The organism is Paenibacillus sp. FSL W7-1279 (assembly GCF_037969845.1).
In the GTDB taxonomy this organism is placed as follows: Bacteria; Bacillota; Bacilli; order Paenibacillales; family Paenibacillaceae; genus Paenibacillus_AQ.
On the sequence record NZ_CP150215.1, the window covers coordinates 17501 to 75171 of the forward strand.

Consider the following 57671-nt stretch of genomic DNA (forward strand, 5'->3'; position numbering starts at 1 on the left):
GAACACGACCGTTAAGCCTTCCAGCGCCGATGGTACTTGGACCGAAGGGTCCCGGGAGAGTAGGACGTCGCCAAGCGAAAAACCACTGTCGATGTAATCGATGGTGGTTTTTATTTGTGTTCACCGAAGTTTTGATGAAGTGCAGATTTAGAGATTGTCCGACTAATGATATATGCTGCAGCGTGATGTCAGCAGCTTCTCTGTTATATAACATGATCCTAAAATTGACGTAAACAGATGAAGATTTTGTTACCGATACCATGCCAAAAATCAGTATAATAGAATTAGGTATAATCGGGAATATGATTACCGATATGCGCAGGCAGTAGGAAATAAGGCCTGATTGGAAGGTTCTCCATTAACCAACCAACTATGAATACTCATCTGGAGACCGGTTATTGTGGGGGAAGGAGGACAATTACATGTTGTGTAAACGTGGTCTGCATGTGGCAGGGATGATCTGTGCGGTTACGATCGTGTTGATCGGATCCGGATGTGGGGCATCCACAAAACCAAGCTGGGAAACCTTTGACGGCGCGGCGAATGTGAAGTCATTCCCGGTTCCGAAGGAAGCGAATAAAACGGAGCAAACCACAGGCATTAGTGACTTGGATTATGTACGGTATGCGCTTCCGGGCTTAAAGGGAGACGACAGCATTCCTGAAGCCTACCTGGAAGAGATTGAGTCGTGGGGATGGAAGCAGAAAGAAGTTGAAGATAACGGTTCTTCTTTAGTTTTTGAAAAAGGTAAAAGTATCGTCCACCTATCGGTGCATGACGATTTTCTTATAATCACGGTTCCGGCACAGCTAAAAAAACAAGCCATACAAGGATTGGAAAGCAATAAAGCAAATGAATAAAGACCTCGTTCCGACTTCGGAATGAGGTCTTTATTTAGTTTGAAACGGAAATCGGGTTTATAGCGCTATGTAGTGATGGATGCAGAAGCTTCAACATTATTGCAGGTAGTAGGAGATGTCCTGTTCATTCATTTTCAACATGCCATCTTTACGCTGGCCGCTCAGACGCAGCATCGTATAGCCGCGCGGGAGAAGGAGCCAAAGATGCCAGAACAGAAGCGTAATGGCAAAAGGCAACGGAGACCAGAAGGCCATGATAGCGCTTAAGACAATCCCCACCCAACAGGTATAGAACTGCACTAAATTAAATACGCGACGGCTGACGTGTTGATCCGGAATATAACCAAGCCAAGGCAACCTCAGACGGAAGCGCCAACGTTTGCGGTAGCTTGCTCCCAATAGGACGAGCACGGTATGTCCGACGACATACTGGATCCATAACATAAGCGGAAAGGCGATTAGCAGATAGAGCAGGAAATACGGTGACACCCAAAATGCACCTGCAGCCGCTGCTAGCCAAGGCAAACTTAAGTAGAGGATGAGCAAGCTTTTGGGAATTTGGATTTTCTTAATTAATCGATAGTGATAAAAGGTGGCTTGACCATGTGGATCTGCCATTGGGCTATGCCGTCCCCCTTTAAGTAGAAGTGAATTTCGATAGACGAGAAGATTAAGTCTTTTATGTCTTTATCGGACAAAATCATATTTTTATTAAGCTGAAAAAAAAGGTACAGACACAAGGGCACCAAGGGGTACATATACATAAAGCGTAGACCGATATCCTATGAAAAGGTTTAAAATAATAGAAACTGTGTCATACTAATAGGAAAAGGATCAAGGTGGGATGGTTATGGAAGAATTGACCGAACACGTGTGTATCATATGCAATCAGACGAAGACAGAGGGAATCACCATTGTCTCGCAATTCGTATGCGAGGAATGTGAGTCCGAAATCGTTCATACCAGTGCGGAAGATGCCAAATATCATTTTTTTATTCGTCAATTAAAACAGATTGCCATGCCGAAAAATGCATAGATGCGGGTACACGCGTCAAATGGGCCTGAATGAAAGGCCTTTTTTTGTTTAGAGGGGGCTTTCCGTGCATGGAGACGTAGGCGTAGGTTTCAAATTGCGTTAAAATAGGTTAGAGAATGTAATCCGAAGGGATATGTCGATGACTACACATAGAGAGCGTGCCCCACTTGCAGAAGCTTTAATATGGTATCGAGAACGTGGGGCTTCATCTTTTCATGTACCTGGTCATAAAAATGGCAGGGCATATGCAGAAGAAGGTAACGCTGCGGAGATGCTGCAAGAGGCCATGCGCATTGACGTGACGGAAATTACCGGAACCGATGATTTATTTCATCCGGAAGGCGTTATTCAGGAAGCACAGGAGCTGGCTGCAGATTGTTTTGGCGCAGAGGAAAGCTTCTTCCTGGTGGGGGGAAGTACAGCCGGCAATTTGGCGCTAATCCTGACGGTTTGCCGTGAACCGGGCGATATCGTGCTTGTACAGCGGAACGTACACAAGTCTGTGTTGAACGGATTGATGCTGGCGGGTGCAAGGGCGGTGTTTCTTCAGCCAGAGATGGACAAGCCAAGCGGTTTAGCCATTGCTCCATCTGCGGCTACGCTGGCAGCGGCTCTTGAGGCCTACCCTGAGGCACGTGGGGCGATCGTCACGATGCCGAACTACTACGGGATGGGGAGCGACTTAAGGCCGCTCGCGGAAGCGTGCCATAAGCGCGACATTCCACTGCTGGTGGACGAAGCGCACGGAGCTCATTACGGACAGCATCCCCAGCTGCCGATGAACGCTTTGTCATGCGGGGCGGATGGTGTGGTTCAATCCACACACAAGATGTTAGCCGCCATGACGATGGGAGCCATGCTGCATGTACAGGGCGGGCTGCTGGACCGAAGCCTGCTGCGCCAGCGGCTGGCCATGGTGCAGAGCTCCAGCCCCTCGTACCCGCTCATGGCTTCGCTGGATCTGGCGCGGCGGTTGCTGCACACGCAGGGCGCAGGCGCCTTCACGGCTGGCCTGGCCGCCGTGGAGACCTTCCGGCGCGGCCTCGCGAAGCTGCCGCGCTTCGGGCTGCTGCAGCCACCGCAGCCCGGGGGCCACGCCGCGGGCACGGCCGCTGCGGCGTATACCCGCCAGGACCCGTTCAAGGCGGTCATCTATGACCGCACCGGGTCCCTGAGCGGGTATGCACTCCAGCGCGCACTAGAGGCGCGCGGCTGTGTGCCGGAGATGAGTGACGAGCAGCGCGTCGTCTTATTGTTTACGCTGGCATCGACTCGGGAAGATGCGAATCACGTCTTATGGGCTCTTGTGCATATTGTAGAGCAGGGGGAGAAGACAGAAGGGATCGGAACCGAACCAGGCGCTACGGCAGAGAGCACGGAATTACTGATCCGGACACTGCGGGATCAGGGGGATTTCATGAGCTATGAGCCGCGAGAGGCCCACGAGGATATGGATTCCAATCATTTCGATACCGATGATAAATTGTTAACTGACGCAAGACTGATCTCCGATGTTTCCACGTGGAACAATTTGTCCGCAGAGACTCCTTATTCGGCCCCAATTCCTTTCTCACTCAAGCCGATTGACAGGGGGAGGTTGGAATCGGTGCCGTTAGCGAAGAGCGCTGGGCGAAAGGCGGCGGAGATGGTTATTCCCTACCCGCCAGGCATACCGATCTTATACCCAGGCGAAGACATCACAGCGGAAATGGAACAGAGGCTCCTGGTATTAAGGCATGCAGGGGCGAAATGCCAGGGGATATCCGATCCAACGCTGCAAACCATTGTCGTTTATAAGGAAACGTGAAGGAAGGAACTCCACTTTACGCTGGTATACCGGAGTGTATAACTTAGAGCTCCTCGATCAACAAATGATGAAAGCAGGATACGCTATGAATAATCGCAGACCACTATTTATTACCATCGAAGGAGGAGACGGATCCGGAAAAACGACCATGATGGGCAGACTCGCTGCCTTTATGCAGAACCATTCGATTCCGTATCTGATTACACGTGAGCCCGGCGGCATTGAGATTGCGGAGAAGATCCGCTCCATTATTCTCGATCCGGAGCATACCGCGATGGATGCACGCACCGAAGCATTGTTGTATGCGGCAGCCCGCCGTCAGCATCTTGTGGAGAAGGTGGAGCCGGCTTTGAGCCAGGGCTTGACTGTACTGTGTGACCGGTTCGTGGACAGCAGTCTGGTTTACCAGGGATATGCACGCGGACTGGGCATGGAGGAGGTATGGAACATCAATCAATTTGCGATTGATACCCGCATGCCGGATCTAACGCTGTTGTTTGATGTGGAGCCGAAGATTGGCATGTCCCGGATCACGGCAAATGCAGAACGGGAATTGAATCGGCTGGATATGGAGACCATGGCATTTCACGAGAAAGTTAGGGAAGGCTATCTATTGGTAGCAGAACGTAATCAGGATCGAATTCGCATTGTGGATGCTTCCAAAACGCCGACTCAGGTGGAAAGAGAAATGATTCGTCACTTGGAAGACGCGATATTAAAGGATTTTTGAGGTTGTTTGTCAAATAAGTACTGTTAAGGACATACGATGTCCAAATAAACAAGGAGGGTTTACCATGAAATTGATAGTTGCGATTGTCCAGGATAAAGATAGCAACCGTCTCTCCGCCGCGTTGGTCAAAGCTAATTTTCGGGCAACAAAGCTTGCAAGTACAGGCGGCTTCCTGAAGGCGGGGAACACCACCTTTATGATCGGGGTAGACGATTCACAGGTTGAAAGTGTGCTCAGTGTCATTCGCACAAGCTGTAAAGTTCGTGAACAGCTGGTCACCCCGGTAACCCCTATGAGTGGTACAACCGATTCCTACTTGCCGCTTCCGGTCGAAGTGCAGGTTGGTGGCGCAACCGTGTTTGTTCTCCCTGTAGAACGATTCGAGCATTTCTAAATTCATTTTCTGGATCTGCGATAGATACGTAACGGATGTTTTTATTGGGATATTTGACGGCTGTGTTCTCCTGTCACCAAAGTCTTCTGAACCACTTCTGTATCATAATAAAAATAGTTACCGTAGATCGCCGCACTCGGGAGATGATCTTAATAGATGGATGATTTCAATGAATTCCGGATAATCGTCCAATTTATCGATAATTGTTAGTAAATCGCTTGACAAGCAATCCATTTCAAGGTACGTTCACGTGAGGCACAGGTTTGTTCGATATGAACGTACCGATGCCTCCGTTTTATTAGATGCAAGAAATAACGCAATAGGCGGTGGATTCAGGTGAAGATCAATCCGGGCTTTCGGCCCATGAAAAGCGAACTCACGGTGCCGGATGGCAACGCCAGACCGATTCAGAAGCGATCGTTCTCGGATATGATGCAGCAGCAGGGAGAACGTGCGACCCATGAAGAGCTGAGTCGTCAAATGCGTGAAATTGCAATGCAAGGTGATCGATTGGCTAAGGCGATGACCGTTCGAGAGCTCAAAGCGTATAAATTGATGGTTCGCCGATTCCTGGAGGAAACGGTACGTCGCGGTGTGAAAATGAAGGAAACGCGCGGCTGGGACCGCCGGGGACGCGGAAAGCGGTATAATGTAATCGATGAAGTCGATTCTGCGCTGCTCGCAATGGCGGATGAACTGCTGGATACGGAGCAGGGGAGAATTGATCTGCTGAACCGAGTTGGTGAAATTCGAGGCATGCTGATCAATCTTGTATTCTAGCTGCAAAAAGCAAGGAAGCGTATCGTAATTCATGACTGCTCCACATGGAGGAGGATCATAAAGGATTGATAGAAAGTGAGGACTTATGTCTTTTAATGATATCGTAGGTCAAGAGACTGCGAAGCAACTGCTGCAAAATGCCTTGCGCCGTAATGCGGTCAGTCATGCCTATCTGTTTAGCGGCCCTTATGGTGCCGGACAGATGCAGACGGCGCTTACGTTTGCCAAGGCTTTGTTTTGTACGGAACTTGAAGACGATGCCTGCGGTCAATGTTTGGAATGCCGCAAGGTAGATCATGGCAACCATCCCGATCTTACATTGGTTGAGCCTGATGGAGCAAGCATTAAGATCGATCAGATTCGCGATCTTCAGCGTATATTCTCTTATCGATCGGAGAATCGCAATCCTAAGGTTTATATCATTGACCGGGCGGAGAAGATGACCACACAGGCAGCCAACAGCCTGCTGAAATTTTTGGAGGAACCCCAAGCGCCGGCTGTAGCGATTCTGATTGCCGAGAACGGACAGGCCCTTTTGCCCACCATTCAATCGAGATCCCAGCAGGTTCCGTTCCGGGCTTTAGATCCGCAGATGATGGAGAAGGTTCTTGTAGGGGAGGGTTATCCTGCCGCACTTGTACGCTGCGCAGTTCACCTTTCATCAGGACTTGATGAGTGCAGGAAAATATTGAGTGAGAATTGGTTTGCAGAAATTAGAAACGTAGTGTTACAATTAGGGAAGGAGTCTTTGAACCGCAGCGGCTCAGCGATCATCACAGCGAGTCAAAAAGTGTTCAAAACCGAACTCTCAGATCATCTGGACCTATTGTTCAGTATGTTTCATTTATGGTTTAAGGACATGATCCATGTCCAGTATGGAAGGAAAGAGTCTCTCGTTTTCATAGATCAGGCAGAGTATATCTCTGGTCATGCATCAGCCCGCAGCACAGCACAGTGGGTGTCATACATGGATTTGGCCGCAGAGTGTCAGAAGAAGTTACGCTATAATGTCAATGGACAGCTCAGTTTAGAGCAGTTATTGATGGGTTTGGGCGGTAACACTCCGGCGTGAGAAGACCCCCAGGCCCGCAGAATGGCCATTATGTACAGGCACAAGGGGGTTTATTTTTGTACAGTGTAGTAGGTGTCCGCTTTAAGAAGGCGGGCAAAATATATTACTTTGATCCGCTCGACCTGCCAGTGGAGAAGGAACAATCCGTCATTGTGGAAACCGCGAGAGGTATTGAGTATGGTCAAGTTGTGATAGGAAAGAAGGAGGTCGGTGAATCAGACGTTGTCCTTCCGCTCAAGAAGGTCATTCGGATCGCTGGTGATTCTGATGCCCGTGTGGTTGAAGAGAACAAACAAGCGGCTAAGGATGCATTCACCACCTGTTTAAATAAAATTCGGGATCACGAACTGAAAATGAAGCTGGTCGATGTGGAATTTACCTTTGACCGCAACAAAATCATTTTCTACTTCACGGCGGAAGGCCGTGTGGATTTCCGTGAGCTGGTCAAGGATCTGGCCAGTATATTCCGTACAAGAATCGAACTTCGCCAGATTGGAGTTCGCGATGAAGCGAAAATGCTCGGCGGTCTTGGACCTTGCGGACGCGTACTGTGCTGTTCCTCATGGCTTGGTGATTTTGAGCCGGTATCGATCAAGATGGCAAAGGATCAAAGCCTATCGCTCAATCCGACTAAAATTTCCGGGCTATGTGGAAGATTGATGTGCTGCCTGAAGTTTGAGCATGATAATTATGAAAGCGTGAAAGAAGAGCTTCCATCCGCTGGGAAAATGGTCGTTACTTCGCTTGGAGAAGGCAAAGTAGTCGGACTGAATGCGGATAAGCGGACGGTTCATGTTCAGCTGTTTGAAATTGGTAAGGTTAAGGAACTTCCAATGGATGACGTTGTCATCAAATAGTCCAATAGAATGTTTATTTTCGGGGTGTAGACTTGGAGAAGAAAAACATTTTTGTGCTCATTCAAGAGTTGGAAACACAGATGGGACATATACACAGTGAACTGGGTGGACTTAAGCTGGTCATCAAGGAACTGCTGGAAGAGAACCATCGCCTCAGTCTTGAAAATGAACAGCTCCGGAAAATTTTAAAGCGGGAAGTCAATCCGGCAGAATTGGAAAACCCAGTGGCTTTACAACCTCAGCCTCATGTGAAGGATGAGGAACATGAAGATGTGGTCGGCGAGGGATATGATAACCTGGCTCGGCTGTATCATGAAGGCTTCCACATCTGCAATGTCTATTACGGACATCTGCGGACGGAAGGGGATTGCCTGTTCTGCTTATCTTTTTTGAATAAATAAGAAGCCGTAGGAGAAACTGCCTACGGTTTTTTTCTAGAATGGAAAGGTTATACTGTAAGGATCGCGATTGATACCATACGGCTGCTTGTCATGCAATGTGAAGAGCAGCCTTTTATGTATTTCATTTTATCAGGTACTATGTAGAGAGCCGATACACCAGAAGAGCGTGTTTGGAATTATGGAGATAAAGGGTTGAAACTATGAAATTGAAAGAAGTGTTATTGCAACCATCCGAGCGGATTGATGATCTGCTTACCCATGAGCTTGGCATCATCCAGAGTGAGGAGGTATTCAGCTTTTCCATGGACGCCGTCCTGCTCGCCAGGTTTGCCAGCATTCCGCGCAGGGGCCGTATTTTGGATATGTGCACGGGAAACGGAGTTGTTCCGATCCTGCTGTCAACACGTACAGGAGCGCCGATCGAGGGGATTGAGATTCAGCCCAGACTTGCAGACATGGCCAGACGGAGCGTCGAGATGAATGATCTGCAGGATCAGATCACGATTCATGAAGGAGATCTGCGGGAACTGTACAAGGAAAAAGGGTATGGAGCGTACGACCTGATTACGGTCAACCCGCCTTATATGCCGATGAACGGCAGCGACTTGAAGCTGAATGAGCACCAGGCGATTGCCAGGCATGAAATTCACTGTACGCTTGAGGAAGTAATTGAATCCTGTGCAAGACTGCTTCGCCAAGGCGGGAAGATGAGCATGGTCCACAAGCCCCTGCGGCTGGCAGAAATCATTACGCTGATGAGCAAATACCGGATTGAGCCCAAAGTCATCCGCTTTGTCCATCCGCGCGTGAATATGGAAGCGAACATGGTGCTTATCGAGGGGATTCGGGACGGGAAGCCTGAGGTTCGGCTGAAGCCCCCGCTGATCGTGTATGATGAGCAAGGAAACTACGGACCGGATTTTATGGAAATTTACTACGGAACACATAAGGATGAGACGAACGAATGAGAAATCTTATACAGCAAAGTTATGCCGACCAGGGAGAGGGGAGCCCGGGCTCTCTGTATTTGGTGGCAACGCCGATCGGTAATTTGGAGGATATGACCTATCGAGCCGTGCGCATCCTTCAGGAGTGCGATATTATCGCCGCAGAGGATACGAGGCAGTCACGCAAGCTGCTGACCCATTTCGAAATTCCGGCCAAACCGCTGTTTAGTTATCACGAGCATAATAAGGCGGCCAGCGGGCCTGAAATCATACGTTATATAATAGAAGGAAAAAATGTGGCACTCGTCAGCGACGCCGGTCTGCCGGCGATTTCGGACCCTGGCAGTGATCTGGTTTCACTTGCGATTGAAGCGGGCATTTCGGTCATTCCGATCCCGGGGGCCAATGCCGCTCTTTCCGCCCTAATCGTTTCGGGTTTGCCGACCGAACGGTTTACGTTTATCGGCTTTTTGCCGCGGGAGCGCAAAGATATCGTCCAGCAGCTGCAAGCTTTGCAATCGGCGCAGGGAACGTTATTATTTTATGAATCTCCGCATCGCGTGAAAAAGACCCTGGAGATCTTGCAGGAGGTACTGGGAAATCGGAAGGTGACCTTGGCTCGCGAACTAACCAAGCGCTACGAGGAGTTCTTGCGCGGAACCATCTCCGAATGTCTGGACTGGCTCACGGAGCATCCGCCGCTGGGAGAATATTGTTTGGTGGTTGAAGCCGGCAGTGCAGAAGAGGAGCTTAAAGAGAAAAATGCCTGGTGGCAGGAGCTTTCGCTCCAGGAGCATGTGGAACATTATGAGCGGGAAGGACTAAGCCGCAAGGATGCCATGAAAAAAACCGCGAGTGATCGCGGTGTATCGAAGCGGGATATTTATAATGCACTCCTGACGGATTCGTGATCTAGCGTAACTCGGCGCAGGGGGATAACAAATAGCCCCACAAAGTGGGGCCTATGCTTCGATGTTTATTCAAATCCTTTGCGGGGACCCCAAAACATATAAATAAATGCGATTAAAGAATTGCTCACTTCGCTGAAAACTTATAAATTCTTTAATATCAAAAAAAGACCCTCCTGCGGCCGGGTTCATAGCCGAGGAAGGCACCAAGGAGATATGAAAAAGGTTAGAATTAACAAAATGTAATAATGCTATTATATACTAAAAATCTTAATTTGTCACAGGTGTAGGGATTTCCGAGATACATTCATGGCAAACAATTTTACCTTTGAAGTAAGTGACATTCTCAGCGTTACCACAGAAGATGCAGGCAGGCTCATATTTCTTAAGCATGATGCGTTCGCCGTCTACATAAATCTCCAATGCATCTTTCTCACCAATTCCGAGCGTACGGCGTAACTCAATTGGAATGACGACCCGTCCAAGCTCATCGACTTTCCTTACAATTCCTGTTGATTTCATCATAACTTATAAATGCCCCTCTCGCCATAATTTAAAAAAGTCATAATTCGACATAGTTCTAGTTTTTATGTTATTTATAGTACCAACGATTCCCAAAACAGTCAACCTATATTTTTGAAAAATCGGAACCTATTTACGAAAGTATAGTGAACGAAACCCTTGTATAGCAACGTAATTACCATAAACGAACCAATTTTTGCTGCGGTTTTCTATTTGTCGATTTGGAAAGCGTAATTTTACCTTATTCGACATGGTTCGACATTAGATGTCAAAAGAAGTGTTTATCGGCAAAAACCCAAATCAAAACGATAAGGAGTTGAGATGGAATGCATTCACCAATTTCGGAAGAAAAAGTGTTTAAGGATCCCGTCCACAATTATATTCATGTGCAAGACGATATCATATGGCGATTAATCGATACCCCGGAATTCCAGCGGCTCCGCCGGGTGAGACAGCTCGGGACTTCATTTCTGACCTTTCACGGGGCCGAGCACAGCCGATTCTCCCATTCACTGGGAGTCTATGAAATTACGAGAAGAATCATCTCTCAATTCGAACGGAGGGGGTACTCCGATTGGCCTGCCGAGGAAAGGCAAGTTGCCCTCTGCGCGGCTCTGCTGCATGATTTGGGGCATGGGCCCTTTTCTCATTCTATAGAAGAAGCTTTTCATATGAATCACGAGGATTGGACATGCCGGATCCTGCTTGGGGATACTTGCGTCAATCAGGTACTGCGGGAGCTTGGAGCGGATTTCCCCGAGAAAGTGGCTTCGGTTATTAACAAAACCTACGACAAGCCGATTGTGATAAACCTGGTCACTAGTCCGCTGGATGCAGACCGGATGGATTATTTGTTAAGGGATGCGTATTATACGGGAGTCAATTACGGAACGATTGATATTGACCGGATCTTGCGGATGCTGCGGCCGTACCGGGATCGGGTCGTCGTGAAGGAATCGGGTATGCATGCCGTAGAGGATTACCTGATGTCAAGGTATCAGATGTACTGGCAGGTGTATTTTCATCCTGTCACCCGAAGCTCCGAAATTATCCTGCGCCAAATTTTCCGCCGGGCCAAGGAACTGCATGACCGTGGATATGCTTTTCGTTTCATGATCGAACCGCTTCCTGCGTTGTTTTCGGGGAATATCGGGGTGAATCAATATCTGCGCCTTGATGAAGCTCTGATCCAAACGGCCTTTCTGCAATGGACGGAGGAGGAAGATCCTCTTCTTAGCGAATTATGCGGCCGTTTCATGCACCGAAAGCTCTACAAATATGTAGAAATCGACAACATCGATCTGGAGACCATCGACGGGATACGCCACGCATTCAGTGCCGTGGGATTGCATCCGGAATATGACCTGGAGATTGATTTTCCAACGGATCTTCCTTATGATAAGGTTCATTCCGATATGCCGCTTAACGAGAAGCAAATCCTGCTTCTGGATCGGCATGATGAGCTGAAGGAAATCTCGGAGGTATCCGATATTGTACGCTCGATCAGCGGCATTCATAAAGGACGGTACCACCTTTATTATCCGGAGGAGAAGGTAAGTCCGCTGCTGGCTCAAATGCCGGAGAAGATAGCCAGTGTTTTCAAACAACAACATTAGCTAGGTAGAATACAGGAACATTTGGTTTATCTGCAATTTACCCAGCTAATGGAAGATATACGACACAGAAACGACAGGAAGGAGAGTGTGGATTTTATGTTGTTCGACACGCACACTCATATGGATGCTCCCCAATTCGACGAAGACCGGGAAGAGGCAATCCAGCGGGCACTCGAAGCCGGTGTGACCCGGATGATCAATATTGGATTTAACCGGGAGACGATTCCGACTACGATGAAGCTGGCAGAAACTTATGATTTTATATATGCAGCGGTAGGCTGGCATCCTGTAGACGCCATTACCATGGAGGATCAGGACCTGGATTGGATCGCCTCTTTGTGCAGTCACGAGAAAGTGGTGGCTATAGGAGAGATCGGTTTGGACTATTATTGGGATACGTCTCCGAAAGAAGTTCAGCACCGAGTGCTTCGGCGTCAGATCGGACTGGCCCGGGAATTGAACATGCCGATTGTCATTCATAATCGGGATGCGCATGAAGATATCGTGAGAATTTTGCGCGAGGAAAAAGCCTCCGAGGTGGGCGGTGTCATGCATTCCTTCTCCGGAAGCTGGGAAACGGCCAAAATATGTCTCGATATGGGATTCCATATTTCGTTTGGCGGGCCGATTACCTTCAAAAATGCAAAGCAGCCCAAAGAGGTTTTGGCGCAGGTTCCGCTTGATCGATTATTGATCGAAACGGACTCCCCTTACCTAACACCTCATCCCTTCCGCGGGAAACGAAATGAGACCGCTTATGTAAAATTGGTGGCGGAGGCGGCAGCCGAAATTAGAGGGTTGTCCTATGAGGAATTGGCCCAAATTACCACCCAAAATGCGCTGGAACGATTTGGTATTTAACGAAAACGAGAGCAAAAGCGATGAAAAAGGGAGCATTTTCGATTAATTAAAGTTTTTTAATCAGAAAAGGCGTTGATATTACAATATTTTAACCTTTTACATGAGAAAATGTGGTTGAATGTTGCTTTACAACCTGCATACAAACAGGATATCATCTTTTCAGTGATAAGAAGCTGCGATGTGCAGATCGCGGCCGAATATTTCATGAACCGTCTCGCTTAATCTCCGAAATTTTGGGGAACGGGGGAACCGATACCGCCGTGCATACTGGTCTGAATGCGCGCAGCTGTATTTGATTTCTTTTTCGGGTCTTTGGGGTGAATTTGAAGGATCTCGCCATGAGCGGGTATCCGGATCTAGGGCGTCTCTCTTACGTCCGAACCCGACAGCTAACTCCGTAAGCGAAATAAGAGGGGAATTCTCGTGCATACCATTTCCATGATTCTAATCATCAGGAAGCCACGTTAGAGCCTCTAGTACTCTTTCAATGGCTTTCTTTTATTTTTGAATAATGGAGAGGGGATCATCATACTCTTGGTAAACAAGGGGTGGTGGTACATGGACGGAAAGACGGGAATTGACGCAGGGTGTAGATAGATAGCAGGGCGCCTTGTGAGAAAAATTGCTATAGTCACGTCAAATGCATTCATGCGTTTACCTAGACGGCGGGACTATGAAGGAGGATGGAATAGTGGGCATTTTTCAACCTGAAGAAACCCATGAATCACAATCATCCAGCATGTCTTACGCATTGAGATGGAAGCATGACAATTTGCGTCAACTGATGTTGCTCGGTGCCATGGGTGCCGTTACGGTATCACTTCTCATATCGTTGGTCGTACATGATCAGGCAGGCAAGGAGGTTCAGCTTGTCGTCGATGGTCGTGTCACCACAGTAGAAACACGTGGATCATTGCTGCAGGAATTGCTGGATGAGCAAGCGATCACGTTGAGTCCTCAGGATCAGATTTCGATGCCTTTAAACGGCGCGATCCAGGATGGAGACCGGATCATCATTGACCGGGCAATTCCAGTCAAAGTTACAGTAGGCAGCACAACCAAAACCATATTTACATCCCAGGATACGGTTGATCATGTACTTAAAGAGGCTGGTATTACGATCCAGGGTGAAGATATAGTACAACCGGCACAGAACACGAAGCTGACCAGCAATATGAATATCGATGTCGTTCGCGTCACGAAACAAAAAGTTAAAGAGACGGAGGATCGCAGTTTCCGCGTGATCAAAACAGCCGACCCATCGCTTGAGAGAGGGGATAACCGCGTTATTCAGCGGGGCGAGCCTGGTCTCATGGTGAACCATTATGAGAAGGTCTACCACAATGGCAAGCTGGTTTCCAAGACGAAGGTCTCCCAAGAGATTGAACGCAGAACGAAGGATAAAATCATTGCTGTTGGCACGAAAAAAGTAGAGAAGCCTGTCATCGTTCAGGCGGCAGCCACCGATGTAAAGGCTAAACCGGCTAAATTGTCCGGCACGAAAAAAGTAACGACCGCCAAGGCTGTCGAGAACAACGTGGTTTCTCGGGCAGGCGTTGATTTTAAATACAGCAAGGTATTGAACAACGTGTCGATGACGGCGTATTCCGCTGAGCAGCAGGGAATCGGTACACGCACTGCATCCGGTACACGCGTTACAGAAGGACGCACCATCGCCGTTGATCCTAACATCATCCCGATCGGCTGGTGGGTCTATATCGAAGGCATTGGCTTCCGTCGTGCAGAAGATACGGGCGGTGCCATCAAAGGCAACAAAATCGATGTGTATTATGATTCACTGAAATCGGCCATAAACTTCGGCCGGAAGAGCGGCCGCACCGTTTACGTGATCGGTCCGGTTAAACCTGAATTGAACTAGACGCATGAATTCCAATTTACAATACCATTCTAATGCTATACTATTTAGCTTATAATATATAATGATGAAGAAGAGGGAATATTTCCTCTTCTTTTGTTTTGTTAAGAACGGAGTATATAGGGCTAAGTTGGTAGAACCTAGAGGTTGTACAAGCCTGTTTTCTTGGGAAGGAAGAGAACAAACGCATGATTAAAGAAGTGATTGTTGTGGAAGGCAGAGACGATACCGTTGCCATTAAACGGGCCGTAGAAGCGGATACGATCGAAACGGGCGGCTCAGCGATCAATAAACAAATCCTGAAACGCATAGCGCTTGCTCAGGAGCGCAGAGGCGTTATTATATTAACCGATCCTGACCATGCAGGGGAGCGGATCCGCAAAATTGTGGATCAGGGTGTCCCTGGCTGCAAGCATGCCTTTATTCCGGAAGCGGATGCTACCCGCAAAGGGGATATCGGCGTAGAGAATGCCTCGCCAGAAGCGATACGGCGTGCGCTGGAGCGGGTACATACCTCCTTTGAGGGCGGAGAGAGCCTGATCAGTCTGGAGGACATGCTGGAGGCAGGATTATCAGCCCATCCGGAGGCTGCTGCAAGGCGTATGACGATGGGAAACCTGCTCGGGATCGGATATTGCAACAGCAAGCAATTCCATAAACGATTGGCCATGTTTCAAATATCGCGGGAAGAATTTCTGGCCGCACTTTCACAGCTGGAAGAAGGGGGCGTAAGCCAATGAATCGGATCGAGGATATATCAACACCAAGACGGACGAAGGAGATCATCTCACGGCATGGATTCTCCTTCAAGAAGAGTCTGGGTCAAAACTTTCTCATCGATCAGAATATATTGTATAAAATCGTGGAGGCTGCAGGACTGGATGAAGATAAGGGAGCGCTTGAGATCGGTCCTGGGATCGGTGCGTTAACCGAGAAGCTGGCACAGACGGCAGGAACCGTCACCGCGGTCGAAATTGATCAGCGCCTGATTCCCATCTTGCGGGAGGTCCTGGAGCCCTATGAGAATGTGAAGGTGCATCATGGGGATGTCCTGAAGGTGGATCTTCATGAGCTGTTCCGTCAGGATTTTGCGGGCGTATCGAAGGTAAGTGTGGTTGCGAATCTGCCGTATTATGTGACGACGCCGATTCTCATGAAGCTGCTGGAGGAGAAGCTGCCGCTGGAGAATATCGTGGTGATGATTCAGAAAGAAGTGGCAGAGCGGATGGCGGCCGCACCGGGAAGCAAGGATTACGGCAGCCTTAGCATTGCCGTTCAATATTACAGTGAGCCTAAGCTGGTCTGTATTGTGCCGCATACGGTGTTTATTCCGCAGCCGAATGTCGCTTCGGCCGTTATTCGCTTGGCGGTACGGGAACAGCCTCCTGTCAGCGTAGAAGATGAAAGGTTCTTCTTCGAGGTGGTCCAGGCCTCTTTCGCACAGCGGAGGAAGACGATTGCCAACAATCTGAAGAGCCGGTTCTTTCCGGGAGAAGGCCGTGAACGGCTGGAGCAGCTGCTGCAGGAGGCGGGCATCGAGCCTTCACGGCGCGGCGAGACCCTTAGTATTGAAGAGTATGCCCGGCTTAGCAACATATTGTACAACGCGGATATTCGTTAATACAGCCATTAGGGCGCCCATAGACCCGCGGAAGGTCTCGACGCGATAAATTGATGTTTCCAAGAACCAATAGTCACAGTGGCCCATACCATAGGGTAGGGGTGATGTTGTGATGAACTTGGGAGACTTGGTCGTTCGTAAATCCTACGGCGGCGATGTAACGTTCCGGGTAGAAGGCATGCGGCAAAATAACAATATCGTCATCAAAGGGACGGAATTCCGGTTACTGGCCGATGCTCCCGTTGATGATCTGGTCACGGTCCCGCATCCCACCTTAAGCGAACGAACAAAGCAGGCACAGATCAAAGCCAATGAGTCGCTGGACCGCCTGCAGAAGCACAGACAGGAGCAGAGCGAGCGTCAACTGGCCAGCCTGCGCAATATCGAAGGCGGCCAGCTTGCGGATAAAGGATATTTTGACGTGCCGGGCAAAGTGCTGCATTTGGATGGGGATCTCCAATACCTGAAGAAGAGTTTGACCTTGTACAATCAGCTTCGGGTCCCAGCGGAAGGCCATTATATCAATGAGTCGGGGATGGCCGATTCATTATATCGTCTTCTTCCGCGGGTAAGACCTGATATCGTGGTAATTACAGGTCATGATGGAGTTCTGAAGAGACGACAGCCATACGATTTATATAGCCTGGACAGCTATAAAAATTCACACAACTTTGTCACGGCCATTCAGGTAGCACGTCAATATGAGCGGAATCTGGATTCCCTGGTCATTGTAGCCGGAGCGTGCCAATCGCATTTTGAAGCGCTGCTGCAGGCAGGAGCCAATTTTGCCAGCTCGCCGGGGCGAATCCTCATTCATGCCCTGGATCCCGTCTACGTTGCCGCCAAGGCAGCCTATACGTCGGTCAGGGATACCGTGAACATTCATGATGTCGTTCATCATACGATCAGCGGCAGCCAGGGCGTGGGCGGAATCGAGACGAGAGGCAGCTACCGGATCGGTCTGCCCAAGCTGCAGGATTTGTCCACATTGAAGGTTACGCCTTCGGTCAGTTAGGCTCATACTGTGTGCTGAAAGAGGCTTATCGGCCGTTGAGGAAAGACCCGAGAAGAACCCCACAAGCTGGGGTTTTTTATTTTTTGTTTCAATTCTTTAAGAAAGTTGTCAAAAAAAATACATAAAGCTTGTCAATTTAGCACATATTAAAGCAAATGCACACGAGAAATACAGGGTCAAAAAAAATACGTTGACAATATATTTTTGATGCTGATATAATTAATGTTTTTGAATTGACAAATGACTGAATCTTTTGTATAATGGACAAGGAAAGAGGTGGTCGTCGACAATGGCTAAAAACGCGCTGTTGGAAATCAAACGCAGTCTCGATGCCCATTTAGGGCAAAAAATTACGCTTCGGGCTAACGGTGGCCGTCGGAAGACCGTCGAGCGTACTGGTGTTTTGGAAGAAACGTACCCTTCTGTTTTCATTGTGAAGCTGGATCAAGACCAGCAAACTTTTAAACGTGTGTCCTACAGTTATGCCGATATTCTGACCGAAACCGTGGAAATCATGGTAACCGGTGATGACAACGAGATGCGAATCACCTATATCAAGTCATAACGATATGTCATGAGAGAGCAGTCTCCACTTACAGGGAGGCTGTTTTTTGTTGCCATCGAACCGGGGAGAATGACAAGCGAAAATTAAACGCATACTAAGGCTGCGCGAGGCCTTCTTTATCCGTTCCATATGCGGAGATGGAGGTTAAGCTTGCAGGGGGCGTAAAAGGTCACTGCATCGCGCCGGATGCTGTTCATGCCATACTCAATACATTTTCCAAGGAGGCGGGATTGATGAGCAGGAGAAGACGAAGCATTATGTCCGATCAATTGAAGACCGAATTGGCTAAGGAATTGGGATTCTACGATACCGTGGAAAAAGAAGGCTGGGGAGGCATTAAGGCCAAGGATGCCGGCAACATGGTAAAACGGGCGATTGAGCTCGCCGAGCGGGCAGCCCGCAAATCCGATCTGTAAGAGAAAGACCATAACGCGGCAGGGGCTTCCGGTTAAGCGGAAGCCCCTGTTTGTTTACCTCCATCAAACGGTCCCATGACTTCAAAGCCTGAGTTTGTTAATATAGAGGCATTAGATGTTTTTCCTCGAATATGTTAAGTTCAAGCATATGGGAAAAGCTAAGGATAGGTGAACGTTCTTGAAAATATACGAAAAAGCACCGGCCAAAATCAATTTGATGCTGGATGTACTTCATAAACGTCCTGACGGCTTTCATGAGGTAGAGATGGTCATGACGATGATCGACCTCGCCGATCGGCTCGAAATGTCCGAACAGAAGCGGGACACCATCATCATCACCTCACAGGCAGGGTACATACCGTTGGACGAGAAGAATTTGGCCTTTCAGGCAGCAAGACTAATTAAAGAGCGCTACGACGTGAAACAGGGTGTACATATTCACCTGGACAAAAAAATTCCCGTTGCCGCTGGGCTGGCAGGAGGCAGCAGTGATGCAGCGGCAACACTGCGCGGCTTGAACCGCCTCTGGGGACTGGGTATCCCCCAGGAGGAGCTGCTCGCGCTGGGGGCAGAGCTCGGCTCGGATGTGCCGTTCTGCGTAACGGGCGGCACCGCACTGGCTACAGGGCGCGGCGAGGTACTCACGCCGATCCCGAATCCGCCGCAGTGCTGGGTGATCGTGGCGAAGCCGCCGATCAACGTGTCGACGGCGGAAGTGTACGGCCGTTTGCGCAGCGAGCAGATTCAGCGCCATCCATCCGCAGAGCGCATGGTAGAGGCGCTTACGCAAGGCAGCTTCCAGCAGATGTGCCAATCGCTGGGTAACGTTCTGGAGGAGGTTACCTTGAAGATGCACCCGGAAGTTCAGCAGCTGAAGGAAGGAATGCTGAAATTGGGAGCTGACGGCGCGCTCATGTCCGGAAGCGGTCCTACGGTCTTCGGCTTGGTCTCCAAGGAATCCAAGGTAGCCCGAATTTATAATGGCCTGCGGGGGTTCTGCAAGGAAGTGTATGCCGTTCGCCTGCTGACTTAGAAACGGTTATGTTTGACAATTCGGGGTCGAATTTCAAACAAAGTTGTATAAATACGTACAAAGGTGTTATATTTAACATATAATATTCGGATTTAGCGAGGAACCCTAGGTGAAAAAATTAAAACGAAGCGAACGATTGGTCGATATGACCCAATATTTACTATCTAAACCGCATACGCTGATTCCGCTGACGACGTTCGCCGAGCGATATGGAGCAGCCAAGTCATCCATCAGTGAGGATTTGGCGATTATTAAGGACGTGTTCGAGAGTGAGGGACTCGGAGAGCTTCAGACCCTGGCCGGCGCAGCGGGAGGAGTCAGATACATTCCGAAGCTGCGCAAAGATCATGCCTTGCGGTTTGCGGAGGAGCTGTGCCAGCAGCTTCAGCAATCGGATCGGATTTTGCCGGGCGGATATTTGTACATGTCTGATCTGCTTGGACAACCTTCGCTGATGAACGAGGCGGGCAAGATCATTGCCACGGCGTTCGCCGACCGGGATATCGATGTAGTCATGACCGTGGAAACCAAAGGGATTCCACTGGCTTATGCGACAGCGGCCCAACTGAACCTGCCGGTCGTACTAGTTCGCCGGGACCATCAAGTGACCGAAGGGTCGGCCGTAAGCATCAATTATGTGTCGGGCTCGCACAAGAGCATCCATACCATGTCATTATCCCGCCGGGCGCTCAAGGAACGCTCCCGCGTGCTGATCGTGGATGATTTTATGAAGGCAGGCGGGACCATTCAGGGAATGGTTGACCTGCTGGGTGAATTTAATGCTGAAGTCGCAGGTGTCGGTGTGCTGGTAGAGTCGGGAGCGGTGGAAACCGAGGAAAGACTTCTGGAGGACTATATTTCACTGGCCATCTTAAGCGATGTGGACTCCAAAACGAAGAGAATTACCGTCAACCCTGGTAATTATTTCGAAAAATAGAGTCGCGATATTTGTCGATATAATAGCGTTTTCATTCGAATTAGCCCGAAGTCTGTCGAAAATATCACATTCTAAAAAAAATTCCTGTTTTTAGGACATTTTGTATTAGAAAAAAGAAGGATTTCTGGTTTGCTGTGTGGAATTATACACCAAGTCTCTGATGGAAAAAGGTGGTGAACACATATGCAAATTACGGATGTCAGACTCCGCCGTGTTAACTCTGAGGGGAGAATGAAGGCAATCGCATCCATTACCATCGATAATGAATTTGTCGTTCACGACATTCGCGTCATCGACGGAAACAATGGAATGTTTGTTGCAATGCCGAGCAAACGCACTCCTGATGGAGAATTCCGCGACATTGCCCATCCCATTTCTTCCGGTACTCGCGAGAAAATTCAATCGGCTGTATTGGCCGAGTATGAGCGAGCGGCTACTGAAGAAGAAGTGATTGAAGAAGGCGCTTAAGATTTACAATTGGGGTTCAAGGAAAAGAGAGCCATACCTGTGGCTCTCTTTTCTTTTTTTGTAGAATGATATATATTCAGTAGTGAGTTCAAGAGGAGGAGGCATGGCCCTTGAAAAGATTTGCTATTGTGCTCGCCGCTGGGCAGGGCAAACGTATGAAATCCAAACTATATAAAGTGCTGCATCCTGTTTGTGGCAAGCCGATGGTCGGACATGTATTGCAAACCGTACAACAGGTAAACTGTGAACGCAGTGTTGTGGTCGTAGGCCACGGCGCGGAAGCGGTTCGCACCTATCTGCAAGACGCAGCCGAGTATGTACTGCAGGAGCAGCAGCTCGGAACGGGTCACGCCGTGAAGCAAGCCAAGGAATTACTTGGCGGCGAAGAAGGCTCCACGATTGTCATTTGCGGGGATACTCCTCTGGTGACGTCCGAGACACTGGAGAATCTTTTGAATCTGCATGAGAGCAACAATGCGGCCGCTACGGTGCTTACCGCGCATATGGATAACCCGAAAGGCTACGGCCGGGTCATTCGAGGCGAGGATGGCAGCGCACTTCGGATTGTTGAGCAGAAAGATTGCAGTCCGGAAGAGGACGCCGTCACTGAAATTAATACCGGTACCTATTGTTTTGACAATAAAAAGCTATTTGCTGCACTGGACAATGTAACCAACCAGAATGCGCAGCAGGAATATTACCTGACCGATTGCATCGGTATTCTGAAACAAGCCGGCGAGACCGTGCTTGCTTATCAGACGGATGATTACGCGGAATCGATTGGCGTCAACGACCGTCTGGCGCTGTCGGAAGCCGAAGGCTTCATGAGAGAACGCATCAACCGCACGCACATGTTGAACGGTGTTACGATCATTGACCCGTCATCAACCTATATCGGGGCTGATGTTAAGATTGGTTCAGATACCGTGCTCTATCCCGGTACCGTCCTGAAAGGAAATACGGTGATCGGTGAAGATTGCGTGATAGGACCGGATTCCGATATCGAGGATTCCGTTATTGCGGATGGTGCCAGCGTCAAACATTCGGTGCTCAGCAGTGCTGAAGTCGGCTCTCGGACCTCTGTAGGACCGTATGCTTATCTTCGTCCAGGCGCCAAGCTGGGGAATGATGTAAAGGTGGGGGACTTCGTTGAAGTGAAGAACGCCACGATTGATAACGGCTCTAAAGTATCTCATCTCAGTTATGTGGGTGATGCCAAAGTCGGCAAAAACGTTAATATCGGCTGCGGTGCGATTACAGTCAACTATGATGGTTATAATAAGTCCATTACCGAAATTGAAGATGATGCATTTATCGGCAGTAATGTGAATTTGATTGCACCGGTGAAGGTGGGCAAAGGCGCATTCGTTGTTGCAGGCTCTACCATAACGGATTCCGTTTCGGATAATGATCTGGCCATCGCCAGACAGCGTCAGGAGAACAAGCCAGGGTACGCAGAGAAGATCCGGGAACGCGCTATCGCCAAGAAGAACAAGAAATCGTAATTATCCCTGCTTCCTTTACCAAGATATGAAGCGGTGATCGGATACCTAATTCAACGAACCAGCACGGAGGGTTTTTATTCTATGACTTATCTTGATTCTAAATTAAAAATATTCACGTGTAATTCCAATCCTAAACTTGCCCATCAAATCGCCGATTATATCGGCATTCCGATGGGGGAATCGCATACAACCAGCTTTAGCGACGGCGAGATTCAAGTAAAGCTCTCCGAGAGCGTGCGGGGCTGCCATGTTTATATTGTGCAGTCCACCTGCTTGCCGGTGAATGATAACCTGATGGAACTGCTGGTTATGGTGGATGCGCTCAAGCGGGCATCCGCGAAGAGCATCAACGTGGTTATTCCGTATTACGGATATGCCCGTCAAGACCGCAAAGCGCGTTCGCGGGATCCGATCACCGCTAAGCTGGTTGCGAATCTGATCGAAAAAGCAGGAGCTCATCGTGTCATTACGATGGATCTGCATGCGATGCAGATTCAGGGATTTTTCGATATTCCGGTGGATCATCTGCTCGGGGTGCCGATTCTTGCCCAATATTTCCGTTCAAAGCAGATCGAGAACCCTGTCGTTGTATCTCCGGATCATGGCGGTGTCGTTCGCGCGAGAAAGCTTGCTGATTTCCTGAATGCACCGCTGGCGATTATCGATAAACGCCGCCCTGAGCCGAATGTCAGTGAAGTCATGAACATTATCGGGAATATCGAAGGCAAGACCGCCATTCTGATTGATGACATTATCGATACCGCCGGTACGATTGTGCTGGGTGCCAATGCGTTGATGGAAGGCGGCGTTAAGGAAGTCTACGCGTGCTGTACACATCCGGTTCTCTCGGGCCCTGCCCATGAGCGCCTGGAAAACTCCCCGCTGAAGGAAGTTGTTGTAACAGACACCATTCCGATCACCAATCCGAACCCGAGCAGCAAGCTGACGGTATTGTCGGTTGCTCCGTTGATGGGTGAAGCCATCATCCGGGTTCATGAGGAATTGTCGATTAGTAAATTGTTTGAAATAGAATAATAAACCGTGTAAAGGCAGGGTTACATCTCCTCATGAGGAGATGTAACCCTTGTCGGCTATGGCGACTTTGTAGCTTGGGTTAAGCAAGAGCAGGTGAACAGCCTGGGGGAAAACGTTTTCATAATTTCAGCCTGATAATACGTGCTGCGCAGGCTATCAATATCCGGGCCTGGAGATGAAAGTGAACGTGTTCCGGTTGTATAGCGTCCCCTCAAGCTCGACAAAGTAGGCGTCGACTGCAGTGATCAGACCCACGTCGATGTGACAACCCAGTTCATAGACTTGAACAGGGATGCCATGCTTCATATGGTATTGAAAATGACTGTGGTGCGTTAATTTCTGTTCGAAAGCTTTCAATGCCGATTCACCTTCTTATGAGGGCATAACGCCGATAGGTTTTGTTCATATTGTACTCAGAAATGCGCAAAGAAGAAAGTATAAATCGTGAAAGGAATCAACCTGTGATGAAATGGATTGTCGGACTGGGCAACCCCGGTTCAAATTATGAGAAGACACGCCATAATGTTGGGTTCATGGCGCTGGATGCTCTGGCAGAGCGACACGGCATGAAGTTCAATCAGAATAAATGCAAATCGGTCATCGCGGAAGGGATGATTGGCGGCACTAAAACGGTCCTGATCAAACCGATGACGTTCATGAATCTTTCAGGCGAGGCCGTGCGTGCTTATATGGATTATTATAAAGTGAGTCTTGAGGACATGATTGTGGTCTATGATGATTTGGATACCGTCGTCGGTAAGATCCGCCTGCGATATCAGGGCAGTGCCGGAGGACATAATGGCATTAAATCCATTATTCAGCATACCGGGACGCAGAGCTTCAACCGCGTCCGAATGGGCATATCGAGGCCTGAGCCAGGTTATGCCATTGTGGATTATGTGCTGGGTACATTTCCGAAGAAAGAACGCGAACAGCTGCAGAGCATGGTTGAGGAGACCTGTGACGCGCTGGAATTCAGTCTGGATCATACCTTTGAGCAGACGATGGCGAAGTTCAACAAGTCCTAGAGAAGCATTATAGGATGGAAGCAACCTGCCGGAAGATCGAAGTCTTAAACGAGGGAATTCCGGGCATACTGAAGGTATATACGACCTTCAGGAGGCATATGATGGCGATAACCTATGTTTGCAGACACTGTCGGGCTTTTCAGGGCCGCATCGATTCCAATCAAGTATCCGAAGCCCGTCTCGGATTTGATTCCTTGACCCCTGAGGAACGCAAGGATATAATAGCCTATGATTTTAACGGAGAAGTGATGGTACGGGTAACCTGCGATCATTGCAGAGAAGCCCTCGAAGCCCATCCGGAACTTAGCCTTTTGGCAAATCCCCTGCAATGAGAGTATAATGGGGTTAACGACGTTTTTTGGTAGAAGACATACAGCGGCAGGCCCTGCCGCTGCTCTAGCCTTGGCAGTTTTGCTCAAGGCTTCTTTTCGGTTATAATTTTTTGGCAATCGTCTAAAATTCCATGAGAAATAGAGTCTAGGAAATTCATTTCTTTTGCATAAGAGAGGTGCCCCCTTTTGTTACAAGCACTTATTGATGTATTTTCGAAGGATTCGGACTTCAAATCCATAACCGCTGGCGTTCAAGCCGGCATGAGGGAGCAATTGATCTCCGGTCTTTCCGGGTCGTCCAGACAGATCTTAATGGCTGCATTGCACCAGGACCAGCAGCGCCCGCTGCTCGTGGTCACTCATAATATGTTTTCAGCCCAGAAAATTGCGGATGATTTACAGGAAGCGCTCTCACCGGATCAAGTGTTATTATACCCGGCGAATGAGCTGGTAGCAGCCGAGTCGGCCGTTTCAAGCCCCGAGACTCTGGCGCAGCGGATTGATGTTCTCGTCCGTTGTGCAAGAGGCTTCCGGGGTATTGTCGTTGCGCCATTTTCCGGCGTGCGTCGCCTTCTTCCCGCTCCCGAAGTGATGTCCGATGCCCGAATCGTGCTCCATGACGGCGGTACACTCGTGCTGGAATCCTTTCTGAACCAGATGATCGAGATGGGATATGAACGGGTGGAGCGCGTCGAGAGCCGCGGCGAGATGAGTGTCCGCGGCGGTATCATCGATTTTTATCCGATGACAACGACCATGGCGTACCGCGTAGAACTGTTTGATGAGGATATCGACTCGATTCGTACCTTCGACCCGGCGGATCAGCGCTCGATTGATAAGGTCCGGGAAGTCACCATTACACCATGCAAGGAAATTATTGCCGATTCGGAGCGGCTTAGTCGCACAGCGGATACGGTGGCCCGTCTGCTGGAGACGCAGCTCGAACGCATGAGTGATCGTCAGGCCAAGCTCCGTTTGCGGGACGAAATACACCGGGAAGTTGAGATGCTGCGCGAGCGGATGTATTTCCCTGAAATCTATAAATATATCTCCCTGTTGTATCCGGAGAAGACCAATTTATATGATTACTTGCCGAAGGATACGATTCTGATTATGGATGAGCCTGCTCGCCTGTTAGAAACAGCCAAGCAGCTGGAGCGGGATGAAGCGGAATGGAATTTGCATCTCATGCAAAATGGCAAATCGCTGCCGGATCTGCCGCTGTCGCTGGATACGGAAGAACTGATCTACCAGCATCCCTACCAGAGCCTGTTGATCTCCATCTTCCTGCGTCAGGTGCCAAGAATGCAGCCGCAAAATATTGTCAATATGATTACGCGCGGCATGCAGGATTTCCATGGACAGATGAACGTGCTCAAGGCCGAGATGGAACGCTGGAAGAAGTCGGGCGTTCAGGTCATGATGCTGGCAGGCGATGCAGAGCGGATGGACCGTATGCGGCGGGTGTTGCTGGACTATGGCATCGAAGAACCGGTGATGTATGAAGGGCATTTGCAAAATGGCTTCGAGATGCCTTCGGTCCATGCTGCTATTATTACAGAGAGTGAGATGTTCTCCTCGAAGCAGCGTAAAACACGCAAAACCACGAAGAATATGGACAACGCCGAGCGCATCAAGAGTTATACGGAGCTCAAAGTCGGCGACTATGTGGTGCATCAAAACCACGGTATCGGGAAATATATGGGGATCGGGACGCTCGAAATCAACGGAATCCATAAGGACTACATGCATATTTTGTATGCCGGGGGCGATAAGCTGTCCGTTCCGATTGAGCAGATCGATCTCATTCAGAAATATGTCGGTTCCGAAGATAAGGAGCCGAAGGTTTACAAGCTGGGTGGAAATGAATGGACACGGGTTAAGAACAAGGTTCGTTCTTCCGTTCAGGATATCGCCGACGATCTGATCAAGCTGTATGCCGAGCGTCAGTCTGCGCCTGGATACGGTTTTGAGAAGGATACGTCGGAGCAGCAGGAATTCGAGGACATGTTCCCATATGATGAAACACCCGATCAGCTTCGGGCCATTACCGAAATCAAAAAAGACATGGAACAAAACCGACCGATGGACCGGCTCCTGTGCGGTGATGTCGGTTACGGGAAAACGGAAGTGGCGGTTCGAGCTGCCTTTAAAGCGGCGATCGAAGGGAAGCAGGTTGCGGTGCTGGTACCGACAACGATTTTGGCCCAGCAGCATTACGAGACGTTCCGGGAGCGCTTCGCCAATTATCCGATCAACATTCAGGTGCTGAGCCGTTTCCGGAGCCGTAAGGAGCAGAATGAGACGATCAAGAAAGTAAAGCAGGGCTCCGTCGATATTCTGATCGGAACGCATCGACTGCTTTCGCAGGATATTGTGTTCAAGGATCTGGGACTGCTGATCGTGGATGAAGAGCAGCGATTTGGCGTTACGCATAAGGAGAAATTGAAGAAGCTGAAGACCAATGTCGACGTGCTGACGCTGACGGCAACGCCGATTCCGCGCACGCTGCATATGTCGATGCTCGGTGTTCGGGATTTGTCCGTGATCGAGACACCGCCGGAGAATCGTTTTCCAGTGCAGACTTATGTCGTAGAGCATAGCCAGACCCTGGTGCGGGAAGCGATCGAGCGGGAGCTGGCCCGGGGCGGTCAAGTTTACTATCTTTACAACCGGGTTCAGGGCATTCAGGAGATGGCAGCCCAGATATCCATGCTGGTACCGGAGGCCCGAGTGGGTGTGGGACACGGCCAAATGTCGGAAACGGAACTGGAGAAGACCATTCTCGACTTCCTCGACGGCGAATACGACGTATTGGTGAGCACAAGCATTATTGAGACGGGCGTGGATATCCCGAATGTCAATACGCTTATCGTGCATGATGCGGACAAAATGGGCCTCTCCCAGCTGTATCAGCTGCGCGGACGCGTCGGACGTTCCAACCGAATCGCATATGCTTATTTCACGTACCAACGGGATAAGGTGTTGACCGAAGTGGCCGAGAAGCGGCTGCAGTCCATTAAAGAATTTACGGAGCTTGGCTCCGGATTCAAGATTGCGATGCGGGACCTGTCGATTCGCGGTGCGGGCAACCTGCTCGGAGCGGAGCAGCATGGTTTTATTGCTTCCGTCGGGTTCGATTTGTATTCACAAATGCTGGCGGAGGAGATTCAAAAGCGCAAAGTCAGCATGTTGGGTGAGCCGCCATTGCCATCGAAGGACTGGAACACCTCCATCGATCTGGGGATTGATGCTTACTTGCCGTCTGATTACATTTATGACAGCATCCAGAAGATCGAAATTTATAAAAAAGTGGCTGTCGTTTCGTCTATCGACGAATCGGCTGAGCTTGAGGACGAGCTGCTTGACCGCTTTGGCGAGCTGCCGCTTGCGGTAAGTAACCTGCTTGCCGTATCCCGCTTGAAGGTATATGGTCGTACGTACGGGATCGACTCCATCATCCAGCGCGGCGATGATGTGCTGCTGCAGTTTTATGAAGGGCAGGACAAAGCGATTGATACAACAGGGCTTGCGCAAATTGGAAATATGTTCGAAAGACGTGTACAATTTGAACAAGGGCCGACTATGGCCATTCGAATCAAAGGCAAGGGACTTTCCGATCAACAACTGTTAGAATTGCTGGAGCAATTCCTGGAGGCCGCAAAAGGGCCATTCAACCTGAAGGGAGAACTACAAAATGCCGTCAAGAAATAACAAGGCATGGAAGACGTTTATTGTATCCATCACAGCAGTACTATCCATGTCGATGATCGCTGCGTGCGGAAACGACAAGACTAAGGGAACCGAAGATGATAATAGCAAAGTTATCGTCAAATATAAGGGTGGAGAAATTACCGAGAAGGAATTTGATCTGGAACAGCGCATGATTCAGTTCATGTCCCCGGAATACGCCCAATTTTTACAAATGGATGAATTTAAGGAGTATTTGGCGAAACAGGGGGTAGCCTATGAATACCTGTACGCCAAAGCTGACGATAAAGCGAAGGAAGCTGCCGGGAAGCAAGCGGATGATTTGTTAAAGCAGCAGAAGAGCGGAATGGGCGAGGAGCAGTTTAAAGCTGCTCTGGAATCGCAGAAATTGACGGAAGACGACCTCAAAAATTATATGCTTCGCGTCATGACCGTCATGGAGCACGAGAAGAATCAGGTAAAAGAAGAGGATATCAAGAAGGAATTCGATGCGAACAAGAAGGATTATACCAACATTAGCGTTCGTCATGTCCTGATTGGTTTTAAAGATACCGAAGGCAAGGAGAGACCTGAGGGAGAGGCGCTCAAAATTGCCAAGGAAGTACAGTCCAAGCTGAATAAAGGGGAGGATTTTGCTGCTTTGGCGAAGGAATACTCCCAGGACCCGGGCTCCAAGGACAGCGGGGGTCTGTACGAGAACAAACCCGCAGGCAGCTGGGTGCCTCAATTCAAGGAAAAGGCCTTAACGCTGGAACTGAACAAAATCAGCGATCCGGTAGAAACCGATTACGGCTACCATGTCATGAAAGTGGAGAAGCGTGAGGAAGTGTCTTACGACAAACTGCCTGCCGATCAGAAGGAAGGCATTCGAAATGAGCTGGCTTCGGCGAAGATTGACAACTTCATGCAGAATGAGCTTAACGACCTGATTGAGAGCATGAATCTTCCGAAAAGCGAGAATGCGGACAAGCCTGCCGAGGGCACGGGAGACCAGAAGACAGACGGTACAACCGACAAACCGGCGGAAGGTGATCAAACACCGGATGCAGGCAAGGACGACACAGGTAAATAAGCCGGCAGACAAGCGGTCGGGCAATGATATTGTAATGCGTTGGGGCAATGCCGGATGTATGGCCAGCGCACGCAAGAAATGGTGGGATCTTCGAATCCATAACGTGCGAAATCGCGCGTTATGGATTTTTTCTCCCCTGACGTCAGTCTCTTTCGAATGATATTTATTTTGGATTTCGCAACCAACAGAGGGTAGATGATGTATAAGGAATTGGGAATGGATGAATACTATGGTCAGACATTAACTCTTATATACCTGGGGACATCCTCTTCCCGAATGGAACAGTAGTTGAAAAATCTTCTTATGAAAGTGGGGCAACAAGTGACATGAAAGCTACTGGTATCGTCCGCCGTATTGATGACCTCGGGCGCGTGGTCATTCCAAAAGAAATTAGACGCACACTGCGGATTCGCGAAGGCGACCCGCTGGAAATTTTCGTTGACCGGGATGGAGAAGTCATTCTGAAGAAATATTCACCGATCGGTGAGTTGGGTGATTTTGCGAAGGAATATGCAGAGTCCCTTTATGAGAGCACAGGTCACATCACGATCATATCGGACCGTGATACATTTATCGCCGTAGCAGGCGGCTCCAAGAAGGAGTATTTGGACAAGCCAATCGGCAACCTTCTGGAAAACTGCATGGAAAATCGCAAGACAGTGCTGGAAAGCAACAGCGGTACGTATGAGATCAGCAAAGACAATCCGGAAACTCTGTCCGCATTTGTCGCTGCGCCTATCATTGCTGGTGGAGACCCGATTGGCAGTGTTGTGCTGCTGAACAAGGACGAATCCGTGAACATGGGTGAGATGGAAGTGAAGATGTCTGAAACTGCTGCAGGCTTCCTCGGCAAGCAAATGGAACAGTAAGACGAGGACATGAATCCTTGGATGGAGACTCCCGCTGAACGTTGATCACAGGTCAATCGGCAGCTGGGAGTTTTTGTTGTCCGGTTTCTTTTTTTGTACCACGCTCACACCCTTGGTTATAATGATGTACATATGGCAGCATCTGAATGATGATGGGTCTATATTTACGGAAAAAGAAACTAGGGGATTGGAAGAGGATATGAAACCAGATCAAACAGGGGCAAGGCTTCTACAGGGAGCGTTTATTCTCAGTGCGGCCGCGCTTTTGTCCAAATTGATTGGCACACTGCAAAAAATACCGCTGCAAAATATGGGCGGGGATGCCGTCTTTGGCATCTACAATACGGTTTATCCGTTCTATATGATGATCATTACGATAGCGGCCGTCGGTTTCCCCGCAGCGGTCTCCAAATATGTGGCAGAATATGAGGCTGAAGGGCGCACAGAGGACGGTCATCGCCTGCTCCGCCTGTCATCCGCCTCGTTGGTGCTGTTCGGTCTGATTCTCGGCTTGCTGATGTATGTCTGCGCTCCGTGGATCGGGATGTGGATCGGAAGCAGTCAGGTTGTACCCGCCCTCCGCGCAGGCGCGTTGGCGCTGGCATTCGTGCCTTGGATGTCGGTCCTCCGCGGTTATTTTCAAGGGCTGCACAATATGGTGCCGACGGCGATTTCCCAGATTACGGAGCAAGTTGTCCGTGTCGGGGTTATGATTGTGCTGCTCCTTTACATGATACGGGCCGGCGCCGATTCCGACATGATTGCCGCCGGGGCCCTGCTAGGATCTGCTGCCGGTGGTGCTGCCGGTCTGGTGGTGATGGGAATCTACTGGCGCAAGCATCTCCGGGGAACTCGGAGTAAAGCACAAGGAAAAGTTGTCTACGGAATCAGAGCAGCGGGTATGAACGAAACGAGGATGCGTGCCGATGTATCTAGAGAGGGAGCAGGTGTTCTGCTTGGACGCCTGCTTGCTTATGGAATTCCGGTCTGTCTTAGTCTGCTCGCGGTTCCGCTGATTGGACTGGTGGATACCTTCACGGTGCCCCGGTTATTGACATCCGGCGGACTGGGCGAAGCAATGGCTATGGCAGAGTTTGGGGTCTATAACCGCGGACTGCCGCTTGTCCAGCTGGTTACGATGCTGGCTACTTCGTTGTCGGTTCTGTTTATCCCTGCCCTGGCAGAGGCCAAGTTCAAGGGAGAGTCCAGCCGGGTTGCAAGCCAAACCCGCATGGCCCTCCGCTGGTTTTGGCTGATCGGGATGACGGCCTCCGTAGGCTTGGCAGTGCTGGCTGAGCCGATTAACGTTATGCTGTACGAGGATGCCGCAGGAACGGTGACGATGCAGGTGATTGCCTTTACAGCCGCCGGGGGTACGCTGAGCACGATTACAGCCGCGCTGCTTCAAGGCATCGGCATTGTAAAGGCCCCGGCGGTTCATCTGCTGGCTGCGGCAGGGCTCAAGCTGCTGCTCAACCTGCTGCTGGTGCCGCAGTTTGGCATTACCGGCGCAGCTATCGCCGGCGTGGCCGCGCATCTGACCGCCGCCGCGCTCAACCTCGCGCTGCTCTCGCGAAGCGCCGGCGCCCGCCTTGACGCCGGCGGCATGCTCGCGAGGACGCTGCCGGTCCTCGCCGCGGTGGCGCTGGCCGCCTGGGCCGCAGGTGAGGCAGCCGGCGGCATTCTGGCGGCGGCCGGCTTCGCCCCCGGCCGCCTCACCCACGCGGCAGCGGGCCTGAGCGGCGTCGCGGCCGGATGCGGCGCCTTCCTTATCGGCGCCGCGCTCACGAAGCTCCTCACCGAGGAGGAGCTTCGGATGCTGCCGAAGGTCGGAAGACCACTGGCAGCCTTCTTGCGGGCCCTGCGTGTGCTGCGCTGAACCGGGCCGATTGTGAGATGTTTGATCTTCTGTGCTATAGTAGTGTACGATAATGACGTCGACAAGGCGGACGAAGACGAAAGGAAGTAGCGTATGAGTGCATCCATTACGGTGGTCGGCTTGGGTTCTGGCAATCCGGATCGATTGACGATAGGTATCATAAAAACCATGCAGCGGGCATCGAAGGTGTATGTGCGTACATTATCTCATCCCGTCATTGCTGCGTTGAATGAATTCCAGATTGAACCGGAATCGTTTGACCATGTGTATGAAGCGTATGACACCTTTCCCGAGGTGTACGAATCCATTGCATCCGCGCTAATCAACTTGGCCAAAGCTGCTGAGGAGGATCGCGAGATTGTCTACGCGGTGCCCGGGCATCCCATGGTAGCGGAGGCAACGGTTCGGTTATTACGGGAACGCTGCCCGGGAGAGCATGTGACGCTTACGGTGCTCGGCGGTGAGAGTTTTCTGGACGAGGCCTTCGTTCGCCTTGGTTTCGATCCCATTGAGGGCTTCCAGCTTCTCGATGCGGCTGAGCTTCGGGCAAGCCTCATCCAGCCGCAGCTGCATACCCTGATCGGCCAGGTGTATGACATGTTTACGGCTTCGGAAGTTAAACTGGCGCTGATGGAGCTGTATCCGGACGATTATCCAGTCATTGTCGGCCATGCGCTGGGCGTTGAGGGCGAAGAAGCGATACAGCAAGTACCGCTCTTTGAACTCGATCGCATCGACGGCTACGGGAATTTGTCGCTGATCTACGTACCCCGAAGCGATGACAGCACGTTAAGGCAGCGAACGTTTGCCCGGCTCCATGAGATCGTTGGCATTCTCCGCAGTCCTGAAGGCTGTCCGTGGGACCGCGAGCAGACCCACGAATCCATCCGCAAAAATCTCATCGAAGAAACCTATGAGGTATTGGAGACGATTGATGAGGATGATCCTGAGCATATGCAGGAAGAACTTGGGGATCTGCTGCTGCAGATTATGCTGCATTCCCAGATGGAAGAGGAGCTCGGTACCTTTACGGTGTATGATGTCATTCAAGCGCTGAATGACAAGCTGATCTTCCGCCACCCGCATGTCTTTGGCGAGAGCAGCGCCAAAGACGCGCAATCTGCCCTGCAGAACTGGGAGCAGATGAAAGCGGAAGAGAAGCGTCGCAAGGGGCTCTCACCTGAGAAAGCCTCGGCGCTGGATGGCATCCCGCGGGATCTTCCCGCCTTGATGAAGGCGTACAAGCTCCAGAAGAAGGCATCCAAGGTTGGTTTCGATTGGGATAATATCGAAGGTGTGTTCCAGAAGATTGAAGAGGAACTCGGTGAACTGAGGCAGGCGGTGACCGAGGGCCAGTCTGATGAGGACACAGCACTAGAGCTCGGCGATCTGCTGTTCGCGGTCTCCAATGCGGCAAGATTTATCGGTGCGGATCCGGAAGAGGCGCTCTCGAGAACGAACCGAAAGTTTGTCAGTCGCTTCAGCTACATAGAGGAGAAGCTTGCCGCCCAGGGGAAAACCTTGCAGGAAAGTACTCTGGACGAGATGGAAGCCCTATGGCAGGCCGCTAAATCGGGATCGGCACAAAACGGCGGTATCGACGTGTGAAAAGGGCAACTTTTCACGTAAAAAATAAAAAAATAGGGATTTGCGGCAGGAATTCCGCAAGGCATCCAGAATAATCATTAATGGTGAAATCTTGCAGGTTGCAAGGCGGTTTAACCGAATAACCGTAAAATCTTATATTTTTCTGATAATTGGGAGGATTTAATTCATGAACAAAACAGATCTGATCAACAACATTTCCGGTAAAAGTGGTTTGACAAAAAAAGACGTAGAGAACGTCCTGAACGGCTTCCTTGGTGAAATCACTGAAGCTTTGGCTAATGGCGATAAAGTTCAATTGATCGGCTTTGGTACATTCGAAACTCGCAAGCGCGCTGGACGTACTGGCCGCAACCCGCAAACGGGTAACACGATCGAAATTCCAGAATCCAACGTTCCTGCGTTCAAGGCAGGTAACAAGCTTAAAGAAGCCGTAAAATAATGCGCGTCGATAAATTCCTGAAAGTATCGAGGTTAATCAAGCGGCGTACCGTAGCGAAAGATGTATCGGATCAAGGTCGGGTGCTGATCAATGGCCGCGAGGCCAAGCCGAGCAGCACGGTTAAATTGGGCGACGAGATCACCGTCCAGTTTGGCCAGAAGCTGGTGACCGTCCGGGTCGAGCGTCTTACCGAGACAACCCGTAAAGATGAGGCGACCAGCCTCTACACCTTGGTCAAGGAAGAACCGATCGTTAAAGATCGCGGATTGGACTGGTAAGCAGCCCAAAGCCGTTCCATCAAACGTCCCTCTCACCATATGGTGTGGGGGGCGTTTTTATGTTTATCATGGATGTATAAACGATTGGAACTCCTGCTCTCTTTCTTTCGCCTGGCTTTCGTCGCAGCGTCACGATCATTCCTGAGGCGGTTGTTCTTCTTCCGGTTCTAAAGACAGGCACCTTCCCATAAGCTATTGTTAAAGGAGGGGTACATGCCATGATCGACCAAGGGAAGGGTAAGTTTCATGACCTGCGGATGCAGAACCGGAAGCTGCTGGACATAACGGGTGTCCAAAATGTGGAGAGCTTTGACAGTGAAGAATTTCTGCTTCAAACCGAGCTTGGGCATCTCACCATTCGGGGGCAAAATTTACATATTAAAAATCTCAGCCTGGAAGAGGGGCTTTTGTCGATTGAAGGTCAGGTGCATTCACTGATTTATTTGAATCCCGGTTCGCAGACCAAGAACAAGAGTCTGCTGGGTAAGCTGTTTAAATGAACCCCAGCGTACAATGGATCACGCTGCTCTGGATGCTCTTCTCCGGAGCAGCGATGGGAGTCGCCTTTGACAGCTACCGGGTGCTGGCAGGGCAGCTCCGTTTCCCGCGATGGTCCAAGCATACCCTGGACTTCCTTTACTGGATTGCGGCAGCCTTCTTCATTTTTCGCATGTTGTACGTGACCAATGACGGTCAACTGCGTTTTTATGTGTTTGTGGGCTTGTTTATAGGGGTTTGGATCTATTTTTTATTATGGAGTGTCATAACCCAGCGTTTTGTGGTAATGTTAATTCAAGTGACAAAAGGCTTAATGGCCTTTTTGTACAAGCTGTTCCGTATGTTAGTGTGGAATCCCATCAAAGGAATCCTAATGCTCATCTTGGGATTGTTAAGGTTTCTATGGAAGTTTCTCCTGTCGCTGTTGCGTTTAGTCCTTAAATGCCTCATGCCTTTTTGGCGACTCTTGAAATGGATGCTGAGACCGATCACATCCAGAGTCAGGCTGCCGGCATGGAGCAAGCAACTCGCAGACAAGGTTATTAAGGCGTGGAAGCGCTGGTTTTAGGAGGTATGGTCATGGGAAGATTTGCTGATCCGTCGAAGCAGGCTCCCCAACAAACCAAGACAAAGAACAAGGGCGCACGCCGGCGTAAAAAAATGTTTGTGGCGATGATGGCGCTGTTTTTGATCTGGGCAGGTTCAACGCTCTGGTCCCAGAATGACCGCATCCGTAATCAGAACGAAGCGCTTGCTCAAAAGCAAGAGGATTATAAGTCCGTTGAACAGTCGCTAATCCAGATTACTCATGAAGTGGAGCGATTGAAGGACCCTGAATATATCGGGCAGATTGCCCGCAAGAAGTTTGGACTGTATCTGCCAAATGAGACGCCGATCATTCAGCCCCAAAATTCGGGCGAAAAGCCGTAATTAGGCATGACAGACGTCTGTTGACCTTGTTTAGGTCATTATCGTATAATCAAATCACCGCAGCGCGATTTCTAAATCGGACTGTATATTTTTAAGGGAGGATCATTTTATTCTATGGCAATTGAAGTGGGCACCAAGTTAGAGGGCAAGGTGACAGGCATAACGCATTTTGGAGCATTTGTGGATCTGTCAGGAGGTGTCACGGGTCTCGTTCACATCTCGGAGATCGCCGACAATTACGTTAAGGATGTCAACGATCATTTGAAAATCAACGACGTCGTTACCGTGAAGGTGATTAATGTCGACAAGGACGGCAAGATCGGTCTTTCGATCAAGCAGGCTGTCGACAAGCCGGCTTCCGAAAGTCGTCCACCCCGCGCACCGAGACCGGAACGCAGTGGAGGCGGCGGAGAACGATTCGGAGGTGGCGGTGGTGGAGGATTCAACCGTGAACGCGGCGGACGCCCGTTTAAGCCTGCGGCCAACAAGCCTTCATTTGAGGATAAAATGTCACGCTTCCTAAAAGACAGTGAAGAACGGATCTCTTCGCTTAAGAAGAATACGGAAGGCAAACGCGGTGGACGCGGAGCCAAACGTATGTAATTCGATAAAATATAAACTGACCGCAGAGGGAAATCGCCTTCTGCGGTTTTTTTGTCGTTGCATCCAAGGGTACGACAGGTTCCTACGCAATTTACGGCGCTGTCGTATGGAATGAGCACGGAATGTCCGCCTCAATTCGGGAAATGATCCGCATGAATGCTGCAGGCTTGACCCGTGGAAACACCGCTGGGCGCGGGGGATGGACGCTCTTTTCCCGAACGTTCGCAAGACACGTTGATTTTGTCGGAAATTTCTTTCGGGCTTGTCCGGTGTTCTGACAAACTTTCCTGAACAGGGGTTTTATAATGGGACCAACAAATTCGTGAAGAATGGGGTGCCAGCGTAATGGATAAAAGAAATCTGGTGATGTTTCCGGGTACTGAGGCGGTTAAAGGGGGAGCGGGTTCCATTCGTGCCCGTGTAACAGAACGGTTAGGGCAGCTGCCTTTCCTGCAGCGTCCCATCCACTTCCTGGCCGCTAAGAAGTGGATGATTCTGCTAACCTTCATGGGTTTTCTGCTCGGACGAGCTATGATTCTGGGGGAGCTGTCTCCATTTGCAGTCGCTTATTTTGCAGTTATTGCCTTTATGCGTCGTGATGTTTTGCTACCGGTAGGCGCAGCGATCGTTGCAGGTAGTTTATTTGCGTCCTTTCCGGTGGCATGGATGGTACCGGCAGAAATCTTGATCTTTTACTTTATGATGCGGGGATTGGAGACCTATGATCGGGCAGAATTGTCGTATGCGCCGCTGATGGTATTTGTCTCCACCTTCTTCGTGAATCTGTTCAGTGTTCTCATCGGACCTAGCATTACCTGGTATTCCATGATGATGCTCACCCTGAACGCCGTGCTCAGCTTTGTACTGACATTGGTCTTTATCCAAGCGATCCCGGTGCTGACCCTTCGTAAAAAAACACATGCTCTTCGAAATGAAGAAATTTTATGTATCATCATTTTGCTGGCGTCGGTCATGACAGGAGCCGTTGGCTGGACGATCCAATCCCTGTCGGTAGAGCATGTCCTATCCCGATACTTAATTCTGTTGTTTGCTCTAGTCGGGGGAGCTCCACTAGGCGCCTCGGTTGGTGTAGTAACAGGCCTCATCCTCAGTCTTGCCAACATTTCGGCATTCTCCCAGATGAGTCTGCTCGCCTTCTCCGGGATGCTCGCCGGTATGCTGAAGGAAGGGAAGAAAGGCGGCGTTTCGCTGGGAATGCTGCTCGGGGCTACCATTCTCTCCATCTATTTCAGCAATCCTGGAGAAGTGATGATCTCCACTTGGGAAACCTGCGCGGCTATTGTGTTATTCCTCATTACGCCCAAGAGCGTGATGCAGGCTATAGGCAAATATGTGCCAGGCACGCAGGATCATACCCGTTCACAGCATGAATATGCCAAGCGGGTCCGGGATCTTACAGCGGATCGTGTTACCCAATTTTCCCGGGTGTTCCGGCAGCTCTCGCAAAGCTTCGGACAAACGTCCGGGGTTATACAGCCTCCGGGCAAACAAACGGAGGAGATGAATCATTTCATGAATGCCGTGGCGGAGGGCAGCTGTGCCACATGCTTTAAACGGAATCAGTGCTGGGACATGAAATTTTACCAGACTTATAAATATATGACCGATATGATGACCTCCATCGAGGAGAACCCTGAGATGGAAGCAGATGATCTGCCACCGGAATGGAGCCGGATCTGTGCCAAGAAGGAGGAGGTGCTTGGCATCCTCAAGCGGCAGTATCATCTTTACCAACATGATATGCAGTGGAAACGCCAAATATACGATAGCCGACATCTGGTAGCGGAACAATTATCCGGGGTTTCTCAGGTTATGGAAGATTTGGCACGAGAGATTAAGCGGGAAAGCCAGACGATGCACATTCAGGAAGAACAGATTCGGGAAGCGCTTCAGCAGCTGGGTTTATCGATTCAAGGCATTGATATCATCAGTTTGGACTCCGGGCAGGTTGAGATTGAGATCGTTCATGCGTATACCCGGGGTTATGACGAATGCAGGAAGATTATCGGACCGCTGCTGTCCGACATTCTCGGGGAGCATATCGCCGTAATGGAAGAGACCTTGACCCATCCAAGGGATGGATTGGCCACCGTGCGATTCGGCTCAGCGAAAACATATGAAATTATGACAGGCGTAGCCGCAGCGGCTAAGGGAGGAGATATTTTATCAGGTGACAGCTTCAGTACGGTCGAGTTGGGGAACGGGACGTTTGCGGTAGCGCTTAGTGATGGTATGGGCAACGGGGAAAGGGCTCGGCTTGAGAGCAGCTCGGCTCTGAATATATTAGAACAACTGCTTCAATCCGGGATGGATGAGAAGCTGGCGATCAAATCGGTGAACTCCATCCTTATGCTGCGTTCACCGGATGAAATCTATGCTACGGTCGATATGGCCCTAATTGATCAATATACGGCTCAAACCACCTTTATGAAGATCGGTTCGACGCCAAGCTTTATCAAGCGGGGGAATGATGTCATACCGGTCTCGGCCAGCAATCTCCCGATCGGGATTATTCAGGATATCGAAGTGGATCTGGTGTCGTTACAGCTGCAAGCCGGTGATGTTCTCATCATGATGACGGATGGCATATATGATGCGCCGGGTTATGCGGTGAACAAGGAGCTATGGATGAAACGAATGATTCAGGAGGTGAACAGCGAGGATCCGCAGGAAATAGCCGATTGTTTGCTGGAGAAAGTGATTCGCTATCAACAGAATCAAATACATGATGATATGACGGTGGTGGTCGGGCGTGTGGATCACTTCCATCCGGAATGGTCGAATGTGCATGTTCCGGGCTTCGCCCGAATGGAGCGGCCGCGAACGGTTAGCTGATGCGATAGATAAAATAGATAAACTAAGTGATTACCCGGGAAATGGAGGACCCCGGAGAGGGTAAATCTTTTCCGTCGATTCTTCTATATATCGTTTGAACTCTCTTGAATGTGGAAATGATAGAGACAGAAGTCAAATCGATAGGATGAGACGGAGGCGATCATTTATTATGAAGCAAATTCTACTGATTACGGACGGATGCTCGAACGTGGGAGCCAGTCCGGTTCTGGCTGCAGCCCATGCGCTCCAGGATGGTATTGTCGTGAATGTGGTGGGGGTCCTTGATTACGGAACGATCGGTGAGCTTGGGGGATTGGAAATTCAGGAGATAGCCAAAGCGGGAGGGGGTATACACCGGATCGTAGGTACACCGCAGCTGGCGCAGACGATACAGATGATGACTCGGAAAACGGTGGTTCAGACGATCCAACAAGCGGTAAATAAGGAGATACAGCATATTTTGGGGGGCGGGTCGCTGGAGGAACTTCCGCCGGACAAGCGATCGCAGGTCGTTGAAGTTGTGGATGAGCTGGCTGAGACGTCCTCTCTGCAGGTCGCGTTGTTAATCGATGCAAGTGCTAGCATGAAACCCAAGCTGGCTGCCGTTGAGGAAGCGATACGTGATTTAATGCTGAGTTTGAAAGCGCGCGCAGGCTCAAGCGAATTGTCCGTATTCCATTTTCCTGGAAAACACAGCGGCGAGGATATCGTGATGGACGTGAATTGGACCTCGGATCTGGACGGCGCCCGGGGAATGTTCAGCCGCCTGCAGATGAGAGGGGCTACGCCGACGGGACCTGCCTTGTTAAAGGTGATTGAATTTTACCGATATGGTACACTAGAGGGTAATCAATCATGGCAGGGTCATTCCAGCCAAGAGGAAGGGATGCTCGGTGACTACGTTGTCTAACCCGGGTTATCCGCCAGGAACCGTAATTAAGGGCAAGTGGCGGAACAGCCGGTACATCGTAGAGCGTATGCTCGGCAAAGGGGCTAACGGCAAGGTGTATCTGGTCCATCGGGCAGGAGTACGCGAGCGTTATGCTCTAAAAGTTGGGTATGACGCTCTGGATCTTCAATCCGAAATTAATGTCCTGAATGCGTTGAAAGAACAGATGCCGAACCCTTATCTCGTGGAGGCGGACGATCATCATGACGGCAGTGGGGAAGTGTCCTTCTATGTCATGCGTTACATTGAAGGGAGTCCGCTGCATCATTTTATTCGCAAGCGTGGTGCCGATTGGATCGGATTGATCGGACTGAAGCTGCTCGAGAAGCTGTCCGTTCTGCATGCATCCGGTTATGCATTTGGTGATTTGAAGCCGGATAATGTGATGGTCTCGGCATACGGAAGAGTGGAACTGATCGATTATGGAGGCGTAAGCCCTTTCGGACGCAGCGTCAAGCAGTTTACGGAATGGTATGATCGGGGATACTGGAATGCCGGAAGCCGGACTGGCGACGTATCCTATGATTTGTTCTCGTTTGCCGTGATGTGTATCGGCCTGCTGGATGAGAAATCATTACGGGAGGCGTCTTGTCAGCTTCCCCAGACCCGTAGTGTTGCCGATCTGCAGCTGGTGCTGCAAAGAAACCTCCTGTTTAAGCCATACGCTGTGTGGCTGAACAAGGCTTTGTCGGGAGATTTCGCGGATTCACGGGAAGCGTTGAACGAGTGGAGAAAACGAATATATGAAGGCTCGGGCCGGAGCGTGCGTCCTAAACCGGGACGAACTCCGCGTTGGCTGAAGAACGCGTTTGGTTTGTCGTTAGTCATCATGGCCCTTACTGTTTATTTTTTCTTCCGCTCATGAAGTTGTTACCTTGTTACTGGGAGTTCATAAAGGTGCGAGTTCAAAAAGGTCGGTTTTCAGCACCGAAGCTTATGCTCCCGATGTGCGTTTTTTCAAAACGCTTCAGTTGGATGAAGCTAGGGACGTCAGGAGTGGAGCTACACGTTTTCGCAGAAAACGCCTTCGAAAGCATCTGCTTAGGTCCGGCTGAATTCAAGATTCGATGCCGAGTGGCTTCCTGATTCACTTCGTGTTAGATATAGAATTTATGAGTTATCAGTGGAACTGATGAAATTCGATATCGCAAGAAAACCTACCTATGCATCGCGGTCGCTCATCCTTGAAGTGGCCTCGATAGGGGTTTTCTTATCAAAAGCGGGCTTTTTGAACAACCTCTAAAGGGGACCTGGAAAGTGAAACAGGATTATTTACGGACATTCGTCAACCATGTCGAGCGTACAGCCGCAGAGTTTGATCTGTGGTCAGAAGGCGATAGCATCGTGGTCGCCGTTTCCGGCGGGCCTGATTCCGTTGCGCTCCTGCACGTACTGCATGAAATTTCTATGCACCGGACGCCGCTCCGATTGATCTGCGCCCATGTGCATCATGGGTTTCGGGAGGAATCAGACCAAGAGGCAGAAATGGTGCGTGAACTAGCGGAGCGGCTCGGACTTCCATTAGAAACGGCGTTTATCGATATTCCTGCTTATATGGAAGAGAGCGGTAAGGGTGGGCAGGAGGCTGCAAGAGAGAAGCGTTATGAATTTCTGCTGCAAACAGCCCACAAATACAATGCGCGCTCCGTAGCTCTGGCTCATCATGCTGACGATCAAGCCGAGACGGTGCTCATGCGGCTTCTGCGCGGGAGCGGCCTGTCCGGACTTGCCGGAATAAAATTTAAGCGAACGGAAAAAAAAGTGGAACTTATCCGTCCGTTTCTTCGTATGTACAAGGCGGATATCGTGGAGCTGTGCCGTATATGCGGATTCCAGTATGCGGTGGATAACAGCAATCTGCAGACGAAGTACCGCCGTAATGCGATTCGCCTGGAAGTATTGCCTTTTCTGGAACGATACAATGGGCAGTTCTCCTCCTCACTCAATCAGTTGGCCGAGATTGTCCAGCAGGAGGATGATTTTGTGGAGCTTGAAGCTGCGAAGCAATTTCGGAGTATGGTACAGGAGAACGATGGGAGGCTCGCTTTCGACGCGCCTTCCTTTTTGGGCTTACATGTCGCTTTACAACGGCGTTTGATTAAACTAATATTAAATTACCTGCCCTCAGACCAGGAAAACACCGATTTTGTCAAGATTGAAACGGTGCGCCATGGCATTCTTAACGATCAGCGAAGCAACTGGCGTCTGGATCTGGGTGACGGCATTACCTGTGTTCGTGAGTACGGAGTGATCCAGTTTTGGCCTAAGCCTCCGGAAGAACAGGGACAGTACATATACATTCTTGATTCTCCTGATGTTTCGCAGCAGTATGTTAAGGAAATCGGAAAGATGCTGAAATTGTCGTTAAAGACAGGAAGCGAAAGCCGGAGCGGCTCCAGACCATCGGCCTTTGTGGCGGATTTTGATGCGGATGAGCTTAGGTTTCCTTTAACCTTGCGTAACAGACAGCCGGGGGACAAGATGAAGATCATGGGATTAAACGGAAGCAAAAAGGTGAAAGATATTCTCATTGATGAGAAAATCCCACCGTCTGTCCGTGCCCGGATTCCTATTCTTTGTGACGGTTCCGGCAGCATTGTGTGGATTCCAGGTGTACGACGTTCCGTTCACGCCGCTTGCGGGCGGCACACATCACGAGTTCTCCGGATGGAGCTATCGGATGCTTAAGGCAAGTGTAAAACGAAGAATGGCCCGTTTCACGCTTTCATAGTATAAACGTAGGAGGTCCACTTAAGTTGCAGAATGACATTCAGGAAATACTCATCAGTGAAGAAGAGATTCACGCAAAGATTAAGGAACTTGGTTCCAAACTCAGCGCCGAATATGTGGGACGCAATCCACTCGTTATTTGCGTTCTTAAAGGTGCGTTTATTTTTATGGCCGACTTGGTTAAATCCATAACAGTACCTCTTGAGTTGGATTTCATGGCTGTATCCAGCTATGGGGCATCAACCAAATCCTCCGGCGTGGTGAAGATCATTAAAGATCTGGACGCATCCGTTGAAGGCAGGGATGTGCTGATTGTGGAGGATATTATCGACAGCGGTCTTACGCTGAGCCATTTGATTGAGCTTCTGAAGAGCCGCAAGGCAAACTCGGTGTGCGTTGTCACCTTGTTTGACAAGCCGGCACGCCGTACGGTGGATTTGCAGGCCGATTATACCGGATTCGTGCTGCCGGATGCATTTGTTGTCGGATACGGACTTGATTATGCCGAGCATTACCGGAACCTCCCCTACATCGGGATTTTGAAGCCGGAAATCTACAGCAGTTAAACCGCGCCAATGGGCCGCTATCACAGTTCAGGGCCCTTTGTTGAGATGGCCAGACAGGCTGTGGTAAAATATCTTATGTGTCTTGAGAGGAGGTAGGGGATGAGTCGGTTCATCCGGAATTCTGGTTTTTATTTGATTCTATTTTTAGTCGTGGTGGGCATAGTACAATTCGTTACTAATGGCGGCGAGCAAGCCGATGCCCCTAGTTATAATGAACTGCGGCAGGAAGTCAAAGCTAACAACATAGAGGAAATGACGGTACAATTTGACGGTTACGCTTATCTGGTGACCGGTAAGTATAGGGAGGTTTCCGAAGAGAAAAAATCGGAGAATTTCTCAGCCTATATTCCTGCCACGGATGCAGCGATGCAAGAGCTGACTGCAGCCAGTGAGAGCAACAAAGTCAAACTGTCCGTGTTGCCAATGGAAGGCCAAAGCATTTGGCTGACATTGCTTTCATCCTTTATTCCGCTCATCATTATGTTTGTACTGTTCTTCTTCCTGTTTAATCAGGCTCAAGGCGGCGGCGGCAAAGTGATGAACTTTGGCAAGAGCAAAGCCCGCTTATATAATGAAGAGAAGAAACGGATTACATTTGAAGATGTAGCCGGAGCAGATGAAGAGAAGCAGGAGCTTGTTGAAGTTGTTGACTTCTTGAAGGATCCGCGCAAGTTCAACACGGTTGGCGCTCGCATTCCGAAGGGCGTTTTGCTTGTCGGTCCTCCGGGAACCGGTAAGACGCTCCTGGCTCGTGCCGTTGCCGGTGAAGCGGGAGTGCCGTTCTTCAGTATTTCCGGTTCCGACTTCGTTGAAATGTTTGTCGGTGTCGGTGCTTCTCGTGTACGTGACTTGTTCGAGAACGCGAAGAAGAATGCACCATGTATCATCTTTATCGATGAGATTGATGCAGTAGGTCGTCAGCGTGGCGCTGGTCTTGGCGGCGGTCATGACGAGCGTGAACAGACACTCAACCAGTTGCTGGTTGAAATGGACGGTTTCGGAGCGAACGAAGGCATTATCATCGTTGCTGCGACCAACCGCCCGGATATTTTAGACCCGGCGCTTCTTCGTCCGGGACGTTTTGACCGTCAGATTACCGTAGATCGCCCGGATGTGAAGGGCCGTGAAGCCGTACTGAAGGTTCATGCACGCAACAAACCATTGACGAAGGATGTTAAACTTGACATCATCGCCAAACGTACAACCGGTTTTACAGGCGCCGATCTGGAGAATCTCCTGAACGAGGCTGCCTTGCTTGCGGCTCGCCGCAACCGTAAAGATATTTCCATGCGAGAAGTGGATGAGGCGATTGACCGCGTTATCGTCGGTACGGAGAAACGCAGCCGCGTGATCAGTGACCGCGAGAAACGCATAGTGGCATACCATGAAGCGGGTCATACCATTGTGGGTTACTTCCTCGAGCATGCGGATACGGTGCATAAGGTAACGATTATCCCTCGTGGCCGTGCCGGCGGATATGTCATTATGATGCCGAAGGAAGATCGGATGCTCGTGACGAAGCAGGAATTGCTGGATCGCGTAACCGGTTTGCTTGGCGGACGTGTCGCTGAGGAGCTGTTCATCGGTGAAATCGGGACCGGGGCATACAGTGACTTCCAGCAAGCAACAGGCATTATCCGCAGCATGGTTGTGGAATACGGTATGAGTGAGAAGCTCGGACCGATGCAGTTCGGTACATCCCAAGGACAAGTGTTCCTTGGACGTGATATCGGACATGAGCAGAACTATAGTGATGCAATCGCTTATGAGATCGATCAGGAAATGCAGCGATTCATTAATGATTGCTATGAGAAATGTAAAGAGATCCTGAATAAGCATGCTAAAGAGGTTCATCTGATTGCGAATACGCTCCTCGAGATGGAAACGCTGGAGCTTGAGCAAATCAAGAATCTCATTGAGACCGGATCAGCTGAAGGCAACGGCAGTGGCGACGGTGAAGGAGAAGGTTCTTCCGAGAATGGTGAACCGATCATCGACAACATTGGCGACGTGAAAGTTCGCATCCAAGGGAAAGAAGACGGCGAGCAGCCGACTTCCACGGAGGAAATTCCGAACAACCCGATGGATTCGAATGATCCAGGGCCAGAGCGCAAAGATTCGGAGCGCAAGGATCCTCCAGGCGGATCGGACAACGGTAACAGCAGCTTAACGTAATATTTGCTGATAAAACCTCGAATACCGAATAAAATTGAAGAACCGGAGAACGATAATTCGTTTTCCGGTTCTTTTTGTGCTTTCTATCACATTGACAGGGGGCAGAACGAACGTGTACATTAGTTGTTAAATAAGGATGCGAATCCTTTCACAAAGGTGGAAACCATCCTGAAAGTCACATGGTCATCAGCGGCGAACTGCCGGACTATATAAGGGGAGAGGGTCGATCATGGAAGCGTTGGCACTGGAGCGTAAGGCGGAACAGAACCGTGAGCTGCGCGAGCGGTTAATGCAATTGAAGAAGGAACGTAACGCAATCATTTTGGCACATTATTATCAACGGGATGAAATACAAGAGGTCGCTGATTTCCGGGGGGATTCCTTCCTGCTCGCGCAGAAGGCAGCACAAACGGATGCCGAGGTTATCGTATTTTGCGGTGTGCATTTTATGGGCGAAAGCGCTAAAATTCTGGCACCGGGCAAGACGGTTCTTATACCGGATGAGCGGGCCGGCTGCCCTATGGCGGACATGGTGAACGTTGACGGACTGCGGAAGCTGAAAGCGCAGCATCCGAATGCCAAAGTGGTCACGTACATCAATTCATCGGCTGAGATCAAAGCTGAGACGGATATCTGCTGTACTTCATCCAATGCCGTGAAAGTGATTCAGTCGGTGGATTCGGATGAAATTATATGGGTGCCTGACAAAAATCTGGGGCATTATGTTCAGCAGCATACCGACAAGAAGCTCATTATCTGGGAAGGGTACTGCAACACGCATGACATGCTGACGGTGAAGGATGTCGTCGAGATGAAGGCCAAATATCCTCATGCTGAATTTGTGGTGCATCCGGAATGCCGTCCGGAGGTTGTTGCGATGGGGGATTTTGTAGGAAGTACCACCGCCATCCTGGAGTATTGCAAAAATTCATCGGCCAAGGAGTTTATCGTGGGTACTGAGGACGGAACCGGTTATCAGCTTCGACTGGATAGCCCGGATAAATCGTTCCATTTCGCTACGAAATTCCTGGTGTGTCCGAATATGAAAGTGAATAACCTCAAAAAGCTGGTTAAAGCGTTGGAAACGATGAAGCCGCAAATTTATGTGCCGCCGGTCGTTGCAGAAAAAGCCAGAACTTCATTAGAGCGCATGTTACAGGTTAAGTAGCATGCGCTACTCTTTCGTGAAAAGACAGGTGAGGCATCGTGATACCGCAGTATTTAATTGATTTTGATCTGAACGATCTTCCTGCAGTTGAGACGGACGTCATCGTGATCGGTTCAGGCATTGCGGGTTTATATACGGCGATCATGGCAAGTGCGACTCAGAATGTGCTGCTGATTACGAAGAAATCGCTGCTCGAAAGCAACACGCGTTATGCGCAGGGAGGAATTGCAGCCGTAACAGCTGAGGATGACTCCCCGGCCTATCATCGGCAGGATACCCTCTTGGCAGGGGCGGGCCTATGTTCATCTGCCGCGGTGGATGTCCTTGTAAACGAGGGGCCGGTTGGCGTTCAAGAGTTGATTCGGCTCGGCACGATGTTTGATGTGGAGAATGGCGAGCTCGCGCTGACCCAAGAAGGCGCACACAGTCACCGCCGGATCCTTCATGCCAACGGGGATGCTACCGGATATGAAATTGTGCGTGCCCTTTCCATTCAGGTTGAAATGCTTCACAATATAGAGGTGTGGGACGATCATTTTGTCATTGACCTGATTACCGAGCAGGGAGAATGTCATGGCGCTTTGGTACAAATGCCTGATGGAAAACGGGTATTCGTTCGTGGACGGGCGACGGTTATGTGTTCCGGCGGCGCCGGTCAATTGTACCGGTATACGACCAATCCGGAGGTTGCTACAGCCGATGGCGTTGCCATGGCTTATCGGGCAGGCGCAGAAATTCGGGATATGGAGTTTATACAATTCCACCCGACGGCGCTTAGCTATCCGGGTGCGCCCCGATTCCTAATATCAGAGGCGGTTCGGGGTGAAGGCGCCGTTCTTCGGAATATACAAGGGGAACGCTTCATGCCCAAATACCATGATTTACTGGAGCTGGCACCGCGGGATATTGTAGCACGGGCTATTGTCAGTGAGATGGAAGCAACGGGGTCTACCTTTGTTTATCTGGATATTACCCATGAGTCGCCGGAAATGGTCAGACATCGATTCCCAACGATTTATGAAACCTGCATGCAGTATGGACTCGATTTATCGTCAGATTGGATTCCGGTCTCCCCGGCTGCGCATTATATGATGGGGGGCATCAAAACCAATCTGCACGGCGAGAGCAGCGTGAAACGTTTATTTGCTTGCGGGGAGGTATCGTCTACTGGTGTCCACGGGGCGAACCGTTTGGCCAGCAATTCGCTGTCGGAGGCGATTGTGTACGGTAGTCGTATTGTCGAGCGCATTAAGAGCCTGCCGGAACCTTCAGGCGATCCGCTTCATGTATCATTCCACCTCGGTCGCAAGGACGCTCCGTCCCAAGCGATGGTGGAAAAACGCTTGAAGCTACAGAAGGTGATGGTACGTTATGCAGGACTTCGGCGAAATCGGGATACTCTATTAAGAGCAGCGGAAGAGCTTGGCCGTCAGCTGCCATTGTTCCAATCCGTGCTCACCAAGCGTGAGGAATACGAGTTTGCTAACATGCTCACAGCATCCCTGCTCGTGGTTCAGGGTGCGCTGGGTCGTGAAGAAAGCCGGGGAGCCCACTATCGTGAGGATTTCCCGGAACGGAATGACAGCGTATGGCAGAAACATATTGTCCATACACGGGATCAAGAAATGACGGAGGAATTAAGCGATGATGTTTAACGGATACAACGATGGCCTTCTCCAGAGTATACGGACTTGGCTGCAGGAGGATATCGGGTCGGGGGACATTACGACCCTCACCACCATTGAGCCGGGTCATGAATCCAAGGGTGTTATTCATGCCAAGGAGGCAGGAATCGTAGCAGGTATGCCGGTTGCAGAGCTGGTATTCGAAACGGTTGATCCGTCGCTGACGTTTACAGCATTGGTCCGTGATGGAGACGAGGTTGAAAAAGGAACGGTTCTCGCCGAAGTGGAAGGAAGCACGCACCGTATTTTGACAGGCGAGCGTCTTGCTTTGAATTTGCTTCAGCGTCTGTCGGGTATTGCAACAAGAACGCGTTCTTTTGTTGATGTGCTTGAGGGATTGCCAACAAGGCTGGTGGATACCCGCAAAACGACGCCAGGCCACCGAATGCTTGAGAAATATGCTGTTCGGGTTGGCGGCGGCGCGAACCATCGTTTCGGCCTGTATGATGCCGTCATGATTAAGGATAATCACATTAAGGGTGCAGGCGGAATCGCGCAAGCGGTCAGCCGTGCAAGAGCCCATATTCCACATACCATGACTATAGAAGTTGAAACCGAGAGCTTGGCGCAGGTTGAGGAAGCACTGGCTGCAGGCGCAGATATTATTATGCTGGATAACATGAGTCATGACATGATGGCGGAGTCTGTTCGAAGAATCAAGGCCAAGGCCCCTCATGTTCGCGTTGAAGCATCGGGGAACGTGACGCTGGAGACCGTGCGCGGGATTGCCGAAACCGGGGTCGACGTCATATCCGTTGGACGGCTGACTTATTCTTTCCATAGTCTCGATATCAGCTTGGATCTAAATGCGAAGAAAGGAGGGACAGAGAGTTGATTCTGGTTGTGGATGTAGGGAATACCAATATTGTACTGGGTGTGTATCAGGGAAAAAAGCTGCTGCATGATTTTCGAATCAGTACATCGCGTCAGTCCACCGTGGATGAATACGGTGTATTGATTCATAATTTGTTTCAAATGTCCAATATACTGGTAAGCCAAATCGAAGGCGTTATTGTTTCTTCCGTAGTTCCTCCTCTTGTGCGTGTGGTCGAGGAGATGTGCAATAAATATATTGGCAAGGCGCCCCTGATCGTAGGACCAGGCATCAAAACCGGACTTAATCTGCGGTATGAAAATCCGCGCGAGGTTGGCGCTGATCGGATTGTGAATGCAGTAGCAGCCGTCGAGCAGTACGGGGGGCCGCTGATTGTGGTGGATTTCGGTACGGCGACGACGTTTGATTGCATCGATGAGGCAGGCAATTATCTTGGCGGAGTGATTGTGCCTGGTATTGGCATTGCCACGGAGGCTCTTGTACAGCGTGCTTCCAAGCTTCCTCGCGTAGAGCTCGAAAAGCCGAAAAAGGTAATCGGGCGCAATACCGTACATGCCATGCAGGCCGGTATCGTTTTTGGTTATGCGGGACAGGTCGATGGCCTGGTCAAGCGTATAAAAGCCGAGATGGGTACGGACAATGTTAAGGTTATCGCTACGGGGGGACTGGCTGAACTGATTGCCGGCGAGACGGAGTCCATTGAAGAGATTTCTCCCCTTCTGACATTGGAAGGCTTGCGTATTATTTATGAGCGTAACTAGAACCGATATAAAACCGTTAGATATTACAAACAACTAGAAAGACAAGGAGGCCTCAAGATGGGTAATCAAAAAGACCGTTTGCTGCGGGGAACTGCATTAAACGGGAAAGTACGGACATTTGCCGTGCGGACAACCGATTTGGTCGAAGAGCTTCGCCAAAGACATGATACGTTCCCTGTCGTTACAGCCGCTTTGGGCCGCACCGTGTCAGCAGCAGCGATGATGGGAGCTATGCTGAAAGGAGACGAGCGCCTTAGCATTCAAGTGCGCGGCGACGGACCGATCGGTTTGATTGCAGCGGAGAGTAATGCTAACGGCGAGGTGCGCGGATATGTCAAAAATCCGCATGTGGAGCTGACGAATATCCGTCCGGGCAAGATGGATGTGGCCGCTGCTGTAGGTACCACCGGCCATATTGATGTGATCAAGGATTTCGGCTTGAAGGAGCCTTACCGTGGCAGCGTGCCGATTATTTCGGGCGAGCTCGCTGAAGACTTCACATACTATTTTGCCGTATCCGAACAGACCAACTCGGCGGTAAGTCTGGGAGTGCTGGTTTCCCCGGATTATTCCGTGGCGAATGCCGGGGGCTTCATCATCCAGCTTCTCCCCGGGGTTACGGAGGATGAGATTACGGAGCTTGAGCTTGCGCTAAGCAAGATTCCTCCGATCACCGAGATGCTGGAAGAAGGACTGGAACTGGAAGACATCCTGAAGCGAGTCGTTCCGGATGTAACCATTTTGGAGGAAATGGAAGTGTACTTCAGCTGTGACTGCTCGCATGAGCGGGTGGAGCGCGCTTTGATCAGCTTGGGACAGGTAGAGCTTGAACAGATGATCGAAGAGGATGGCAAAGCCGAAGTTTCCTGTCATTTTTGCAATGAAAAATATACGTTCGATAAAGAACAGCTGAAATCCGTGCTAGAGCGGGCCAAATCTTAACGTTGGGATGAGCGACCGTGATGACGAGACAAGAGAAGGGATTGTGGGCGACCGTCATTGTCTTGACAGCATGCGTATTGGGTATGGGCGGCTGGATGCTGTTTTCCGGGAATTTTTCGCAAGAGGCTTCACCACCGTGGAAAGAGGGCTCCCAACCAGTTGCATCCATCCAGGACAGGGCGATTACCGAAGACGAGTGGGTTGACGAGCTAAAGAAGCGTTACGGCCGCGAAATGCTGATGACCATGCTGAATCGGCACGCTGTGGCCCTGGAAGCCAAAGCGAAGGGTATTGATGTTACGGCGGCTGAAGTCGATGCAGAAATCGAAGTCATGAGCCGCAGCTACGGTTCTATGGAGCGTTTCTTATCGGAAATGGAAAATCAGCTAGGCATTACGGAGAGTGAATTAAAGACAGAGACGACGTATCGGCTGCTGCTTGAGAAAATTGCAACTTCCGACGTGCACATCGAGGAGCAGCAGATCGATTCGTATCTGGAACAGTATCCTGACCAATTTCGTCCCAAGAAGCAGCTGAATTTATCCATGATCGAAGTCGCTTCGAAAGATGAGGCGGAACGGGTGATGGATCGGCTGGAGAATGGAGAAGCTTTTGCGGATCTCGCATCCCAGGTATCACTCGATGAGTATACTCGCGAAGACGGCGGGCAGATCGGACTGGTCGAGGAGGATGATCCCTTTTTGCCGCCGGCACTGCTGGATGCAGCTTTAACGCTGGAGCCCGGGGATATTGCGGGGCCAATCTCGCTCACAGACACCTATGCCATTGTTTATGTGAAGGATATTATCGAGCCTCAGGCCCCTAGTGAGGAAAGTGTCCGCGAGGCGGTTCGCAAGCAGCTGGCGCTGGAGCAGGCGGTGTCTTTATCCGAACTGGAGCGTCAGCTTCGTGAGAAATACGAGGCACGGATTAGTGCGGGTACGGTCACGTTGTAAAAAGAGGAAGAACAGGGAAAGCTCGCTGTGGCGGAGTAGGATGTAGCTGCAGGAGCTTTTTTTGCGTTAAAGGATGCAATAGGTTACGTTCACTGAAGGATGATGGCTTTTTGAGCGTGTATATCTTGGAGGCGAGTCCCCCGTTATCTCGTTCGGGAGGCGCAGGAAAATCCACCTAGAAATGTTGATTTTCGAGGTGTGGGATATTGACAATGACTCGTAACGTTGTTAAGATGAAGGTATAAAAACCTACCTTTTTACTCGGATATCAGAGACCTCAATAATCAAGGAGTTTGCGTCTATAAGCTGGCTCCGCTTTTCTTTCAACATCCAGACACTACAAATTTAATGATTCAACATTGAATGTATAACACCATTATGGACTTACTAGTTTATCTAAGATTCATATTTAGAGGAGGGCTTCATTCATGGCAAAAGTCGTAAATAATGTGACAGAATTAATCGGTGGAACTCCACTCGTCCGTTTGAACCGGATCGTACCGGAGGATAGCGCAGAGATCTATCTGAAGCTGGAATACCAGAACCCGGGCGCAAGCGTTAAAGACCGGATTGCGATCAGCATTGTGGAAGAAGCGGAGAAGGACGGACGTTTGAAGCCGGGCGATACCATTATTGAAGCAACCAGCGGTAATACCGGCATTGGTTTAGCTATGGTGGCAGCTGCCAAAGGCTACAAAGCCGTTATCGTTATGCCTGAAACCATGAGCTTGGAGCGCCGCAACCTGCTGCGTGCCTATGGTGCGGAATTGGTACTGACACCGGGATCGGAAGGAATGAACGGTGCGGTTAAGAAAGCAGAAGAAATTTTGAAGGAAAATGCCGGATTCTTTATGGCCGAGCAATTCAAGAACCAAGCCAACGTGAAGATTCACCGTGAAACAACAGGTCCGGAAATCGTTGAAGCGATCGAATCCATCGGTGGTTCCCTGGATGCGTTCGTTGCTGGGATCGGAACAGGCGGAACGATTACAGGGGCTGGCGAAGTACTGAAGGAGCAGTTCCCTGACATCAAGGTTATTGCGGTTGAGCCTGCTGCATCGCCAATCCTTGCAGGTGGCAAACCGGGTCCTCACAAAATCCAGGGCATCGGCGCAAACTTCATTCCTGAAATTTTGAACCAAGAAGTCTACGATGAAATCATTCATGTTGAGAATGACGATGCCTTTGAAACTTCCCGCCGCGTGGCGAAGGAAGAAGGCGTTCTTGGAGGTATATCCTCCGGTGCGGCTGTATATGCTGCATTGAAGGTTGCCAAGGAGCTTGGTAAAGGCAAGCGGGTAGTAGCCGTGATCCCAAGTAACGGAGAACGTTACCTGAGCACACCGCTTTACAACTTCGAGTAAGATGATATCGTAATATGCACCTATCTCCTTACCTCATTTGGTTGAGGTAACAGGTGGCAAGGAAGGAGCTCTCAATGTGTATTTATAGCATTGAGGGCTTTTTGCGTATACTACTCCCTAAGATAACGCTTTATTAGAATCCGCCTGATGACCGCTCCAAAAATTATTGTTGGACGAGCTTCTATTTAGGGTTTTCAAGAGAAGCGGGATACAGTATACTGACAGGCAACAGTAAGGCTTTTGATGACTAAGGGAGGATCGGCATGGAGAGAAGAGTGGAGCTGGCCCAGTGGCAGGCATGGGCTGAAGAGGGCTGGTCCGTCGTTCCCTATCTGGTTCAATATAAAGGAGCAACAAGTGGGTTACCCCTGTCATGGAGACATGCATGGAACGCCGCATCACCATATGCCTTTGTGCTGGAGAGCGGTAAGGGCGGACGCCATACGTATCTTGGATTGCGGCCGGTGTCCATTCTGCAAGGGAAGGGATGCCATGGTGAGATCATCGAGCTGTCTGACGGTCTGCGAACGCAGGTAACGGGAGAGCCGCTGCACCTGTTAGAGCAGTGGATGAACAAATGGAAGGCTCCCCGTGTACCGAGGTGGCCGGGCTTCCGCGGAGGCTGCGCCGGATTCCTGAGTTATGATGTGATTCGGTCGATTGAGAAATTGCCCACGATGGCCAAGGATGAGCCGGGGTTCCTGGATTATATGTGGATGCGTATGGAAGAGGTTTGGATCTATGATCATTCAGATGACAGCATCTACTGTTCGGTGCATGTCCCTCTGCCTTGGGCATTCGGGACCGGAGAAGTTTCGAAAGAAAAGAAAGCGCCCGGTGCTTCTAGTGATGAATCCAGTGGTTCGGTGCTTTCAACCGACCAAGAGAAGTTATTGCAGGAGTTATATGATCGGGCTGTCATAAGGGCTGAATCGATGCTGTCCCAATGGAATCAAATGTTCGGAACGGGCTCAGGGAACGACTCGAGTTCCGAAGATGAGCGCGTGCGGCAGGAACGATGGAAGAAAGCGCAGGAGCTGTCAGGGCCGAATGTCGAAATCTGGGATCGGCTGGAGATTGATTTTACGCAGGAAGCGTTCGAGCAGGCGGTGCTCTCGATTCAAGAATATATTCGGCAGGGTGACGTATTTCAAGTCAATTTGTCTCTTCGCCGGCACTTGCAGCTGCATGCGGACCCTGCCGATATTTATGAGTGGCTGCGCATCCTGAATCCGTCACCATATATGGGGTATATCTCTTCACCGGGCTTCAGCTTGGCCAGTGGCTCGCCGGAATTGCTGGTGAAGCTGGATGGCGATGTCGTGTCTGCACGGCCGATCGCGGGAACGCGGCGCCGTGGAAGCAATCCGGAAGAGGACGCGGCAATGGAAGCGGAGCTGCTTGGCAGCGAGAAAGAACGGGCGGAGCATATTATGCTGGTTGATTTGGAGCGTAATGACATTGGCCGCATTGCCGCATACGGGACCGTGCATGTTCCGGAGCTGATGACGGTTGAGAGGTACTCGCACGTGATGCATCTGGTGTCGCAAGTGGAAGGGCGGATTGCAGAGGGCAACGATGCGTATGATGTCATTGCGGCAGCGTTCCCCGGCGGCACCATTACAGGCGCACCCAAAATCCGGACGATGGAGATCATCGAGGAGCTGGAGCCTGTGACGCGAGGGCCTTATACCGGCTCCATGGGCTGGATCGATTATAATGGTGATATGGAGCTTAACATTATTATTCGGACCCTCGCCGTGAAGGATGGGGTTGGTTACATTCAGACGGGAGCAGGGATTGTTATTGACTCCGATCCGTACCGGGAATACAGGGAGTGTCATAACAAAGCAAAGGCTTTGATTGCCGCACTGATATGCAGCGAAGAGGAAGCGGCAGCAGTGGCTGCGAATATAGGGGGGAAATAACATGATACTTGTCATCGACAATTATGATTCGTTTACGTATAACCTGGTTCAATATTTGGGTGAGCTCGGCGAGGAAGTGAAGGTTTACCGGAATGATGAGATCGACATCGCCGGCATCGAGGAGTTGGCTCCGGACCATATCCTGATATCGCCGGGACCGTGCACGCCGAATGAAGCCGGCGTCAGTCTGGATGTGATTTCGCATTTCAAGGGTGTCATTCCGATCTTCGGCGTCTGCCTCGGCCATCAGGCGATCGGGCAAGCCTTTGGCGGCAACGTGATTCGTGCGGAGCGCCTCATGCATGGGAAAACATCCGCGATCCAGCATACGGGTGGCTCGGTCTTCGAAGGCTTGCCAGTTCCGTTCACCGCAACGCGCTATCACTCGCTGATCGTTGAGAAGGAGACCTTGCCGGAGGAGCTGGAGATTACCGCCTGGACCGAAGAGGGCGAAATCATGGGGCTGCGGCATAAACAATACCCGGTAGAAGGGGTGCAGTTTCATCCGGAGTCCATCATTACGGACCATGGCCATCAGATGCTGCGCAATTTCCTGAAGCGTACGGCTGGCGCCAAAGCATGAAATATATTGGCATGAACGGCGGCATCGTTGAAGCTGCCGAGGCTGTCATACCTGTAATGGATCACGGCCTTCTGTACGGAATGGGGTTATTCGAGACCTTCCGCACTTATGAGGGGAAGCCTTTTTTAATAGAGCGGCACTTGAACCGGCTCATGGACAGCTGCCGGGAGCTCGGAATCGCTCATAGGGCGGATGCGGAGAGGATCAGCCACTGGATATTGGAACTGATGGAGGCCAATGATCTCCAGGATGCTTATATCCGGTATACCGTAACGGCAGGAGAGGGATTGCTCGGTTTGCCTGCTGGCGATTATTTGAAGCCTTCCGAGATTTTATTCGCCAAAGAGCTGCCGGCCGCAAACGAAATGCTCTACGAGAAAGGCAGAGCCTTGCGGCGGCTGTCCCTTCCGCGTAACACACCGGAATCATCGGTTCGGTTTAAATCTCTGCATTATATGAACAATATACTCGCAAAGCGGGAATTGGCCGGATACCCCGGCCACTCGAATGGTTCAATAGAGGGGCTGATGCTAACGGCGGCCGGGGAAGTGGCAGAGGGCATTGTCAGCAATGTCTTTTTTGTCAAAGCGGGTCGATTATATACGCCTGACGTTGGCACGGGCATTTTGCCGGGGATTACACGGGACGTGGTGCTGGAATTGGCTGCCGAACTTGGTATTGAAGCCGAAGAAGGCCGTTACAGCTGGGAGTTTTTTACCGGAGCGGATGAAATATTTACGACAGGCTCTGTGCAGGAGATTGTTCCGGTCTCGACGTTGATTGGAGCTGAGGACGAGACTCTAGTCATTGGACAAGGATTGGCCGGTCCGATAACCCGTACATTACTGAGCGCATATAGAAGGAAAGCAGGGCAAAAGGCATGAAAACAACGATTTACGAACGTGAATTTCGTCTAAGCAAGGATGCTGTGTTAAAGCTCGGTCAATCCACGCTCATTATGGGTATACTGAATGTGACCCCGGATTCGTTCTCGGACGGAGGTCGATATAACGGTACGGAGCGGGCGGTCGAGCACGCGCTTCAGCTGGTGGAAGAGGGAGCCGACATCATCGATATCGGCGGAGAATCGACGCGTCCGGGCCACGAGCCGGTTGGAGCCGCAGAGGAGCTTGCCCGGGTAATCCCGGTTATAGAAGCCATTCACCGGCACGCGCCGCATATTCCATTGTCGATTGACACGTATAAAGCGGAAGTTGCGCGTCAGGCTATTGGAGCGGGCGCTCATATCATTAATGATATTTGGGGCTTTAAAGACGACGCGGATATGCCCAAGGCAGCGGCAGAGCTCGGATGTCCCGTGATCCTGATGCACAATCGCCGCGATCGAAATTACACCAATCTTATCGAGGACGTAAAGCGTGATTTGCTGGAAAGTGTCGAGATTGCGCGGGCTGCAGGCGTGCAGGATCATCATATTTTGCTCGATCCGGGTATCGGGTTTGCGAAGGACTATGATGAGAACATGAAAGTGATGGCATCCCTCGATCAGCTCGTGGGGCTTGGGTTTCCGGTGCTGCTGGCTACCTCCCGCAAAAGGTTTATCCAGACCGCGCTTGGCGCTCCGGCACAGGATGTGCTGGAAGGAACGGCTGCCACGGTGGCTTACGGGATTGCCCAGGGCTGCCAGATCGTTCGTGTGCATG

57 protein-coding genes, 1 rRNA gene and 1 riboswitch (2 of these 59 running past the window's edge) are annotated in these 57671 nt (G+C 50.4%); of the genes, 55 read left to right on the forward strand and 3 right to left on the reverse strand.

The window, feature by feature from the left end; all coding sequences use genetic code 11:
• Both rrf and MKY82_RS00070 read left to right on the forward strand, forming a co-directional pair.
• A 5S ribosomal RNA gene (rrf, locus tag MKY82_RS00065) occupies positions 1 to 76 on the forward strand (it extends 41 nt beyond the left edge of the window).
• A 346-nt stretch (positions 77 to 422) separates the two neighbouring features.
• The gene (locus tag MKY82_RS00070) at positions 423 to 860 is read left to right on the forward strand and encodes a hypothetical protein (protein WP_194540285.1); all 438 of its coding nucleotides are present in this window, start codon (positions 423 to 425) and stop codon (positions 858 to 860) included.
• A gap of 96 nt (positions 861 to 956) precedes the next feature.
• On the opposite strand, the gene MKY82_RS00075 is transcribed toward MKY82_RS00070, so the two are convergent.
• Positions 957 to 1478: a hypothetical protein gene (locus tag MKY82_RS00075; protein WP_194540286.1), complete on the reverse strand. Its 522-nt coding sequence runs from the start codon at positions 1476 to 1478 to the stop codon at positions 957 to 959.
• A gap of 232 nt (positions 1479 to 1710) precedes the next feature.
• On the opposite strand from MKY82_RS00075, the gene MKY82_RS00080 reads away from it, so the two are divergent.
• The 10 genes from MKY82_RS00080 (at position 1711) to rsmI (ending at position 9795) form a co-directional block, all read left to right on the forward strand.
• Positions 1711 to 1896 carry a sigma factor G inhibitor Gin gene (locus MKY82_RS00080; protein ID WP_071221101.1) on the forward strand — a complete coding sequence of 62 codons (186 nt, stop codon included), beginning with the start codon at positions 1711 to 1713 and terminating at the stop codon, positions 1894 to 1896.
• 139 nt (positions 1897 to 2035) lie between these two features.
• On the forward strand, positions 2036 to 3703 hold the full coding sequence (locus MKY82_RS00085) for an aminotransferase class I/II-fold pyridoxal phosphate-dependent enzyme (protein WP_339295222.1): 1668 nt from the start codon (positions 2036 to 2038) through the stop codon (positions 3701 to 3703).
• 85 nt (positions 3704 to 3788) lie between these two features.
• Complete coding sequence (tmk, locus tag MKY82_RS00090) at positions 3789 to 4433, forward strand: dTMP kinase (protein WP_071221099.1); 645 nt, start codon at positions 3789 to 3791, stop codon at positions 4431 to 4433.
• A 64-nt stretch (positions 4434 to 4497) separates the two neighbouring features.
• Positions 4498 to 4827, forward strand: coding sequence for a cyclic-di-AMP receptor (locus MKY82_RS00095; protein WP_006207400.1), 330 nt, complete (start codon positions 4498 to 4500; stop codon positions 4825 to 4827).
• Positions 4828 to 5163: 336 nt separating this feature from the next.
• Positions 5164 to 5607, forward strand: a complete 444-nt coding sequence (locus MKY82_RS00100) for a YaaR family protein (RefSeq protein WP_071221098.1) — start codon at positions 5164 to 5166, stop codon at positions 5605 to 5607.
• Positions 5608 to 5692: 85 nt separating this feature from the next.
• Positions 5693 to 6679: a DNA polymerase III subunit delta' gene (holB, locus tag MKY82_RS00105; protein ID WP_326119036.1), complete on the forward strand. Its 987-nt coding sequence runs from the start codon at positions 5693 to 5695 to the stop codon at positions 6677 to 6679.
• 56 nt (positions 6680 to 6735) lie between these two features.
• Complete coding sequence (locus MKY82_RS00110; RefSeq protein WP_071221096.1) at positions 6736 to 7536, forward strand: stage 0 sporulation family protein; 801 nt, start codon at positions 6736 to 6738, stop codon at positions 7534 to 7536.
• A 32-nt stretch (positions 7537 to 7568) separates the two neighbouring features.
• Positions 7569 to 7937 (forward strand): DNA replication initiation control protein YabA, encoded by a 369-nt coding sequence (gene yabA / locus MKY82_RS00115; RefSeq protein WP_009591928.1) that lies wholly within the window; start codon positions 7569 to 7571, stop codon positions 7935 to 7937.
• Positions 7938 to 8137: 200 nt separating this feature from the next.
• Positions 8138 to 8905: a tRNA1(Val) (adenine(37)-N6)-methyltransferase gene (locus tag MKY82_RS00120; protein ID WP_194540289.1), complete on the forward strand. Its 768-nt coding sequence runs from the start codon at positions 8138 to 8140 to the stop codon at positions 8903 to 8905.
• Positions 8902 to 9795, forward strand: a complete 894-nt coding sequence (gene rsmI, locus MKY82_RS00125) for a 16S rRNA (cytidine(1402)-2'-O)-methyltransferase (protein ID WP_194540290.1) — start codon at positions 8902 to 8904, stop codon at positions 9793 to 9795. The genes MKY82_RS00120 and rsmI overlap by 4 nt, the downstream gene beginning before the upstream one ends.
• Before the next feature lie 267 nt (positions 9796 to 10062).
• Here the strand turns inward: rsmI and MKY82_RS00130 are convergent, their stop codons facing one another.
• The gene (locus MKY82_RS00130; RefSeq protein WP_006207408.1) at positions 10063 to 10317 is read right to left on the reverse strand and encodes an AbrB/MazE/SpoVT family DNA-binding domain-containing protein; all 255 of its coding nucleotides are present in this window, start codon (positions 10315 to 10317) and stop codon (positions 10063 to 10065) included.
• A 323-nt stretch (positions 10318 to 10640) separates the two neighbouring features.
• Between MKY82_RS00130 and MKY82_RS00135 the strand changes: the two genes are divergently transcribed.
• The 13 genes from MKY82_RS00135 (at position 10641) to MKY82_RS00195 (ending at position 23262) form a co-directional block, all read left to right on the forward strand.
• A complete protein-coding gene (locus MKY82_RS00135) occupies positions 10641 to 11930 on the forward strand; it encodes an HD domain-containing protein (RefSeq protein ID WP_194540291.1) in 1290 nt (429 codons plus the stop codon).
• 96 nt (positions 11931 to 12026) lie between these two features.
• Complete coding sequence (locus tag MKY82_RS00140; RefSeq protein WP_194540292.1) at positions 12027 to 12791, forward strand: TatD family hydrolase; 765 nt, start codon at positions 12027 to 12029, stop codon at positions 12789 to 12791.
• 205 nt (positions 12792 to 12996) lie between these two features.
• Positions 12997 to 13211: riboswitch (cyclic di-AMP (ydaO/yuaA leader) on the forward strand.
• 271 nt (positions 13212 to 13482) lie between these two features.
• Positions 13483 to 14670 carry a G5 domain-containing protein gene (locus tag MKY82_RS00145; RefSeq protein WP_339295223.1) on the forward strand — a complete coding sequence of 396 codons (1188 nt, stop codon included), beginning with the start codon at positions 13483 to 13485 and terminating at the stop codon, positions 14668 to 14670.
• A 185-nt stretch (positions 14671 to 14855) separates the two neighbouring features.
• Positions 14856 to 15407, forward strand: a complete 552-nt coding sequence (gene rnmV / locus MKY82_RS00150; RefSeq protein WP_194540294.1) for a ribonuclease M5 — start codon at positions 14856 to 14858, stop codon at positions 15405 to 15407.
• Complete coding sequence (gene rsmA / locus MKY82_RS00155; protein ID WP_339295224.1) at positions 15404 to 16288, forward strand: 16S rRNA (adenine(1518)-N(6)/adenine(1519)-N(6))-dimethyltransferase RsmA; 885 nt, start codon at positions 15404 to 15406, stop codon at positions 16286 to 16288. Before rnmV ends, rsmA begins: the two co-directional genes overlap by 4 nt.
• Positions 16289 to 16400: 112 nt before the next feature.
• Positions 16401 to 17303 (forward strand): sporulation peptidase YabG, encoded by a 903-nt coding sequence (gene yabG / locus MKY82_RS00160; RefSeq protein WP_339296621.1) that lies wholly within the window; start codon positions 16401 to 16403, stop codon positions 17301 to 17303.
• A 289-nt stretch (positions 17304 to 17592) separates the two neighbouring features.
• Positions 17593 to 17868 (forward strand): Veg family protein, encoded by a 276-nt coding sequence (locus MKY82_RS00165; RefSeq protein WP_006207415.1) that lies wholly within the window; start codon positions 17593 to 17595, stop codon positions 17866 to 17868.
• Positions 17869 to 18101: 233 nt separating this feature from the next.
• A complete protein-coding gene (locus MKY82_RS00170; RefSeq protein ID WP_009591920.1) occupies positions 18102 to 18284 on the forward strand; it encodes a small, acid-soluble spore protein, alpha/beta type in 183 nt (60 codons plus the stop codon).
• A gap of 178 nt (positions 18285 to 18462) precedes the next feature.
• On the forward strand, positions 18463 to 19317 hold the full coding sequence (ispE, locus tag MKY82_RS00175; RefSeq protein WP_216535570.1) for a 4-(cytidine 5'-diphospho)-2-C-methyl-D-erythritol kinase: 855 nt from the start codon (positions 18463 to 18465) through the stop codon (positions 19315 to 19317).
• A 109-nt stretch (positions 19318 to 19426) separates the two neighbouring features.
• Positions 19427 to 20254 carry a pur operon repressor gene (gene purR / locus MKY82_RS00180; protein ID WP_071221086.1) on the forward strand — a complete coding sequence of 276 codons (828 nt, stop codon included), beginning with the start codon at positions 19427 to 19429 and terminating at the stop codon, positions 20252 to 20254.
• Positions 20255 to 20437: 183 nt separating this feature from the next.
• Complete coding sequence (gene spoVG, locus MKY82_RS00185; RefSeq protein ID WP_006207419.1) at positions 20438 to 20722, forward strand: septation regulator SpoVG; 285 nt, start codon at positions 20438 to 20440, stop codon at positions 20720 to 20722.
• A gap of 110 nt (positions 20723 to 20832) precedes the next feature.
• Positions 20833 to 22227: a bifunctional UDP-N-acetylglucosamine diphosphorylase/glucosamine-1-phosphate N-acetyltransferase GlmU gene (gene glmU, locus MKY82_RS00190; RefSeq protein WP_339295225.1), complete on the forward strand. Its 1395-nt coding sequence runs from the start codon at positions 20833 to 20835 to the stop codon at positions 22225 to 22227.
• Between the two features lie 81 nt (positions 22228 to 22308).
• Positions 22309 to 23262 (forward strand): ribose-phosphate diphosphokinase, encoded by a 954-nt coding sequence (locus MKY82_RS00195; protein ID WP_006207421.1) that lies wholly within the window; start codon positions 22309 to 22311, stop codon positions 23260 to 23262.
• Positions 23263 to 23418: 156 nt separating this feature from the next.
• Here the strand turns inward: MKY82_RS00195 and MKY82_RS00200 are convergent, their stop codons facing one another.
• Entirely contained in the window at positions 23419 to 23619 is a 201-nt protein-coding gene (locus MKY82_RS00200) for a hypothetical protein (RefSeq protein ID WP_071221084.1), read from the reverse strand.
• Between the two features lie 107 nt (positions 23620 to 23726).
• On the opposite strand from MKY82_RS00200, the gene pth reads away from it, so the two are divergent.
• The 30 genes from pth to folP form a co-directional block, all read left to right on the forward strand.
• Positions 23727 to 24290: an aminoacyl-tRNA hydrolase gene (gene pth / locus MKY82_RS00205; protein WP_076326543.1), complete on the forward strand. Its 564-nt coding sequence runs from the start codon at positions 23727 to 23729 to the stop codon at positions 24288 to 24290.
• Positions 24291 to 24391: 101 nt separating this feature from the next.
• Positions 24392 to 24622 (forward strand): anti-sigma-F factor Fin family protein, encoded by a 231-nt coding sequence (locus MKY82_RS00210; protein WP_339224257.1) that lies wholly within the window; start codon positions 24392 to 24394, stop codon positions 24620 to 24622.
• 186 nt (positions 24623 to 24808) lie between these two features.
• Entirely contained in the window at positions 24809 to 28336 is a 3528-nt protein-coding gene (gene mfd / locus MKY82_RS00215) for a transcription-repair coupling factor (RefSeq protein ID WP_194540298.1), read from the forward strand.
• On the forward strand, positions 28320 to 29405 hold the full coding sequence (locus MKY82_RS00220) for a peptidylprolyl isomerase (protein ID WP_194540299.1): 1086 nt from the start codon (positions 28320 to 28322) through the stop codon (positions 29403 to 29405). Before mfd ends, MKY82_RS00220 begins: the two co-directional genes overlap by 17 nt.
• Before the next feature lie 326 nt (positions 29406 to 29731).
• Positions 29732 to 30274, forward strand: a complete 543-nt coding sequence (gene spoVT / locus MKY82_RS00225) for a stage V sporulation protein T (protein ID WP_071221080.1) — start codon at positions 29732 to 29734, stop codon at positions 30272 to 30274.
• A 199-nt stretch (positions 30275 to 30473) separates the two neighbouring features.
• Positions 30474 to 32153: a polysaccharide biosynthesis protein gene (locus tag MKY82_RS00230; RefSeq protein WP_339220811.1), complete on the forward strand. Its 1680-nt coding sequence runs from the start codon at positions 30474 to 30476 to the stop codon at positions 32151 to 32153.
• A gap of 93 nt (positions 32154 to 32246) precedes the next feature.
• Positions 32247 to 33761, forward strand: coding sequence for a nucleoside triphosphate pyrophosphohydrolase (gene mazG / locus MKY82_RS00235; protein WP_339295226.1), 1515 nt, complete (start codon positions 32247 to 32249; stop codon positions 33759 to 33761).
• Between the two features lie 166 nt (positions 33762 to 33927).
• Positions 33928 to 34200 carry an HU family DNA-binding protein gene (locus MKY82_RS00240; RefSeq protein ID WP_009591918.1) on the forward strand — a complete coding sequence of 91 codons (273 nt, stop codon included), beginning with the start codon at positions 33928 to 33930 and terminating at the stop codon, positions 34198 to 34200.
• The gene (locus tag MKY82_RS00245) at positions 34200 to 34478 is read left to right on the forward strand and encodes an RNA-binding S4 domain-containing protein (RefSeq protein ID WP_076326537.1); all 279 of its coding nucleotides are present in this window, start codon (positions 34200 to 34202) and stop codon (positions 34476 to 34478) included. The genes MKY82_RS00240 and MKY82_RS00245 overlap by 1 nt, the downstream gene beginning before the upstream one ends.
• 218 nt (positions 34479 to 34696) lie before the next feature.
• Entirely contained in the window at positions 34697 to 34978 is a 282-nt protein-coding gene (gene yabP, locus MKY82_RS00250; protein ID WP_009591926.1) for a sporulation protein YabP, read from the forward strand.
• Positions 34975 to 35544, forward strand: coding sequence for a spore cortex biosynthesis protein YabQ (gene yabQ, locus MKY82_RS00255; protein ID WP_339295227.1), 570 nt, complete (start codon positions 34975 to 34977; stop codon positions 35542 to 35544). Before yabP ends, yabQ begins: the two co-directional genes overlap by 4 nt.
• 11 nt (positions 35545 to 35555) lie before the next feature.
• Positions 35556 to 35906: a septum formation initiator family protein gene (locus MKY82_RS00260; protein WP_113057411.1), complete on the forward strand. Its 351-nt coding sequence runs from the start codon at positions 35556 to 35558 to the stop codon at positions 35904 to 35906.
• 114 nt (positions 35907 to 36020) lie between these two features.
• A complete protein-coding gene (locus MKY82_RS00265; protein WP_009591896.1) occupies positions 36021 to 36509 on the forward strand; it encodes a S1 domain-containing RNA-binding protein in 489 nt (162 codons plus the stop codon).
• A gap of 345 nt (positions 36510 to 36854) precedes the next feature.
• Positions 36855 to 39365, forward strand: a complete 2511-nt coding sequence (spoIIE, locus tag MKY82_RS00270) for a stage II sporulation protein E (RefSeq protein ID WP_339295228.1) — start codon at positions 36855 to 36857, stop codon at positions 39363 to 39365.
• 169 nt (positions 39366 to 39534) lie between these two features.
• Entirely contained in the window at positions 39535 to 40275 is a 741-nt protein-coding gene (locus MKY82_RS00275; RefSeq protein ID WP_076326532.1) for a vWA domain-containing protein, read from the forward strand.
• On the forward strand, positions 40259 to 41179 hold the full coding sequence (locus MKY82_RS00280; RefSeq protein ID WP_220687032.1) for a serine/threonine protein kinase: 921 nt from the start codon (positions 40259 to 40261) through the stop codon (positions 41177 to 41179). Before MKY82_RS00275 ends, MKY82_RS00280 begins: the two co-directional genes overlap by 17 nt.
• A gap of 392 nt (positions 41180 to 41571) precedes the next feature.
• Positions 41572 to 43002, forward strand: coding sequence for a tRNA lysidine(34) synthetase TilS (gene tilS / locus MKY82_RS00285; RefSeq protein WP_220687031.1), 1431 nt, complete (start codon positions 41572 to 41574; stop codon positions 43000 to 43002).
• A gap of 68 nt (positions 43003 to 43070) precedes the next feature.
• The gene (hpt, locus tag MKY82_RS00290) at positions 43071 to 43610 is read left to right on the forward strand and encodes a hypoxanthine phosphoribosyltransferase (RefSeq protein WP_071221070.1); all 540 of its coding nucleotides are present in this window, start codon (positions 43071 to 43073) and stop codon (positions 43608 to 43610) included.
• 99 nt (positions 43611 to 43709) lie between these two features.
• Positions 43710 to 45785 (forward strand): ATP-dependent zinc metalloprotease FtsH, encoded by a 2076-nt coding sequence (ftsH, locus tag MKY82_RS00295; RefSeq protein ID WP_194540305.1) that lies wholly within the window; start codon positions 43710 to 43712, stop codon positions 45783 to 45785.
• A 229-nt stretch (positions 45786 to 46014) separates the two neighbouring features.
• Positions 46015 to 46953 carry a quinolinate synthase NadA gene (nadA, locus tag MKY82_RS00300; protein WP_098741232.1) on the forward strand — a complete coding sequence of 313 codons (939 nt, stop codon included), beginning with the start codon at positions 46015 to 46017 and terminating at the stop codon, positions 46951 to 46953.
• A 38-nt stretch (positions 46954 to 46991) separates the two neighbouring features.
• Entirely contained in the window at positions 46992 to 48608 is a 1617-nt protein-coding gene (gene nadB / locus MKY82_RS00305; RefSeq protein WP_194540307.1) for an L-aspartate oxidase, read from the forward strand.
• Positions 48598 to 49473, forward strand: coding sequence for a carboxylating nicotinate-nucleotide diphosphorylase (gene nadC, locus MKY82_RS00310; protein WP_194540308.1), 876 nt, complete (start codon positions 48598 to 48600; stop codon positions 49471 to 49473). The genes nadB and nadC overlap by 11 nt, the downstream gene beginning before the upstream one ends.
• Positions 49470 to 50234, forward strand: coding sequence for a type III pantothenate kinase (locus MKY82_RS00315; RefSeq protein ID WP_071221065.1), 765 nt, complete (start codon positions 49470 to 49472; stop codon positions 50232 to 50234). The genes nadC and MKY82_RS00315 overlap by 4 nt, the downstream gene beginning before the upstream one ends.
• 57 nt (positions 50235 to 50291) lie before the next feature.
• The gene (gene hslO / locus MKY82_RS00320; protein ID WP_194540310.1) at positions 50292 to 51176 is read left to right on the forward strand and encodes an Hsp33 family molecular chaperone HslO; all 885 of its coding nucleotides are present in this window, start codon (positions 50292 to 50294) and stop codon (positions 51174 to 51176) included.
• Between the two features lie 20 nt (positions 51177 to 51196).
• Entirely contained in the window at positions 51197 to 52132 is a 936-nt protein-coding gene (locus tag MKY82_RS00325) for a peptidyl-prolyl cis-trans isomerase (protein WP_194545003.1), read from the forward strand.
• 428 nt (positions 52133 to 52560) lie between these two features.
• Positions 52561 to 53496 carry a cysteine synthase A gene (gene cysK, locus MKY82_RS00330; protein WP_194540311.1) on the forward strand — a complete coding sequence of 312 codons (936 nt, stop codon included), beginning with the start codon at positions 52561 to 52563 and terminating at the stop codon, positions 53494 to 53496.
• 263 nt (positions 53497 to 53759) lie between these two features.
• Complete coding sequence (locus MKY82_RS00335; RefSeq protein WP_339295229.1) at positions 53760 to 55424, forward strand: anthranilate synthase component I family protein; 1665 nt, start codon at positions 53760 to 53762, stop codon at positions 55422 to 55424.
• Between the two features lies 1 nt (position 55425).
• Positions 55426 to 56007, forward strand: coding sequence for an aminodeoxychorismate/anthranilate synthase component II (pabA, locus tag MKY82_RS00340; protein ID WP_339295230.1), 582 nt, complete (start codon positions 55426 to 55428; stop codon positions 56005 to 56007).
• Positions 56004 to 56891 (forward strand): aminotransferase class IV, encoded by an 888-nt coding sequence (locus tag MKY82_RS00345; protein WP_339295231.1) that lies wholly within the window; start codon positions 56004 to 56006, stop codon positions 56889 to 56891. Before pabA ends, MKY82_RS00345 begins: the two co-directional genes overlap by 4 nt.
• Positions 56888 to 57671: the 5' portion of a dihydropteroate synthase gene (gene folP / locus MKY82_RS00350; protein WP_339295232.1), read on the forward strand. The gene runs 77 nt beyond the window's last position; 784 of the gene's 861 nt are visible here — the first part of the coding sequence; it begins with the start codon at positions 56888 to 56890; the stop codon falls past the right edge of the window. The genes MKY82_RS00345 and folP overlap by 4 nt, the downstream gene beginning before the upstream one ends.

Excerpts from the sequence above, each read along its gene's own strand:
- MKY82_RS00275 (WP_076326532.1), top strand. The coding sequence starts at position 39,535 with ATGAAGCAAATTCTACTGATTACGGACGGATGCTCGAACGTGGGAGCC.
- MKY82_RS00240 (WP_009591918.1), top strand. The coding sequence starts at position 33,928 with ATGAACAAAACAGATCTGATCAACAACATTTCCGGTAAAAGTGGTTTG.
- tmk (WP_071221099.1), top strand. The coding sequence starts at position 3,789 with ATGAATAATCGCAGACCACTATTTATTACCATCGAAGGAGGAGACGGA.
- MKY82_RS00080 (WP_071221101.1), top strand. The coding sequence starts at position 1,711 with ATGGAAGAATTGACCGAACACGTGTGTATCATATGCAATCAGACGAAG.
- MKY82_RS00345 (WP_339295231.1), top strand. The coding sequence starts at position 56,004 with ATGAAATATATTGGCATGAACGGCGGCATCGTTGAAGCTGCCGAGGCT.
- hslO (WP_194540310.1), top strand. The coding sequence starts at position 50,292 with ATGGGTAATCAAAAAGACCGTTTGCTGCGGGGAACTGCATTAAACGGG.
- MKY82_RS00165 (WP_006207415.1), top strand. The coding sequence starts at position 17,593 with ATGGCTAAAAACGCGCTGTTGGAAATCAAACGCAGTCTCGATGCCCAT.
- mazG (WP_339295226.1), top strand. The coding sequence starts at position 32,247 with ATGAGTGCATCCATTACGGTGGTCGGCTTGGGTTCTGGCAATCCGGAT.
- MKY82_RS00085 (WP_339295222.1), top strand. The coding sequence starts at position 2,036 with ATGACTACACATAGAGAGCGTGCCCCACTTGCAGAAGCTTTAATATGG.
- holB (WP_326119036.1), top strand. The coding sequence starts at position 5,693 with ATGTCTTTTAATGATATCGTAGGTCAAGAGACTGCGAAGCAACTGCTG.
- nadA (WP_098741232.1), top strand. The coding sequence starts at position 46,015 with ATGGAAGCGTTGGCACTGGAGCGTAAGGCGGAACAGAACCGTGAGCTG.
- yabQ (WP_339295227.1), top strand. The coding sequence starts at position 34,975 with ATGAACCCCAGCGTACAATGGATCACGCTGCTCTGGATGCTCTTCTCC.
- MKY82_RS00170 (WP_009591920.1), top strand. The coding sequence starts at position 18,102 with ATGAGCAGGAGAAGACGAAGCATTATGTCCGATCAATTGAAGACCGAA.
- MKY82_RS00245 (WP_076326537.1), top strand. The coding sequence starts at position 34,200 with ATGCGCGTCGATAAATTCCTGAAAGTATCGAGGTTAATCAAGCGGCGT.
- MKY82_RS00135 (WP_194540291.1), top strand. The coding sequence starts at position 10,641 with ATGCATTCACCAATTTCGGAAGAAAAAGTGTTTAAGGATCCCGTCCAC.
- MKY82_RS00230 (WP_339220811.1), top strand. The coding sequence starts at position 30,474 with ATGAAACCAGATCAAACAGGGGCAAGGCTTCTACAGGGAGCGTTTATT.
- MKY82_RS00075 (WP_194540286.1), bottom strand. The coding sequence starts at position 1,478 with ATGGCAGATCCACATGGTCAAGCCACCTTTTATCACTATCGATTAATT.
- spoVT (WP_071221080.1), top strand. The coding sequence starts at position 29,732 with ATGAAAGCTACTGGTATCGTCCGCCGTATTGATGACCTCGGGCGCGTG.
- MKY82_RS00260 (WP_113057411.1), top strand. The coding sequence starts at position 35,556 with ATGGGAAGATTTGCTGATCCGTCGAAGCAGGCTCCCCAACAAACCAAG.
- rsmA (WP_339295224.1), top strand. The coding sequence starts at position 15,404 with ATGAATCGGATCGAGGATATATCAACACCAAGACGGACGAAGGAGATC.
- spoIIE (WP_339295228.1), top strand. The coding sequence starts at position 36,855 with ATGGATAAAAGAAATCTGGTGATGTTTCCGGGTACTGAGGCGGTTAAA.
- MKY82_RS00210 (WP_339224257.1), top strand. The coding sequence starts at position 24,392 with ATGGCGATAACCTATGTTTGCAGACACTGTCGGGCTTTTCAGGGCCGC.
- MKY82_RS00095 (WP_006207400.1), top strand. The coding sequence starts at position 4,498 with ATGAAATTGATAGTTGCGATTGTCCAGGATAAAGATAGCAACCGTCTC.
- MKY82_RS00265 (WP_009591896.1), top strand. The coding sequence starts at position 36,021 with ATGGCAATTGAAGTGGGCACCAAGTTAGAGGGCAAGGTGACAGGCATA.
- pabA (WP_339295230.1), top strand. The coding sequence starts at position 55,426 with ATGATACTTGTCATCGACAATTATGATTCGTTTACGTATAACCTGGTT.
- MKY82_RS00335 (WP_339295229.1), top strand. The coding sequence starts at position 53,760 with ATGGAGAGAAGAGTGGAGCTGGCCCAGTGGCAGGCATGGGCTGAAGAG.
- cysK (WP_194540311.1), top strand. The coding sequence starts at position 52,561 with ATGGCAAAAGTCGTAAATAATGTGACAGAATTAATCGGTGGAACTCCA.
- pth (WP_076326543.1), top strand. The coding sequence starts at position 23,727 with ATGAAATGGATTGTCGGACTGGGCAACCCCGGTTCAAATTATGAGAAG.
- MKY82_RS00070 (WP_194540285.1), top strand. The coding sequence starts at position 423 with ATGTTGTGTAAACGTGGTCTGCATGTGGCAGGGATGATCTGTGCGGTT.
- rnmV (WP_194540294.1), top strand. The coding sequence starts at position 14,856 with ATGATTAAAGAAGTGATTGTTGTGGAAGGCAGAGACGATACCGTTGCC.
- MKY82_RS00120 (WP_194540289.1), top strand. The coding sequence starts at position 8,138 with ATGAAATTGAAAGAAGTGTTATTGCAACCATCCGAGCGGATTGATGAT.
- MKY82_RS00195 (WP_006207421.1), top strand. The coding sequence starts at position 22,309 with ATGACTTATCTTGATTCTAAATTAAAAATATTCACGTGTAATTCCAAT.
- spoVG (WP_006207419.1), top strand. The coding sequence starts at position 20,438 with ATGCAAATTACGGATGTCAGACTCCGCCGTGTTAACTCTGAGGGGAGA.
- nadC (WP_194540308.1), top strand. The coding sequence starts at position 48,598 with ATGATGTTTAACGGATACAACGATGGCCTTCTCCAGAGTATACGGACT.
- rsmI (WP_194540290.1), top strand. The coding sequence starts at position 8,902 with ATGAGAAATCTTATACAGCAAAGTTATGCCGACCAGGGAGAGGGGAGC.
- MKY82_RS00140 (WP_194540292.1), top strand. The coding sequence starts at position 12,027 with ATGTTGTTCGACACGCACACTCATATGGATGCTCCCCAATTCGACGAA.
- yabG (WP_339296621.1), top strand. The coding sequence starts at position 16,401 with ATGAACTTGGGAGACTTGGTCGTTCGTAAATCCTACGGCGGCGATGTA.
- MKY82_RS00130 (WP_006207408.1), bottom strand. The coding sequence starts at position 10,317 with ATGATGAAATCAACAGGAATTGTAAGGAAAGTCGATGAGCTTGGACGG.
- MKY82_RS00220 (WP_194540299.1), top strand. The coding sequence starts at position 28,320 with ATGCCGTCAAGAAATAACAAGGCATGGAAGACGTTTATTGTATCCATC.
- ftsH (WP_194540305.1), top strand. The coding sequence starts at position 43,710 with ATGAGTCGGTTCATCCGGAATTCTGGTTTTTATTTGATTCTATTTTTA.
- MKY82_RS00325 (WP_194545003.1), top strand. The coding sequence starts at position 51,197 with ATGACGAGACAAGAGAAGGGATTGTGGGCGACCGTCATTGTCTTGACA.
- yabP (WP_009591926.1), top strand. The coding sequence starts at position 34,697 with ATGATCGACCAAGGGAAGGGTAAGTTTCATGACCTGCGGATGCAGAAC.